We start from the raw sequence: 57,399 nt of genomic DNA on the forward strand, positions 1-57,399 counted from the left end.
GACCGCAACACGCGCAGCCGCCAAGTTTTCTACGGTTTGTCGGTGGGTAAATTCATCAGCCCGAACGTTTCGGTTGAACTGTTCGTGGACCGCACCAAGCGCGATGCCGATTCGGCGGTGTTCGGCCAGGGCAACAAGTGGTCGAACAACAACTACGGCGTGTCGGCGCGCTACTTCTTCGGTGATGCGAACGCATGGCGTCCGTACCTGATGGGCGGCGTGATGGGCAGCTACCACCACAACCCGTTCGATCAGGGCTGGGCGCCGGCCGCGCAGGCTGGCGTGGGTATCTCCAAGTCGATCACGGATAGCGCGGACTTCCGCGTGGAAGCGGCTTACCGCTACGACTGGGACGACAAGACCCAGCCGGCGCGCAACGGTTACGGTGACTGGTACCTGGGCTTCAGCCTGGTGGCAAAGATCGGCGCCGTGCCGGCCGCTGCTGCTCCGGCCGCTCCGCCGCCGCCGCCGGCGCAGCCGGACTGCTCCAAGCAGTTCCGCAACGGCGTGAACCTGTGCGACAACAAGTGCCCGGACCTGCCGGAAGGCACGATCGTGGGCCCGGATGGCTGCCCGCAGAAGGTGGTGATCGACCTGAAGGGCGTGAACTTCAAGTTCGACCGTCCGAAGAAGGGCGAGACGAACATCGAGCCGGCACTGGCGGTGCCGAGCAGCGATTCGCTGGCGATCCTGGACCAGGCAGTGGATACGCTCAAGCGCTATCCGCAGGTGCACGTGACGGTGGCCGGTTACACCGACAGCGTGGGTACGCCGCAGTACAACCAGGGACTGTCGGAGCGTCGCGCGAAGATCGTGTACGACTACCTGACGTCACACGGGATCGACGCGAGCCGCCTGGAGGGGCCGATCGGCCACGGCGAGAACGACCCGATCGACAGCAACAAGACGGCCTCCGGCCGTGCCCGCAACCGTCGCACGGAACTGCAGGTCCAGCAGTAATCGGACCGCAAGCTGTACGGAAAGCCCGGCGCATGCCGGGCTTTTCATTTGGCTAACGGTTAGGCTTGCCAACCTCATGACCCCATCCCGAACCAGGCCCTTTGCTTCCGCGCCAACCAGTCCCAGGTTTGGCCTGGCCCGCGTACTCAGCAAAATGGGCGTGTGCTCTCGCAGCCAGGCCGAAAAAGCGGTACGCGAGGGCAGGGTCACCGTCGACGGCCGCGTGGTGCTGGACCCAGAACGGCCAACCGATCCCGAGCGTCAGCGCATCGGCCTAGACGGTGCAGCCGTTGCCGCCGGCAAACGGGTGTACCTGGCGCTCAACAAGCCACGCGGCACCGTGGTCAGTGCCGCGGATGAGCGCGGTCGCGACACAATCTATGCGTTGCTGGCTAAAGCGGGCTTGCCATGGCTCGGTCCGGTTGGACGCCTCGACAAGGCCAGCGAAGGGTTGTTGCTGCTCAGTAATGACAGTATCTGGGCTGCGCGGCTCACCGATCCGCGCTATCACGTGGACAAGACTTACCACGTGCAGATCGACAGCATCCCAAGCCAGGCTGCGCTGGAGCAGATGATCGTGGGCATCAACGCGCAAGGCGAGCATCTGGCGATGAAGCGGGTTTCGGTGCTGCGCACTGGCGAGAAAAACGCCTGGCTGGAAGTCGTGCTTGACGAAGGCCGTAACCGCCATATCCGGCGCTTGCTGGAAGCGCAGGGCATCGGCGTCTTGCGCCTGATCCGCATCGCCATCGGCAGCTTTGCCCTTGGCGATCTAGCCAAGGGGCAATGGCGGCATCTGAGCGCAGAAGAAGTCGCCTCCCTGCAAAACCATTGAAGAGCCGCCGCTTGTCATGGCGCTACCGAAAAAAGACGACGTCACGGCGCGCCTGCCTGCGCTGAGCGAGGAAATATATTAAATAACGCTGCCGTGGCCCCCTGCACAAAGAGAGGGCCACCTCACCGTCATGCGCCAATGATCCCGAGCGAACGCCCTGCCTTGGTAAATGCCGCAATCGCCTGGTCCAGATGCGCCCTGGTGTGCGCCGCGCTCATCTGGGTACGAATGCGAGCCTGCCCTTGCGGCACCACCGGATAAAAGAACCCTGTGACGTAGATGCCTTCTTCCAGCAACGCCGCTGCCATCGCTTGCGCCTTCTTCGCGTCGTACACCATCACCGGCACGATCGGATGTACGCCGGGCCTGATATCGAAGCCGGCCTTGGTCATCTGTTCGCGAAAATAGCGGGTATTTTCCTGCACGCGCTGGCGCAGGTCGCCGGCTGAGCCGAGCATGTCGAACACTTTGATCGCTGCGGCCACCACGTGCGGCGGCAGCGAGTTGGAGAACAGGTAAGGACGCGAGCGCTGGCGCAGCATCTCGATAACTTCCGCGTGGCCGGTCGTGAAACCTCCCAATGCGCCGCCCAGCGCTTTGCCTAGCGTGCCGGTGAAGATATCGATCTTGTCCATCACGCCGTGCACTTCCGCCGAGCCGCGGCCGTGGGGACCGAGGAAGCCGGTGCAATGGCATTCATCGATATGCACCAGTGCGTTGTACTTGGCCGCCAGCGTGGTGATTTGGTCCAGCGGCGCGATAAAGCCGTCCATCGAAAAAGCGCCGTCGCTGGTAATCAGCTTGGTGCGTGCGCCGGCGGCATCGGCGGCTTTCAATTGTGCTTCCAGGTCGGCCATGTCGCAGTTGGCGTAGCGAAAGCGCTTGGCTTTGCACAAGCGGATGCCATCGATGATCGACGCATGGTTCAACGCATCGGAGATGACCGCGTCTTCCTCGCCCAGTAATGGCTCGTACAGGCCGCCGTTTGCATCGAAGCAGGCGGCATACAGAATGGTGTCTTCGGTGCCGAAGAACTCGGCGATTTTCTTTTCCAACTGCTTATGCAGGTCCTGGGTGCCGCAGATGAAGCGCACCGAGGCCATGCCAAAACCATGCGTGTCGAGCGCCTGCTTGGCCGCCTGGATCACCTCGGGATGATCGGCCAGCCCAAGATAATTGTTGGCGCAGAAATTCAGTACCTTGCGCCCGCCTTCCAGTTCGATTTCGGCCGATTGTGGCGAGGTGATGATGCGCTCGGCCTTGAACAGGCCGTGTTCGCGGATGGATTGGAGTTCTTGGGCGTAACGCGCCTGGCCGGAATAAGTCATGGGGCATGCCGGGTGGGGGAAAGCGTCAATTGTCGGCTTTTCGGGCGCCGGGGGAAACCGCAAAACTCAAAATAATGCCGGCGGAGACGCCTGCGGCATCCATCGGCCTGCCAGGTGTCTCCGCGGCCCGTACTCAATGCAGCCCGAAATCATCCCGCGTAGTCTTGCCTTTGTCGTCGATGCCTTTGGCATCGAGCTTCGGTGCCAGCACGAACACGCGGCTGTCATCGATCTTGCCATGCAGATACTGCCGCACCGCGTCGGCGCGGCGTTCGGCGAGGTGGCGCAGGGCATCCTGGTCCACCGCTACGTTGGTTTCCATCAGCTTGATCATGACGTCCGGCGGCTGCGATTTGGTCAATCCGATGAGATCGCGCGGCTTTTTGAATTTGTCGTGCTTGTACGCCTTGGCCAGGTACTTGTTGTAGTCGTCGGTGCCGGGCTTCGCTGGCGCAGCCTTGGCCGCCGCAGTGCCTATGTCATCGGCTTCTTCCTTTTGAACCAGGTCATCGACCGTCACTTTGCGCAGGCCGGCTTCGTCGACCGTGGGATCGGCGCGGCCGGTAATGTCCAGTTTCAGCGAAGGTTTCTTGTCGAGCACGGTCACGATCTGCGCGAGCCGGTCATCGGCCTGCTTATCGAGCAGGTCCGAACCGGGGGCGAATTCCACGTAGCCAAGGTCCTGCTGGCCGCCGCCCATTGCCGAAGCCAGCAGGCGGAACGGCGCGGTGACCGCGCGCTTGATCAGGTTTACGAAGGCTTGCCAGATCACGCCGCCGAGACTGAAGTGAGGGTCGTTGAGCGAGCCTGAAACCGGGACGTGGATATCGATATTGCCGTTGGAGTCTTTCAATAGCGCAACGGCCAGCTTCACCGGCAGGTGGCTGATGCCCGGGCCTTGCATGCGATCGCCAAAGGTGAGCTGGTTGAGCACGATGTGGTTGTCGGCATTCAACTTGCCCTGGTCGAGCTGGTAATGCACATCCATGGTCAGCCGGCCCTTGGTGATCGGGTAACCGGCGTATTTGCCGGAATACGGCGTGAGATGGGTAAGCTCCACGTCGTTCGCGCCCGCCTTGATATCCAGGAACGCAACCGGCGTCAGCGGATTGATCGTGCCGTTGATATTCACCGGCGAATTGTCGTCCAGCTGGCCCTGCAACGTGACATCCGCCGGTGCGCCGCCGCTGGCCGTGCCAAACGCGCCGATCTTGCCGGCGAGCTGGGTGATGTTGGCGGTGTAGTTAGGCTTGATGAAATTGTCGGTGTAGTTGAGATTGCCGTTGGCCAGCGTGATCTGCCCGATATGGATGTCAGCCGGTGGCGCGGCTACCGTGCTGGCGTTGGCCAGTGCGGCAGTGGTGGATGTGCCGCCAGCGGGCGCGGGAGCCGTCAGCCTGGGCGGTGGCGGAGCGGTTGCTGCGGGCGCCGGACCGTTCTGCGCGCGCGTCACTGACACCGGTGCCTCGGCGGGATTGGTCACCACATCCTGCACGTTGAGGCGTCCGTTTGCGTTGACGATGACGCGCGCGTAGAAATCGTCCAGCGCAAGGCTGCCAATATCCACCTGCGGGGCGCCTTCGCCGATGCGTACTTTCATGCCGCTGGCCGCCAGCGAATTCCAGCGCAGGAAATCATCGCTGGTGACCTTGTCCAGCACATGCACGCGCCCGAGCACCAGGCGACCCTGGTAGCCGATCAGCGGCTCGGGCTGGTGGTCGCGATAGCGCATGCGCCCGTTCGCGCTGAGCAGCGCGCTGTCCACGCGCACGTTCAGCGGCACCTTCGCCAGCGATTCGAACGGTGCCACGTTCAGTCGCGTGGCGAGGATGCGCAGGTTTGCATCCATCGGCCGCGGCCTGACGTTGCCATCGATATGGAATTTTCCGCGGCCGATGCTGCCACTGAGATCCAGCTTGACCGGCTTGTGCATATCGTCGGAAAGCTGGTCGATGCCGAATTTGTCGGCATTGATCACGATCCGGCCGTCTTTGCCCGGAATGCTGGGATCGCTAAGTGCAAACGTGCTGCCGTCCACGCCGACGTGCGCGATACTCCAGTGCCATGCGGACGATGTGGCTGGTTTTCTGCCTGTATGTGGCGCAGGCGAGGATTTCACCAGGCCGGCAAGATCGATGTCGCCGTTTTTCAGCCGTCGTGCGTCGATCTTCAACCCTTGCAGGGTCACATCGTCAAGCTGGGCCATGCTGCTGCCCAGGTCGAGGTGGTGGATCTGCGTACTCAACGCATGCCATGCCACGGGCTTGCGGCCGTGCTGGTCCAGCGCGAAATCGTTCACGGCGAGTTGGCTGCCATCCATGTCCAGCGCCAGCGCCTGGCTCCAGTCCACCTGCAGATGAGCGTCGCCATCGAGCGTGCCGCTGGCGACCTGCGCATTGAGCATCGGCGGCGCCATCGCCACGAGCGGCGTTAAGTTCACGCCGCTCAGGCTCACTTCGCCGTTGAAGCGGCTGACGCTCATGAATAGCTGGCCGGCAGCATGCAGATTGCCCCCAGCCAACCCGGAGGAGAGATCGATCGTTGCTGGTTGAACGGAAACCGTGGAAAGATTGCGAATGGTGCCGTGCAGGTTGTCCAGGGCGATTTGCGCAGGCTTGGGGCCGCTGCGATCGGCATAGTCGAGCGTGCTGTTTTGCAGCGTCAGCACGGCAATCTGCGCATCGGTCGGCGGCGTACCGGGCTTCGGGGGCGGTTGATGCTTGCCCATCAAGGCATCGAAATCAGTCATGCCGCCGGCCAGCTTGACGTAATGCAGCCTGGCTTGGTCCAGCTCGATCGTGCCGAAGTGATAGCGCGACAACAACGGCTGCACGTCGGTGAGCATGGCCGAGCCATGGCCAAGTTCCAGCATCGGCGTATTGTCATGCGTGGTCATGGCGAAGTTGTCGATTTGCAGCTGTCCCTGCAGCAGCAATTGCCCGGTCGGCCGGGACTGGATGAAGTGCAAAGCCAGCTTGCCGGACAACAGGCCGGCAGGGATATTCGCCGGCAACGGTGCGGGCACGTAAGCGAGGTATTTCGCCAGGTCCAGATGATCCATGCTGAAGCCGATCACCGATTCATGGCTGTTGGCGAACGGCTTGGTCTGGCCCTGGATATGCAAAGGACTGCCGTCCACCCGCATGGCCAGCAACGGCTGCACAAAGATATCCGTGTCATGCGGCAGATTGGCGAGAAAGGGAATGCCCAGCTCGATCTGGTCGACACGATGCGTGGCGTTCTGCACCTTGTCATCGAAGGTGATCTCGCCACTGTGCACGCTGATATTGGACAGTGCGAAACGGGTCGGCGCAGCCTGGGGATCGGCCGGCTTGCTGGCAAAGCGCTGCACGATGTCGGTGAAGTTGAAGGCCTGCGGCCCGGTACGAGTGATATGGATTTGCGGGTGCTGCAGCGATAATTCATCCAGCACCGGAGCCATGCGGAACACCGAGCTCCAGGATGCGTTTATCACCAGGCTGTCCACATCCACGAAAGATGAGGCGCCATCCCGTTCGCCGATGTGCAACGTGTCCACCGCAATCCGCAGCGTGTAGGGATTGACGTGGATCGCGCCGATCGTTACCGGACGATCAAGTTGGGCGCCAAGCTGCTTTTCCAGCTGACTCTTGATCACGCCCGGCGCTATGAAAAAGCCGAACAGGCCGAACACTACCAGCAGGATGAGAATGATCAGCGCCGCGATGCGCAGGCGATGGGATCGATACAAGCCCATCGCGTGTCCGCGTCCGGCTTCCAGCCATGCATTGGGTGATGCGTTCCGGTTTGCCATGCCGTCGATGCTCCCGTGACATCGCGGACCGACCATGCCCGGCAGTCGCCGTGCACTTCCCTAAGCCAGAAACTCATGTCGGCACGCCCGTGGCGGGAGTGTAGCGCGCGTCGGCAGGGCGTTGCAGCTTTGCTCTCGTCAGCCTGCGGGCCGTTGCACATGCCTGGCTTTTTGCGGCTTCCTTTCCTCCTGCGGAAAGGCAAAGGCAGGCAGTCGTCGCGCGATGGAGCGGGCCCAAGCGGGCTTTTGAGGCCTATCGCAACATAAGGCCATCATTCGCCTCCTGGAGAGGAGGCGAATGAAAAGACTTCGTTAATGCCAGGAACAGACCACCTTGCCGCAAACGCCGGCATCCATCAGATCGAAGCCTTTCTGGAAATCGTCGATGTGGATTTGATGGGTCAGCACCTTCTGCAGCGGGAAGCCGGTCAGCACCATCTGAGTCATCTTGTACCAGGTCTCGTACATGCGGCGGCCATAGATGCCTTGCAGGGTCAGGCCCTTGAAGATCACCTTGTCCCAATCGATGCCGGCGCCCTTGGGCAGGATCCCCAGCAACGCGACCTTGCCGCCGTGGTACATGCAATCGAGCATGTCGTTGAAGGCGCGCTGGTTGCCGCTCATTTCCAGGCCCACGTCGAAGCCCTCCATGTGCAGATCCTTCATCACGTCCTTCAACGACTGGTTGGACACGTTCACCACGCGCGTGGCGCCCATATCGGCAGCGAGCTTCAGGCGGTAATCGTTGATGTCGGTGACGACCACGTTGCGCGCGCCCACATGCTTGGCGATGCCCGCGGCGATGATGCCGATCGGGCCGGCGCCGGTAATCAGCACATCCTCGCCCACCAGATCGAATTCCAGCGCGCAATGCGCGGCGTTGCCGTAGGGATCGAAGAAGGCCGCCAGCTCGGAAGGGATCTGGTCCGGAATCGGCCACAGGTTGGAGGCCGGCATGCTCATGTACTCGGCGAAAGCGCCATTGCGGTTCACGCCGATGCCAATCGTGTTCGGGCACAGGTGCTGGCGTCCCGCGCGGCAGTTGCGGCAATGGCCGCACACGATGTGGCCTTCGGCGGAAACGCGGTCGCCGATCTTGTAGCCGGTAACGCCAGGGCCGATCTCCACGATGCGACCGACAAATTCATGGCCGATCGTGAGGCCCGGCTTGATCGTGCGCTGGGACCACTCGTCCCACTTATAGATGTGCAGGTCGGTGCCGCAGATCGCGGTCTTTTCCAGCTTGATCAGCACCTCGTTCGGACCGACTTCCGGCACCGGCACCTCTTCCATCCAAATGCCTTTCTCGGCGTGGCGCTTGACCAAAGCTTTCATCGTTTGCGGCATGGGATACATCCAGGGCGGGCAGGGAAGGGAAGCAAGCGCCGATTATATCGACACGCCCACCGCATGCCTTAGTGCGCTGCAACGCGGTGCCGCAGTCCGCTGCCGTGCCATGCCCGCGTTCGACCGAAAGTTCTACAGATCCAGCCGGTCGTAGCTGCGCTGGAACACGATCGGTTCCTCCACGTTGGCAGTGGTCCACGTCTCGGTCACGGTCAAGTGATGGCCATCGGCCGAACGCACCCAGGCCTGATCCAGCCGGGTGCCATCATCGAAGGTCATGGAGACCTGCATGCCGTCCGGGGTCAGCTCCGTCCGCACCTGGGCGCTGCCATTGAGCGATTGGCGCGTGATGCCGTCGAACCGGGTATCGAGCCGATCCGTGTTGTTGAAGTCCACCTGCATGCCTTTGCGGTCCTGCTGGATGTTCAGCAGCGCATCGTCGGCGAGTAATGGCGGTGTAGGGTCTTTATGCGGTGCACTGTTGCCGCTGGACTGATCCTTGGCGTCATGGCTGCCATGCCTGCCGCCGCCGCCCATGCCGTGGCCTCCTCCCATGCCACCCATGCCGCGGCCATGTCCACCGGAAGGGCTGGATGATGACGATGGCGCCGCACTGGAACTTGCACCGGCCGGACGCGACGAAGGCGCCTGCTCGCGTCGTATCTGCGCATGCAAGCGTCGCGTGATAGTGGCGGGGCTGTCGCTCTGCTTGTCATTCAATTGCCAGATGCCGGTGAAGTCCATTCCGGATGGCCTGGTTTGCGCAGCCACGTTGCGGATGCACAACCATCCGGTGGCAAGCAGCAGGCAGGACGAAACAAGGGCTATCTTCGAGAGCGACAGGGACGATGTCATGGGAAGGGGCACGGTTTTCATCAGCGATGGCTCCGGATTTGAACGCACGAGCCGGCGCACAGTGCACACGCGCCGCATCGCCAGCAAGATGGACCACTACACTATGACGATGCCTGCCGATCGTCGCCCGCTCGCCATATTCCTGATGGGCCCGACCGCGTCGGGCAAGACCGCATTGGCATGCGCCTTGAGCGAGCGGTTTCCGCTCGGCCTGATCAGCGTCGATTCGGCATTGGTCTATCGCGGCCTGGAGGTGGGCGCCGCCAAACCCGACGCGGTCACCTTGGCTCGCTATCCACACGAACTGATCGACATTCGCGATCCCGCCGAGCCCTACTCGGCTGCCGATTTCGCCGCCGATGCGCAAGCCGCCATGCGCCGTATCGGCGAGAGCGGACGCATTCCATTATTGGTGGGCGGTACCGGGCTGTATTTCCGCGCCTTGCAGCGAGGCTTGTCCAGCCTGCCTGAAGCAGACGCCGGCCTGCGTGCGCAACTGGCGGAAGATGCGGCCGCGATCGGCTGGAACGGCATGCATCGCCGGCTGGCCGGCCTTGATCCCGCCGCGGCCGAACGCATCAAGCCCGGTGACGCGCAGCGCATCCAGCGTGCGTTGGAAGTGATTGTGCTGACCGGGCAACCACTCAGCGCCCAGCAACACGGCGGACGAGGAAAGCCGTTTCCCTGGCGCGTACTGAAACTGGCGTTGCTGCCCGGACAGCGCGCGCCCTTGCATGATCGCATCGCTCAGCGTTTCGACCAGATGCTGCGGCACGGCCTGCTCGAGGAAGTGCGCGCGCTACGCCAGCGTGGGGACTTGCAGCCCGACCTGCCGGCACTTCGCGCGGTGGGCTATCGCCAGGCGTGGGAGCACCTGGATGGTCGCTACGATGCGGCAGAGCTGCGCGACCGGGGCATTTTCGCCACCCGCCAATTGGCCAAAAGACAGATCACATGGCTGCGCAGCGAACTGGATGCGCGGGCGCTCGATCCGGAGCGATCCGAACTCCTGGCGCGTTCGAGCGACGCGGTACAGTTATTCCTGGGCCCAAACTGAGCAATGCGTGTGAAGCCAGTGACTTGGTTTTGTTATCTATTTGTCACGGCTGACAAAACTCTTTCATCGGTGATTTAAAAGCGGTTAACATTCCAGGGAACTCGGGCCGGGGTGTCGTTGACGCCGATTTTTTTCGGCCCATCCGATGGACAAGGGGGAGAACAAGAATGTCAAAAGGGCAATCCTTGCAAGATCCATTTCTGAACGCATTGCGCCGCGAGCGCGTACCGGTCGCCATCTATCTGGTCAACGGCATCAAACTGCAGGGCACGATCGAGTCGTTCGATCAGTTCGTGGTATTGCTGCGCAACCAGGTGAGCCAGATGGTATACAAGCACGCCATCTCCACCGTGGTCCCAAGCCGCAACGTGCGTGTCGGCAACGGCCATGAAGGGCATGACGGCCACGAAAGCCACTTTGAACACGCGCCAGCTGAAAGCGAAGGTTGATCCACCCTGTTCGATAGACAAAAGAAAGGCGAACGAGCCGTACTGGTCCTGCCGCACTCGCGGGGGGAAGGCGACGCGAGCGAGCGGGCGGAAGAATTCATCGAATTGGTGAAGTCGGCCGGTGCCGAAGTGCTCGCATGCATTGCTGCGCGCGTGGAAGCGCCCAATCCTCGCTATTACATCGGTTCGGGCAAGGCCGACGAGGTCGCCGAGGCCGTGCGTGCCTTCGAGGCGGACCTCGTGCTGGTGGATCACCTGCTTACGCCGGTGCAGGAGCGCAATCTCGAAAAGCTGCTCAGCACCCGCGTGGTCGACCGCGCGGGCCTGATCCTGGACATTTTCGCGCAGCGTGCCCGTTCCAACGAAGGCAAGATGGAAGTGGAACTGGCCCAGCTCAAGCACCTGGCCACGCGCCTGGTGCGCGGCTGGACCCATCTGGATGCCCAGCGCGGCGGCGCCATCGGCAATCGTGGCCCGGGCGAAACCCAGCTCGAAACCGACCGGCGATTGCTGGCCGAACGGGTCAAGATGCTCAGCAAGCGACTGGACAAGGTGCAGACCCAACGCAGCCAGCAACGGCGTGCGCGTTTGCGCAACACGGTGCCGCGCGCGGCCTTGGTGGGCTACACCAACGCGGGCAAATCCACCTTGTTCAACGTGCTGACCCAGGGCGAGGTCTACGCCGCCGATCAATTGTTTGCCACGCTCGATCCCACGGTACGCAAGCTCGACGAGCTCAGCTGCGGCCCGGCGGTGCTGGCCGATACCGTAGGCTTCATCCGCGAATTGCCCCACGATCTGGTGGCCGCCTTCCGCGGCACGCTGGCCGAGGCGCGCGATGCAGACCTCCTGCTGCACGTCAGCGATGCGGCAGACGAAGAGCGCGAGCGGCTGCATCAGGTGGTGGACCAGGTATTGGAGGAAATCGGCGCTGGCGATGTGCCGCAGCTGCATGTCATGAACAAGATCGATCTTGCCAATGGCGAGCCGCGCATCGTGCGTGATGGCGATGGAATGCCGTGCCAGGTGTGGCTATCGGCGGCTACCGGTGCCGGCCTCGATCTGCTGCGGCAGGCCCTGGGCGAACTGCTCGGCGGCGAGCGCGTACAAGCCGAGCTGCGCCTGCCGCTTTCGGCAGGACGCCTGCATGCCCGCCTGCGCGCCGCCGGTGCCATCGCCGAGGAATCGGTGGACGAGGACGGCTGGCGTTTGCGCATCGATGCGCCGCGTAGCGTGCTGGCGCCGCTGGCCGGAGGGCAGGGAGGCGATATGGAACCGCTGCGTGGGCTATTGGGAAGTCCCGACGAGACCTTGTAGCACCGCACTTTGTTTCCCCACTGCGGCCGGGAGCCGAGGTCAGGGACGCCTGCGCCAACGCCTGCTCCGAGCGTTCGCTGCCGCAAGCTTGTCGCGCGCGTCCGACCCGTTCTTTCCGAGGGCAGAACCCACGCGCGCCTCGCGTCGGCCTCCTGCCGTTTGTCTCTGATAGAATGCGACCGTTTGTGCGCGACGCCTTTCCGGCGCTTGCACGTCCCACTACCCGTCACCATGTCCCATCCTGCACAGAGCGTTTTCCGGCCGTTATCGCCGGCCTCCCAGCGGCCCCAAGGAGACTGACCATGGCTTGGAACGAACCCGGCAACGGGCAACGCGATCGCGACCCATGGAACAAGAACAAGCGCAGTCCCGGCAAGCCGGGGGTCGAAGCCGCGCTCAAGCCATGGCTCCGCCGGCTCGGCAAGCTGGGCGGGCCGGGCGGCTTGCTCACCATCGTGGTGGTCTTCGTGCTGGCGTGGCTGCTGATGACCAGCTATGTCGTGATCGGCACCGGCCAGGTCGGTGTCGTGCAACGCTTCGGCGCCTACGCACGCATCGTGGGGGCAGGCTTCCACCTCAAGCTGCCGCTACCGGTGGAAACCGTGCAGCCGGTGGCGACTTCGCGCGTGCGTGCCATGTCCGACCAGGTCCGCACGCTGACTCGCGACGAAGACATTGTCGCGGTCGACTTCAACGTGCAGTACCAAGTCACCGACCCGCAGAAATACCTTTTCACCACGCGCGATCCCGATGGCACCCTCAACGAAGCGGCGCAGGCCGCAGTGCGCACGGTGATCGGTGCCCAGCCGATGGACGATATCCTCACCGGCCAGGGCGACGGCAATAGTCCCCCGGCGACCCTGGCCGCCCTGCAGCAACAGGTGCGCGATCACTTGCAACACACGCTGGATGCCTATGACTGCGGCCTGCAAGTCACCGACGTGAGCTTCCAGTCCATTACCCCGCCGCCGGAAGTGAAGGATGCCTTCGACGACGTGGTCGCCGCGCGCCAGGACCGCCAGGGCATGGTCGACCAGGCGCATGCCGGCACCAGCCAGGAGATTCCAGCTGCCGAGAGCGACGCCAAGCGCGCGGCCGCCGAAGCGGATGCCTATAAGACCCAGCGCATCGCGCGCGCCCAGGGCGATGCCGAGCGCTTCAACCTCATCCTCAAGGAATACCGCGCCGCGCCTGACGTCACCCGTCGCCGGCTGTGGCTGGAAACCATGGAAGAGATCCTGCACGCCAGCAACAAGGTGATTGATGGCTCGGACGGACACAGCGTCATCCATATCGATGGTGACCGTGCCGAAGCGCCGCCAACCGCCAACCTGCCAGGCGTCGGCGCTGTCGCTCCGCCGGGCGGCACCTTCGGAGATGACGCGGAGAAAGGGAAGCAGCCATGAAGACTACTGCCGCCATCATCCTTGTTCTGCTCATCTTGCTCGGCTTCAACAGCTTCTACACGGTCGGCGAAGGCCAGAGCGTGCTCGTGCTGCAGTTCGGCAGGATCCTGCGCACTGACCACGAACCCGGATTGCACGCCAAAGTACCGTTGCTGCAGCAGGCGTTGACGCTGGACGATCGCGTTCTCTCCTTCGACGGGGCGCCGCAACGTTATGCGACTTCCGACAAGCAGAGCATCAACGTCGATTTCTACGTGAAGTGGCGCGTCGCCAATGCCGGCGATTACTACCGCGCCACGGGCGGCGATGAACTGCAAGCCGGACAGCGCCTGAGTCCCATCGTCAGCAACGCGCTACGCGGCGCCGTAGATGCGCATACCCTGCAGCAGTTGGTTTCCGGCAGGCAGGACGATCTGCTCGCCAGCGCACTGCGGCAATCCAGCCAGGAAACGCAGAAGATGCTCGGCATCGCCGTGGCGGACGTGCGCATCACCAGCATCGAATTCCCGGATGACGTCAAGGCCGCGGTCTACAAGCGCATGCAGACCGAGCGCCAGCAGCAGGCCGCGGCCATCCGCGCCGACGGCAAGCAGCAGGCCGAGACGATCAAGGTCAATGCCGATGCCCAGGCGCAGGTGATTCGTACCAATGCCGAGAGCGCCGCGGACAAGGTCAAGGGCGAAGGCGATGCGCAGGCTGCGCAGATCTATGCGCAAGCCTATGCGCAGGATCCGGATTTCTTCGCTTTCTACCGCAGCCTGGATGCATACCGGAAGGCCTTCGGCGATGGCCGGGGCACCATCATCCTGAAACCCGATTCGGAATTCCTGCGCTATTTCGGCAATCCGTCGCCAGCGCCGGCGCATCGTTGAGTACACGCCATGCCGCGCGATTTCTATGCCGCGTTGTGCCTGGTGCTGGTCATCGAGGGCCTGGTGTTGTTCGCCGCCCCGCAGGCCTGGCAGGCGATGATGCGCGAAGCCGCCAGGCTGCATCCGCGCACGCTGCGCGTATTCGGCGCGATCGCCATCGGCATCGGGCTGATCACGCTGCGGCTGGTGCATTGAACAGATTCATCGCGCGGTAACCGGCGCGCGTCATCGTTTTCCCGTTCCGCCGATCGGAACGTCTTTAGAGCGAGAAACATCATGGGCAAGTCAGTCGTAATTCTTGGCGCGCAGTGGGGCGACGAAGGCAAAGGCAAAATCGTCGACCTGTTGACCGAACGTGTAGGCGCCGTCGCGCGTTTCCAGGGCGGCCATAACGCCGGCCATACCCTTGTCATCAAGGGCAAGAAGACCGTGTTGCACCTGATTCCCTCGGGCATCCTGCGCGATGACGCGCTGTGCCTGATCGGCAACGGCGTGGTGCTATCGCCCGCCGCGCTCAAGCAGGAAATCGAAGAACTGGAAGCGCAAGGCGTCAACGTGCGTCCGCGCCTGAAGATCAGCCCCGCCACCCCGCTGATCATGCCGTACCACATCGCCGTGGATAAAGCGCGCGAAATCGCCGCCGGCGGCAAAGCCATCGGCACCACCGGCCGCGGCATCGGTCCGGCCTACGAAGACAAAGTTGCCCGCCGCAGCGTGCGCGTGGCCGACCTGATGTATCCGCACGAGCTGCCCGCGTTGATCAAGGCTGCCGTCGACTACCATAACTTCATCCTTACCCAGTGGCTGAAGGCCGAGCCGGTCGACTACCAGCAGGTGTTGGACGATGCGCTGGCCTATGGCGAATTCATCCGCCCGATGGTCGACGACGTCGCCACCATCCTGCACGACATTCGCAAGGAAGGCGGCAATATCCTGTTCGAAGGTGCGCAGGGCGCGCTGCTCGATATCGACCACGGCACCTATCCCTACGTCACGTCCAGCAACACCACCGTTGGCGGCGCACTCGCCGGCACCGGCGTGGGTGCTGGCGACATCGACTACGTACTCGGTATCTGCAAAGCCTACGCCACCCGCGTCGGCGGCGGCCCGTTCCCCACCGAACTCAACGACGACATGGGCGAGCGGTTGCGCAAGGTCGGCAACGAATTCGGCGCCAGCACCGGTCGTCCGCGTCGCTGCGGCTGGATCGACCTCGTCGCATTGAAGCGCGCCGTGCAGATCAACGGCATCACCGGCCTGGCCATCACCAAGCTCGATGTGCTCGATGGCTTGCCCAGCATCAAGGTCTGCATCGCCTACGAATACCGCGGCAAGCGGCGCGAACTTGCCCCGCTCGACGCCGACGGCTGGGCCGAATGCAAGCCCGTCTACCTGGAATTCCCCGGCTGGGAAGAATCCACCGCCGGCATCCGCGACTGGAACAAATTGCCGCCTGCCGCGCGCGCCTATCTGCGTGCCGTGGAAGAGCTTTCCGGCTGCCGTCTGGCCATCGTGGCGACTGGCGCCGATCGCGACGATACGGTCGTGCTGGACGATCCGTTTGCCTGATCGCGCTATGTGAGTTCGAAAGAACCAACGCCCCGCATGCGGGGCGTTGGTTCTTTGATTCATGAATTTACGAAGCGGCACGTTCCGATGAGCCGGGCATCTGGCGTCCAACCCGGCAATGCTTCGATCTGTGGACCGATGCGGGTGAACTGCGATGTGTTCCACGATTCCAGCAGCGTCCTGTACGTATCGCTGCCCAGGTCCATCTTGGTGTCGATCGTGGTCATGGCATTGCAGTCCGAATGTCGCTCAGGGAAGTGCGGATGAGTAATGGTGCGTAGAGTGGGCGTGCGGGCCATGATGTCCGCAGAATACTTTGGCGCGTGCGTACAAGTCCTGCAGCTCCTGCGGTTTGTCGTAATCGATGCGACGGCCGGTACGCAGGTCGCGGCGCATCAGGCGAATCATCTGTTCAATGACTTCCTGCGAGAAACTGTCGACCGGCAGCCGGGTGACTTCGGCCAAACGGTGGGCGAGGACCGGTGGATCGCTTATGACCGGACACACGCGATAACCATAATTGCCGCCAATGGTTTCCGGCGCGAGGTCCATGAAGCGGTTGGCGACCTGACGGAATGAGGTACATGTCAGGCGGTATGCGTTGTGCCCCAGCACGGGCAGGTCGTCCGGCACCGGCCCCATCTCGTCCAGCTGCTGCAAGCTGGTTGCCAAGGGCAGCAACTGATCCAGATGATAGTGCTGCACATGCGGATTGCCGATGCGCGCCAGATTGGCTAGCAGTTCGCCGGTCGACGCATGGCCGATGATCGCCGCGCGTTTGGGCAGGCCAGCCCAGATGCCGTCGGCGCCGTTGAGCAAGGCTTCCACCACCGACGCATTTTCAAAGCCCGCACCCGCATGGATGTGCACCAGGATTTTCATCGGCGGCGGCAGCACACTGCGCAGTACCGCGATATAGGCGCCCACCTGGAACGGCAGGAACGTACCGCGGTCGTCCTCGATGGTGACGCCTTCGATCGGCAGTTGCGCCAGCAAGGCCAGGATCTCGCACGCCTGTTCGAGATTGTTCGCCAGCGCATCGCAGCCATCGGCGATATTGATGAAGATGCGTGGCGCGCCATCGTGTTCACCGCGGATATTCTCGTGCAGCCAACGGATGCTGGAAGGAAGGCTGCGACGCAGCGTGTCGAAATCATAAAGGCCGGACATGCCTGCCTTGCTCAAATAGATTTCATGCACGGTGTTGGGCACGCCGTAGGCCTGCAGCTTGCGCTGCGACGGATCGGGAGTAAACGTGCCGTCCTGCGCTTCCATGCCAATGGCGGTAAAGGCGAAACAACCGCTCATGTCCATGCTGTTGTCGCGCAAGTGCATCATGAAATCGTCATCGACTTCCAGTTCGTCCGGCATCGCGTAATCGAGCGTGCCCAGCGAAATGTTGCGGAAGCCGAATTCGCGCAATTTCGGCAAGATGGCCAACTTGTCGCGCAGCGTCTGGCCGATGTTCGAGCCGACCGGATTTTCCCGCAATGACACATCGACCAGGTAGGGCTCGATTGTTCGAAGCTTCTCGAGCTTTGCGTCAGCCCCGGCCAGGATGGCCCTGGCGTTCTCCAGCGCTTGCGTCGACGACATGGTTTCTCCCGGCAAGTGGCGATCGAAACGGTGATGCATGGATATCGTGGACAGACGCGCGATAACCGGTTGCCCAACCTGACACAGACAAGCAATGGTCATGCCGAGGCCCGGATCAGCCATAGGCCTGCCTAAAGGAGCGCAACGCCCGGTGCAAGCAGGCGCCTTTCACCATGATGGTCATTAGTGGTCACGTGATGTCACTCGTATCGCCATGGCACGAAAGTTCACCGGCTGTTGACGATCGGCAGAGTATTTACGCGCCGGGCAAATGCGCCGCCCTTCTGTCCCTGTTATTTATTCATAGCGATCCGCGCAGCGTGTGCCGCGCATCTGTCTTGCGACAAGGGTTCTTGTTTCGATGATTTTCTGCTCGGGTGATACCCGCAGGCTTCGTGCACTCGGGCGGCGCGCGCGTGCGCGCCGGTGCCCGTCAACCCATCACACAGGAAGGTGACCGATATGAAACGCAAACTTATTGCCCTGGCCTTGTTGGCGGGGTTTACCAGTGTCGCGATGGCCAGCTCGATAGTGGCTGGCAATGTGCTCGTCATCGACCAGACAGCGGGCACATCGCAGCAAGGCGCGCTGTTCACCGTTGATCAACGTACTGGAACGCGAGCCTTGTTCAGTGACTTCGGCGATGCCAGCCAAGGAACGGAAGGCGTCGATCCGAATGCGGTGACATGGATGCCGGCGCAGCTGTTGGGTCTTATTCCTGCCTTCGTGCTGGTGACGGATGGCAGTGGTGGAACCAACGAACAGGGCGCGCTTTACAAGATCGATCCTGCCACCGGCAGCAGAGACTTGCTCAGCGATTTTGGCGATAGCGCGCAAGGGCCGCTGGGAGCATATCCGGTCGCCGTGCTGGCGGTAGCGCCGGGCCTGCTGAACTGGTCGGGCGTGCTGGTGGCCGATCCGTTCGCCGGCACCAACGGCCAAGGCGTCATCTTCTCGGTGGACACATCGGGCAATCGCACCACCGTCATTGATTTCGGCGATAGTAACGGGCCACAGGGCGAATACCCGGACAGCCTGGCGTATTTTCCGGGCGAGCCGGGTTTGGGAAGTACCGTACTGGTTGCCGATGGCAATGCGGGCACGCAGTCGCTGGGCGCCTTGTTCTCGATTGATCCGGCCACCGGCACACGCTCGTTGCTCAGCGATTTCGGCAACAGCGCGCAAGGCTGGGTGGACGCCAACCCGGAATCGACGCCCGTGAGCGTGACCGTAACTCCGTCGAATCAGATTTTCGTACTGGTGCAGGAACTGAGCCAGGGCGGTGGCGGCGCGGTAGTGCAGGTCGATCCCGCCACCGGCAATCGCACGCTGGTCAGTGATTTCAGCAATGCCGTGCAAGGACCCGCCGGCGTGGAACCAAATGGATTGACATGGTTGCCCAACCTGTCGCTGTTGGGAGTGTCCGATGGCGACGCGGGCACCGGCAGCGGCGGCACGCTGTTCACGGTTGATCCAGCGAGCGGGCGGCGCGGCACGCTCAGCGATTTTGGCAACACCAGCGAAGGGCCGGTTGGCGGCGAACCGAGCGGCTTGGCTGTGGCGCAGTGATTCCTCACTTTTCCAGGAGAACTTCCATGCATTCGAAGAAACCTCACAATCGCCTTGGCGCTGCCTTCCTCGCGCTATTGGTCGCAAGCGCCCTGGTCTTCGCACCTGCGGCGATGGCCATGCAGATATTCGTCAAGACATTGACCGGCAAAACCTTCACGTTGGAGGTCGAAGCTTCTGACACCATCGAGAACGTGAAAGCGAAGATCCAGGATAAAGAAGGCATTCCGCCCGACCAACAGCGGCTTATTTTTGCCGGAAAGCAACTGGAGGACGGCAGGACGTTGTCCGATTACAACCTTCAGAAGGAGTCGACACTGCATCTTGTCCTGCGGCTGCGCGGCTACTGATGGCTGGATCAACACAGGGCCGCATGGATTCTACGCTTGGATCCATGTGGCCTCAGCCGCAATCAGGCGGAAAAAAAGTGGCCGGCCTGTCATCGACCTCGACGCTGAATCGTTTATGGTTGCGATCATTTCCAAAAGACTCGTCGATCACAGGGAGTACCGCATGCGCAGGTTGGTTTGGGCGATAGCCGGCCCGTTGTTGCTATCCATGCCGTGGCTGGCGGTCTCGCATGCGGCGGCCACCGATGCGCCGGCCGCCACTTCGTCCAGCGGTAGCGACTACATACCCAGCGACGCGGATCTGGCTGCCGCCCATTGCGTCATCGGCGAGGAAAAATTCTTGCCTGGCGATTACTACTATTGCCTGGGCGGCCTGACTTACGGAAAGCACAGCTATCGCGAGTCGGTGCGGTTTTTCACCACCGCAGCCAGTTGGGCCAGCAAGCCGGCGCAGTACGTACTTGGCGTGATGGCGCTCAACGGCGATCACCAGCCGAAAAGCCGCGCCCTGGCGCTGGCATGGTTCACGCTCGCGGCGGAGCGTCCGGATTCCCGCTTCAAGACACCTTACGAGCAGGTCTACCAGGCTTCCACCCGTGCCGAGCGCCGGGCTGCCGATGTCCTGCTGGAAAAGATGCGCCCCACCTATGGCGATGCGACCGCGGCGGTGCGTGCCGAGCGGCGCTATGTGGACGGCATGAAATGGCTCGCGCGCATGAACAGCGGCGGCAGCCAATACTGCATGGCGGGTTTGGGCACGCTTGATCGACCGGTAACCGATCCTTTGGGCTGTCCGTCCATGCAGCAGGTGGTCACGTCGGTGGACCGCCAGGCGGCAACCGTATTCGAAGGCTGGTCGGGCCATGTCACGGTGGGGCCGCTGCAGCCGGTGTCTGCGTCCGAGCTGTCCAAGACGAATGGTGCGAACAGGCCCTAGTCAAACCATGCCAGCTGCAAGCGCAGCGTCCTGCCGGATTCCCGCTTCGGTCCCACAGTGAACGGTTGTCCGCGGTGTGTTGCCTATGAACCAAAAATCCACGTGCCGCTGACCATCGCCGGTTCACCCTGTAGGCCTCGCCCACATCCGCGGAGCATGCACCATGGCAGTGAACCATTCATCCGGCAAACGCGACGGCCACAACGGTAAACCGTCTTATCGTCATCACACCGATGATGCGATCGAATCGCCAGCCGTATCCCAGGCGACGCGCGGCGACGGCGGGGCAGGCGGCATCAGCGGTACGGGGCAGGCCTTTCCACATCACGGTTTCGATGATTCGATTGCAAAGGACGCGCTCGGCAACCCGGCAGGCGATGAAGCTGCGTTGCCGATGCCGGAAAACGGCAGCACCTACCAGACAGGCGGCAGCCACCTCCATCGTGAACGACAGGAACAGCTGCGCAAGGCGCGCCTGGCCGGAAGCAGCGCCGCCAGCCAGGGACGCGGGCCTGCCGATCCGGCACCCGGCGCGCCGGTGGATCGCGACCCTTCGAGCTGATTGCCTCCTGCGATCGGCAAAGCCATCGCCGCGCATGACGTGACTTCTGGCGGTGTCTGGACAAGGCCGGCAGGCCGCACTATCCCCTATCAACGAACGATAGGGGAGTTCCATGCGTACCACTTTGTTCGCCGCCATCGCGGTGGCGCTTGCTGGTGCTGGTGTATGTGCCAGTGGCGCAACGATGGCCCGGCCGGCCAGGCCGGCCGAAATCATCGGCACGACACAACTGCCGCGCAGCGTGCAGCCCTCCCATTACGACGTGGCGATTACGCCGCATGTCGGCAAGCTGAGTTTCGATGGCAAGGTCACGGTAGCCATCGACGTGCTGCAGTCGACCGCCAGCATCACGCTCAATGCGATCGACCTGAAGTTTTCCTCGGTGAAGCTGGTATCCACCTCCGGCCATGCCACCATCGGCACGCCCAGGGTGGCCATCGATGCGGCGGCGCAAACGGCCACGTTTACCTTCGACAAGCCTTTGCCGATCGGCAGCTATAGCCTGAGCATGGATTACACCGGCAAGATCGACACGCAAGCCAACGGCCTGTTTGTGATCGACTACGACACCAAGTCCGGCCACAAGCAGGCGCTGTATACCCAATTTGAAAATTCCGACGCGCGCCGCTTTATTCCTTCGTGGGACGAACCGGCGTACAAGGCTACCTTCAGCCTGACGGCTACCGTGCCCACCGGGCAGATGGCGGTGAGCAACATGCCTGCCGCGCAGAAGACCGATCTCGGCAACGGCCTCACCCGCGTGGCATTCCAGCCGTCGCCCAGGATGTCCACCTACCTGCTGTTCTTCGGCACCGGCGATTTCGATCGCGTCACCACCCACGCTGGCGCGACCGAGATCGGCGTAGTCACGCAGAAAGGACTTTCCGCGCAAGCCAGTTTTGCGCTGGATTCGGCCAAGTCCATCCTGACCGAATACAACGATTACTTCGGTACGCCGTATCCATTGCCCAAGCTCGACAACATCGCTTCCCCGGGCAGCAGCCAGTTCTTTGCCGCGATGGAAAACTGGGGCGCGATCTTTACCTTCGAATACGCGATGCTGCTCGATCCCTCCATCTCCACCCAGGCGGACAAGGAAGGCGTGTTCAGCGATGAAGCGCACGAGATGGCGCACCAGTGGTTTGGCGATCTCGTCACCATGCGTTGGTGGGACGATCTGTGGCTCAACGAAGGTTTTGCGTCATGGATGGCCACGCGCACGACCGAAAAGCTGCACCCGGAATGGCATGCCGAGCTCGGCACGGTGGATATCCGCGAGACCGCCATGGGCCTGGATGCGGAAGCCACCTCGCACCCGATCGTGCAGAAAGTGGAAACCGTGGAGCAGGCCAATCAGGCTTTTGATGCGATTACCTATTCCAAGGGCGAATCGGTGATCCGCATGCTGGAAAACTATGTGGGCGCGGATACCTGGCGCGACGGGGTGCGCCGTTATATCAAGGATCACGCCTACGGCAACACCGTGTCCGATGATTTGTGGAAGGCGATGGAGACAGTGACCGACAAGCCGATCACCACCATCGCGCACGACTTCACCTTGCAGCCCGGCGTGCCGCTGATCCGGCTGGCTTCCGAGAGCTGCAAAAACGGCAACACCGTGCTTGAGCTTACGCAAGGACAGTTCAGCAAGGGCGCATCGAATCGCATGCTGCGGCATTGGCATGTACCGGTCATCGCGCAAACGGTGGGCGGCAAGGCGGCGAGCACGCTGGTCAATGGCGAGGCTTCGTTGGTCGTGCCCGGCTGCGGTCCGGTGGTGATCAATGCGGGACAAGGCGGCTACTACCGCACGCTGTACACGTCAGAAGCCTTTGCCGCACTCAGTGCCCATTACGCCAAGCTCGCGCCGATCGACCAGCTCGGGCTGCTGGACGATACGTTGGCCCTGGGCTTGGCCGGCTTGCAGCCGGCATCGTCTGTGCTGGACCTGATCAAGGCGGCGCCCGCCGATGCCGATCCGGTGTTGTGGGGCAATATCGCGCAAGTGCTCGACAGCTTGCCGCGCTATTACCGCGACGGCGATCCGGGTCAGGCGTCTTTCCGTGCCTTCGCCATCGCACGGCTGGAACCGGTGTTCGACAGAGTCGGCTGGGACGCCAAGCCGGGCGAGTCCGCGACCGTTGCGATCCTGCGCGACCAATTGATCGGCACGCTAAGCGACCTGGGCGACCAGCGCGTGATCAAGGAAGTGCGCCGCCGCTATGCCGCACAGGCGACCGATCCGTCGGCGGTGCCAGCGCCATTGCGCAAGACGATTACCGCAGTGGTTGCCTACACCGCCGATGCGGCGACCTGGGACCAGTTGCATGAGCGCGCGCAAACCGAAAAAACCCCGCTGGTGAAAGATACCTTGTATGCGTTCCTGGCCAGTGCCAAGGACGAAGCCTTGGCCAGGCGCGCGCTCGAACTCGCCTTGACCAGCGAGCCGGGTGCGACCAACAGCGCAAACATGATCTCCACGGTTTCCCGCAGGCATCCGGAGCTGGCCTTCGATTTCGCCGTGGCGCATCGCGAGCAGATCAACCAATTGGTCGACTCCACCTCGCGCAGCCAGTATTACCCGCGCCTGGCCAATGCCTCGCTGGATCCGGCCATGATCGGCAAACTGCGGGCCTTCGCGCAGGCATACATCGCACCCACTTCACGGCGCGATGCGGATACCGCCGTGGCGAACATCCAGTACCGCATCGGTGTGCGCAAGGACCGCCTGCCCGCGATCGATGCATGGTTGAAGAAGAACGGCTGATCGCTGAATCAGGATGATCGGCCAGTAAACACCGGCCGATGCGCCAGGTATCTCCAGTTGGATGTGTCATTCGGGCTCCCCGGCCAGCCGGCCGGGGAGCCTGTCGGGCGCATGGTCGGCATTGCCCTGCTGCTTATCGCGGGGTCGGCCCATGCTTTGGTGATCGGCACGCAGCCACCATCTCACGACTGGCAGGCAGCCCGCGTCCTTGCGTGCCACGGGGAGGGGAGACCCGTGCCGGCTGATGCCGGATGCTCTGAAAGCTTGGGGCCTGTCCACACGCTTCGCGTAGCCCGCGTTGGCGTTGCGTGGCTGCCATGTGGCAGCGTGTATGGACGGCTATATAGATACCTGGACAGTTGGTGAAAATACATGGCGAGGCGATGGTAGATTCGCCTGTAAGCAGAACGATTGGTGATAAGTACGCGCAGCGTTGCTGCGCGATGCGTGTGGTCACGCCGAGATCGCGGCCGGCAGCGGCAACCCATTCGGTGCCAGCGCTGTTGCCATGGCGTGGGCCGCGGCGCGTATTTCCGGCATGGCCGTGCACTCCCAAAGGTTGCCGCGCAGTAGCGAACCGATGGCGTACAACCCTGGCTGTACATCTCCCCGGGCGTTGATCAGGCGGCCATCGGGCAGGGCCGACACGCCCAGTTGCAAGGGATCGGCGACAGCGAGCCCATCTTCGAGCAGCCTCGCGAGCAATGTGTGCTGCGTAAAGGCTACGGCGGTGTCCAAGCCGGTGGCTTGCACTACGAGGTCGGCCTGCATGGTGGTCAGGATCTGGTTCGAGCGCGTCCGCAAGGTAACGTCCAGCGGACCCTGGCCGTCCACGCCAAGTACGCGGGCCGCGTGAATATGCAGGCGGCCCTCGTCGCGGAGCTGCTGAATGATTTCAGCCGACGGAGGAGCCACGCGATGCCGTGCCGACTCCCAGATCCACCGCACAGAGCGAAGGAACTGGCGGCGCTGGGCCAAGTCCATCCGTTGCCACAACACAGCATTGATGGGACGCATGCCATCGATGACGCTGCGCCAATCGCATTGGGGATGGTTGCGCAAGGTGGCCCGTATCTGGCGAAGCATGGGAGCCGCGCCGCTGCATGCCAGTAGCGCCTCATTGAGGCTGGCTTGTTCCGGAAACGGGGTGATCGGCAAGGCAGGATGCACGAACGGAAGCTGGCCATGACGGGACACGGCCACCAATTCCGCCTCGGGCCAGCGGATAGAAGCCGACAGCAAGGTGTCGACGGCAGTGAGGCCGGTGCCGATCACCATCAACCGGCGCGGTGCCTGCGTGCGTTGTGGCAGGTTCCACGGATCAAGTTCATAGGCGCCGCTGGCGAGCGCGGACGCCGATACCGTGCGCAACGGACGCGGCGACAAGGTACCGACGGCCAGCACGACCGCGTCGGCGCGTAGCGTGGCGTGACCGGCAAGCTGCACACGATATCCGTCCGCGCGCGAGGTGATATGCACAGCCTCCTCCGCGTACAGCGCATGACATCGCCCTCGCTGTGTCGCCGACGCCATGCGTTCCTGGACCTGCGCGTCGATGAATTCGCCGAAAAGCCGACGCGGCAGGAAATCCGTGCCACGGACGTCCGCGCGATGACGCGCACTGTGCTGGACGAAATCTTCGCCATGATCCACGTACAGACCCATGCCGCTGGCCCGCACATTCAGCAGGTGACGCTCGTCCGGAGTGCCGTAGGCGATACCGCGACCCGCTTTCGAACCTCCGGTTATCCAATGCACGGTGTCCGTGCTGTCCTGTTGCAGTAGTGCTCCAAACACCGCCGCGCCTGCCGCGCCGCCGCCGATGATTGCGATGTCTGCCATGGTGACTGTCCTGTTGCGAAGCGAGGTGCGGTTGCGGTCGATGATCACGCCGGGTTCTTTCGTTGCCGGCTTGGTTGGCTCAACTCAGGGCGCAGTCGCGAATCGTAGGGTGGGTCGTGGCGATCCACCGATCCTCATCCTGGCGAAAGCTGCGGTAGCTATTGAGTTCGCCGCCGTAGACATGGAGCGAAAGCGTCGGGCGATTCGAGGACAGGTTCCGGCATCGATGCGCGTAGCCGGCATGCGTGAAAGCGACATAATCGCCGATCCCGAGGACGGATACCTCGCGCGAGACCAACTGCGGCTGCGCACCGGACGCAAGGTCGAATGCTTCCACTTCCAGCACGCCGTCAAGCACGAATTCCATGCCCCACAGATCATCGTGATCGTGCACCGGCGTGGCGTAACCCGGCGGCCACACGATCAGCAGCGCTTCATAGCCAAGATCGGCGCGCACCGCCAGCGGAATGCGCCGATAGGTCGCCGCGGTTCCATGGCCGGCGACCTCATCGGCATGCGGGCATTCGTCCCATGCCGACACGGTTGCGAGTGCTTCGGCCAGGCGCGGAACATCGATCGTCCCCTGTGCTCCAACGCACGCATCGATCGTGGCGAGCAGGCGCCGGGTCCAATTGGAGCTTGCGGGCTTGAGTGCGTCGTGCATGGATTTAACCCCCGGGGTAATGGGCGTACTCGAGAGCAAAAAAACATAATCGCCGTTAAAGAACTGCTATTCGCTCGCAGCCAAAAGTCATAGCGTTATGCCGCAAAAGGCTTGATATAAGCATGAACCCCTATATTCCGCGTTATTTTTAATGCACGCCGGCTTGTGAGACGAAATTCGTCTTACAGGTTAGGAATGTCGAATGAGAGCACGGCCATTAAAAGATTGAAAAAAGCTTAAGTGCTTTGGTTGAAACGCGCAGCCGCATTTTCTTGCAAGGTCCGCTCCATGCATGCGCGCCACAGTGAAGTGTTTAACGAAGGCTTGGCCTGATCTTCGATACAAATTTACGGTAGATCGTTGCGCCACCTGGCGTATTGAAAAGCTGCTGATCCCAGCCACGTGTGCACTACCCAAAAAAACGGGGCTCACTTGAGAGCCCCGCCTTGCCAGCATGCCTATCCGGTAATCGGACGAACACCTGGCGGTACTACGCGATTTTCCTGTTGCTATCGGGATGGGCGGCCTAGGCCTCCGTCTCCTCCTTGTAGGCATCGATCGGAATGCATGCGCACATCACGTTCTTGTCGCCGTAGACATTGTCCACGCGGGCCACTGGCGACCAGTATTTCTGCAGGCGCAGGCTGGGCAGCGGGAAAGCGGCGAGTTCGCGCGGATAAGCGTGCGTCCATTCGGTGCCGGTCACCATGGTGGCGGTGTGCGGTGCATTGCGGAGCGGGTTGTCCTCGCGGTCCAGGCGGCCATCTTCGATCGCCCGGATTTCGTCGCGGATCTGGATCATCGCGTCGATGAAGCGATCGAGTTCGTGCTGGCTTTCGCTCTCGGTCGGTTCCACCATCAAGGTGCCGGGCACCGGGAAACTCAGCGTCGGCGCGTGGAAGCCGAAGTCGATCAGGCGTTTGGCGACGTCTTCGGCGCTGATGCCGGTGCTGTCCTTGAGCGGGCGCAGGTCGAGAATGCACTCGTGCGCCACCAGGCCGTTGCGACCGGTGTAGAGCGTCTGGTAATGCGGCGCGAGGCGCTTGGCGATGTAGTTGGCGTTGAGCAGCGCCACCTGCGTGGCCTTGCGCAGACCTTGCTGGCCCATCAGCGTGATGTACATCCACGAGATCGGCAGGATGCTGGCGCTGCCGTAGGGCGCGGCGGAAACCATCCCGCCCATGCTCTTTTGAAACGTGCGGCCATGGGTGGCTTCTTGATTTTCGCCGGCAGGAACGCCGGCACCCAATGACGTCCGTGGCAGGAACGGCGCAAGGTGCGACTTCACCGCACACGGACCGACGCCCGGGCCGCCACCGCCATGCGGAATGCAGAAGGTCTTGTGCAAGTTAAGGTGCGAGACGTCCGAGCCCCACTTGCCGGGCTTGGCGACGCCAACCAGCGCATTCATGTTGGCGCCATCGGTGTACACCTGGCCGCCGTGCTGGTGCACGATCTCGCAAATGCGCACCACGTCTTCCTCGAACACGCCGTGAGTGGAGGGATAGGTGATCATCAGCGCGGCAAGGCGATCGGAATACTTTTCCGCCTTGGCGCGGATGTCCTCGATGTCGACGTTGCCGTTGCCGTCGCACTTGGTCACCACCACCGTCATGCCGCACATTTGCGCGGACGCCGGATTGGTGCCGTGCGCGGATTCGGGAATCAGGCAGATATCACGCCGGTCTTCGCCGCGCGAACGATGGTAAGCACGGATGGCAAGCAGGCCGGCGTATTCGCCTTGCGCGCCGGAGTTCGGCTGCAGGCTGACCGCGTCATAGCCGGTGCACTCCACCAGCATGGCTTCGAGTTCATCGATCAGTTGCCTGTAGCCTTGTGTCTGCTCGGCCGGCGCCAGCGGATGGATGCCGCCGAATTCCGGCCACGTCACCGGAATCATCTCGGCGGTGGCGTTGAGCTTCATGGTGCAGCTGCCAAGCGGGATCATGGTGCGATCCATCGCCAGGTCCTTGTCGGCCAGCGAGCGCATGTAGCGCAGCAATTCGTGTTCGCTGTGGTGCGTGTTGAACACCGGATGCTGCAGGAACGGCGTCTTGCGCAGCAGTCCGGCCGGGAGCGCGTCCGGCGTGTTGGCGTCCACTTCGTCGATATCGTCGAGGCTGGCGCCGAACAGTTCGGCCAGCGCCAGCAATTCGGCGCGCGTGGTGGTTTCGTCCAGGCTGATGCCCACGCTCTGGCCGTGGATCTGGCGCAGATTGATGCCTTTGCTCTGGGCCTTGGCATGAATCGCGTCAGCGTCGACGTTGGTCACATGCAAGGTATCGAAGAAATCGGTGCCGACGGACAGGCTGGCACGGCGCAAGGCGGCGGCAAGAATGACGGCAAGGCGATGCGTGCGGCGCGCGATGCGCTGCAGTCCTTGCGGGCCGTGGTACACCGCGTACATGCTTGCCATCACCGCCAGCAGCACCTGCGCGGTGCAGATGTTGGAAGTGGCCTTTTCGCGGCGGATATGCTGCTCGCGCGTCTGCAACGTAAGGCGATAGGCGGGCTTGCCTTCCGCGTCCACCGACACGCCGATCAGGCGCCCCGGCATCGAGCGCTTGTATGCATCGCGGCAGGCCAGGTAAGCGGCGTGCGGGCCACCGAAACCGAACGGCACGCCGAAGCGCTGGCTGTTGCCGATCACGATATCCGCGCCCCAGGAACCTGGCGAGGCGATCAGCGTGAGCGCGAGCAGGTCGGTCGCCACGGCCACGATGCCGCCACGCGCATGCACCGCATCGGCCACGGCGCGGTAATCGTGGATCTGTCCAAAGGTATTCGGATACTGCAGCAGCACGCCGAAGCAATCCACGCTGGAAGCCTGCGCGGCGTCGCCGACCTGCACTTCGATGCCGATGCCGTCGGCGCGCGTATGCAGCACTTCCAGCGTCTGCGGATGCACATCGTTGGCGACGAAGAAAACGTTGGACTTGGACTTGGCCGAACGCTTGGCCAGCGTCATCGCTTCGCCCGCGGCGGTGGCTTCATCCAGCAGCGAGGCATTGGAGATATCCATGCCGGTGAGGTCGGCCACCATGGTCTGGAAGTTGATCAATGCTTCCATGCGGCCCTGCGAGATTTCCGCCTGGTAGGGCGTATAGGCCGTATACCACGCAGGATTTTCCAGGATATTGCGCAGGATGACGTTCGGCGTCAGCGTGCCGTAGTAGCCCTGGCCGATGAAGGTCTTGAACACCTTGTTCTTGCGCGCGATGGCGCGGATCTTCGCCAGCGCTGCTTCCTCGGTGATGCTTTGCGGCAGCGCCAGCGGCTGCTGCGACTTGATCTGGCCCGGCACGATGGCATCGGTCATCGCTTCCAGCGAGGCATGGCCGATCACGTGCAGCATCTGCGCGATCTCGGCGTCGTTGGGACCGATGTGCCGTTCAATGAAGGCGTGATGGTGTTCGAGTTCGCGCAGCGAAGGAGAAGGGGTCTGGCTCATGGCAAGGGCGTCCGAAGAACGCGTGCAGGCCGCACGCGGGGCGCCCCTCTGTCCTTTTGCCTGAGAGTTTGGAAGCGGGCAGGCATGCGCCTGTGCTTCGTGCCCCTTCGGCGCCGGATTCAACCGGTCTCTCCAGAGTCTTGGTCCACGGCGGTATGGGGCCTGAGCGATTACGGGCGTTGCGCCTTCGGCAGCGGGTTTTGGCCGCTTCTCCCACCATGTACATCAAGCCGGTGATTATACCCCGCACAGGACTTTGCGCACTGCCGCCGACGCGGCGGCAGGAGTAGCTTCGGGGTTCCTCCCGGGCGCATCGCTGCGCATGTGCCAGACCGCTGGGGCGCCATGCATGAACAAGCCACCTTTCCGCATTGAACAACTGGACCATGTCGTGCTGCGGGTCTACGACGTTCCGACCATGCTGGCCTTTTACTGCGATGTGCTTGGTTGCAGCGTGGAGCGCCGGCAAGAGGAGATTGGCCTGGTGCAACTGCGGGCCGGCCAATCGCTTATCGACCTGGTCGGCATCGACGGCAAGCTGGGGCGCCACGGTGGCGCGGGGCCGGCCACGGAAGGGCACAACATGGACCATCTATGCCTGAGCATCGAGGGTTACGACGAGGCGGTCATCGCCGCCTACCTCAAGGCGCACGGCGTGCCGGTGGGCGATATCGGCATCCGCTACGGCGCAAAGGGCGAGGGGCCGTCGATTTATCTGTTTGATCCACAAGGCAACATGGTCGAGCTGAAGGGGCCGCCGATGCATCCGGCGGGCTAGCGGGGCGAGGCTTCAAACTATCGTTCTAAAAAAGCATGGGCCATTGGTCATGCATTTAACGTTTGTGACGCAGTACTCGTTATAATGCGCGTTCCCCAGGGCGTTTGTGTGCCGTTCGCTATGTCGGCGAACGCGATACGCAAGCGTGTGCGATCCCGCGAAGCGATTCCCCCTCGGCATTCGCGCCGGATTTCACGACAGTTTTTGTTTGATTGAATGCGCGGACCCCGCGTGCGCCGGCGTGTGCACGCCGGCCGGTCCGGCTGCTCCTGGTGCGAGCAAGGAGTTCGAAGCATCGAACCGGCTTCCCCTCGGTCGATGGATTGCCGCGACGGTATTCGCGATGCAATCCAAGGCAGATCGGAGAGCTTGCGCTTCCGTGTGCAAGGCTGCGTTTGGCCAGGATGGCCAAACCGTTATTACCGCGCTGCCGAGGCGCTCTCTGCCAAGGAATTCGAAGGCGATTCAACGTGTCGCGAACGGTCATGGAGATGGCCGCGTGCGCTTGTGGTTCGAGGGTGTCGTTGTGTGTGAATCGGAACGTTCAGCACGATCATTCGATGGCGATAACGGCGCGGATCCCGCGGCGGTGTCGGATCGCGAAGTGGGCGACTTGCTCAGCAATCTTCCTTCCGCGCATGGAGCGCGGATGGTGCGGCCAGCGATTGCCGGACCCGGCCTGGAAGGCCGCTGGCCCGGCTGGAAGCGGCGTTTCAACGACCCGGCAAAGCGCGCGCGCCGTGCCGCGCGCGTGATGCGCCACATCCGCTTCGTGTACTTCGCCCATGTGGACGACGATAGTCTGTTCGGCGAATACCACCACGAACTGGTCACCGCCGAAGTATTGCTGGACCGCGTGCTCGCCGCGCGGGCCTCCGGCATGAAAGCCGTACATCCGCATTTGCACGGCGATGTGGAAGGGCGGCTCTTCAGCCGCCCGCCGCGCGGCAGCTTTGCGCAGGTGACGCCCGAGTACATTCGTTGGTATGGCCGCGACGGCGCGCGTCGCGACATCCCCATGGTGCGCGAAGACCTGGCGATCGAATTGATGGACGAATACGCCTGCAGCTATGACGATGCGCTTGACCTTGCCGCGCGCCAATCCGGAGCGCTGCCGCGCGTGGAGCAAAGCTGGCTGCTGGCGCGCGCCAGGACGCCGATTTACTGCCGTCCCTTGCATGCCACCGAATTCCGGCAACTGGTGAAGGCTATCGAGGCAGCGCACAGCGTTCCTGGTGGCGACATCATCGTGGCGCGTGCCAACCCCGAAATCGCTCGCGTCGCCGCCGCCACACTCGGTGCGGTCATGGACGACTATGTAGAAACGCCATTCGAGACACCGGTATTGGCGCAGGCATTCGCCGAATTCCACCGCGCGCACCTGCGCCGTGTCGCCGCCGCATGCCCTCCCGGATTACTGCCGCTCCCAGGCAATGGCGTGCTCGGCTGGTTCTCCGCCAAGCGCGCGCGCATTCATGCGGAAGTCCAGGCGCGGCTCGCTTCGCGTTAGTCGGCGTCGACTAGTGCGTGGCCTGCGCCACGCACTCACGCCTGACGGTTACGCAACGCTAACGCAGGCTAAGCCAATAGTGCGAACAGGCCCTAGGCGGATGCCATCACTGCGCTGATTTTATCGAGGTCAGCCTGGGTCGCCGGGTTATAGACGATCATGCTGAGTTCGGGGCGCCCATCGACGGCGAAGGCCGATTGCTCGAAGGCGAAGTTTCCGAACACCGGATGCTTGATGTGTTTGACGGCTTCGCCATAAGTGTGAATGTGGTTTTCGCGCCACATGGTCTCGAAGTCCGCGCTTCGGCGGCAAAGTTCATCGACGAGATCGCTGACCGCCGACGCGGCTCCGGCACGCGCCACGTCGGCGCGGAATGCGCTCACCACGAAGCGCGCCACGCTTTGCCAATCGTATTGCGCCGCCCGTACCCGGGGATCGAGGAAAATGTGCTTGAGCACATTGCGATCTTCCGGCGGCATCGCGCCGTAATCGACCAGCAATGCTGTCGCCGCCTTGTTCCACGCCACGATGTCCCAGGTCGCGGTGCGGATGAAAGCCGGGCATGGGTTGAGGCGATCAAGCACGCGCTGCAGGCGCGGCGTAACGGCGCCGCGTTGTTGGTACCGCACTTCGGGCGGGTGGCCGAGACCGAGCAGGAACACATGCTCTCGCTCGGCGTGCGTCAGCATCAGGGCTTCGGCAATGCGGTCGAGCACATCGGCGGAAGGCGCTCCGCCACGTCCTTGTTCGAGCCAGGTGTACCAGGCGGTGCTGATGTTGGCGCGCTGGGCGACTTCTTCACGACGCAGGCCGGGCGTGCGGCGGCGTTTCGCCGTAAACCCGAGCGCGGCCGGATCCAGCTTGCTCCGGCGATCTTTGAGGTAAGTGCCAAGCAGGTTGGATCGCGCAGTGCCTTCGCTCATCCTGGTAGTCGCCATAACACGATAAGGTCACTACTTTACCGCGATAACGCGAAGCGCCATGGTGTGTCGACTGAAACGTGGAGAGTGCTCATGCGTGTATTCGTAACCGGTGCGAGCGGCTGGGTGGGTTCGGCCGTCGTCGAGGATTTGCTTGCGTCGGGCCATCGCGTCGTGGGACTGGCGCGTACCGAGGAAGGTGCAAAGAAGGTCGCGGGCTTGGGTGCCGAAGTGCTGCGCGGCACATTGGACGATCTGGATGTACTGCGGCAGGGCGCTGCGCAAGCCGATGGCGTGATCCATACCGCATTCAATCACGACTTTTCGAAGTTCGCGGAAAACAGCGAGCAAGAGCGGCGTGCGATCGAGGCCATGGGCAGCGCTCTGGCGGGTTCCGGCCGTCCGTTTATGGTGACTTCCGGCGTGGCCTTGCTAGCGCCAGGCCGCGTGACGACCGAGCGCGACACCACCCGTGTCGCTACCGAATCCTTCCCGCGCTCGCCCGAGAGCACGGCCGGTGCCTTCGTGGAGCGCGGCGTGCGCGTCTCGGCGATCCGCCTGGCCCCGACCGTGCATGGCATCGGCGATAAAGGCTTCGTACCGCGCCTGATCGAGATCGCTCGCGAGAAAGGTGTCGCGGCGTATGTGGGGGATGGCCGTAATCGATGGCCCGCCGTGCACCGGGTGGATGCCGCGCGCCTGTACCGGCTGGCGTTGGAGCATGGCGCAAGCGGCGGGCCGTTCCATGCGATTGCCGAAGAAGGCCTGCCGCTCAAGGAGATCGCCGAAGCCATCGGTCGCGGCTTGAACGTCCCGGTGACGTCGCTATCGCTCGACGAGGCGACGGAGCATTTTGGCTGGTTCGCACGCTTTGCGAGCGTCGATTGTCCCAGTTCCAGCGAACGGACCCGCGCCTTGCTCGGCTGGACGCCCGAACATCCCACCCTGCTTGCGGATATGGCAAATCCCGCTTACTTCGCAGCGTCGCACGACTAGAAGACGCAGAACATCCACGCCAAGGAAAACGCGCGTGACCGGTACGCCCGTATCGTTGGACGGCCAGCGCGTTATCTCGTTTCTGCGAGCATGCCGGCTCGTTCGGTCATCTGCCTCGGCGGCAGGAAGCTGGGCCATGCCCATGCCGGCAACCACGCGCGACATCGACCTGGCACCCGGACGTGATCGTATGCCCAGGCATGGCGTTGACGGAACATACCCGGCAAATGCCCGCGCGAAAGTCTGCGGGGCCTACTACGCTGGACAACTGCCATTGGCGCGCGGAGGCACGCCAGAAGAAGCAGGCTTGGCGTAGGTCTAGCTCATACCTGACCGGTCCAGGTCTTGCCGGTGGATGCGGCGGCTTGGGGAACCTGCGCGTCTGTGTTTCGACGGTCAAGGCTCGAATCGCCATGCTGCATCGCAGTACGGCTGTCACATAAATAACGCCTGTTTCGTCGCGCCGATACGCTAAAGTCAGCCATGCAGTGACGTGCTTTCTGTCCATGACTCATGCACAGGGGAGATCACCATGACTGCTGTACCCGAAGCTGTACTGGCGTCCGCAGGACGTGCGCCGGGGAGGTTGGCAAGGGAGCGCACCGTTGCCGGACCGCGCTTCAATCGCTGGCTGGTGCCGCCGGCGGCTTTGGCCATCCATCTGTGCATCGGCATGGCCTATGGCTTTTCGGTGTTCTGGCTGCCGATGAGCAAGCTGGTGCCTGGCGCGCCCAGTTGCGAGCGCATCGGGTTCTTCGCGCAGCTGTTCGCCACCTCGTGCAACTGGACCGTGCCGGCGGTCACGCATATCTTCGAAACCTTTATTGCCATGCTCGGTATTTCCGCCGCCATCTGGGGCGGCTGGCTGGAGCGCGCCGGGCCGCGCAAGGCGGGCGTGATCGCCGCGCTGTGCTGGGGCGGCGGACTGGTGCTCGGCGGCATCGGCGTATCGATGCACCAGTTGTGGCTGGTGTTCCTGGGTTGCGGCGTGCTGGGCGGCGTAGGCCAGGGCTTGGGCTATATCGCGCCGGTATCGACCTTGATCAAATGGTTTCCGGATCGCCGCGGCCTCGCCACCGGTTTCGCGATCATGGGCTATGGCGGTGGCGCCATGATCGGCGCGCCGATCGCGGTGGCCCTGATGGCACGCTTCGCGCATGGCCAGATCCCCGGCGTGGCGAGCACGCTGGTCGTGATGGGCGTTCTGTACGTCATGGCCATGTCCGCCGGCGCCTTCGGTTTTCGGGTGCCGCCGAACGGTTGGACGCCGGCAGGATGGGCAGCGCCGGCCGCCGCCGGCAGGCTGGTGACGCGCCACCATGTACACCTGAACCGCGCGTGGAAAACGCCACAGTTCTGGATGATCTGGATCGCCTTGTGCATGAACGTGACCGCTGGCATCGGCGTGATTTCCATGGCCAGCCCGATGCTGCAGGACGTGTTCGGCGCGCGTCTGCTGGGGATCGCTACGGCAAGCGCATTGACCGTCGCGCAAAAGGCGGCGATCGTCGCGGCGGCGGCGGGACTGGTCGGCTTGATCAGCCTGTTCAATAGCCTGGGGCGTATTTTCTGGGCCTCGACCTCGGACTTCATTGGCCGCAAGAACACCTACATCGTGTTCTTCGTGCTGGGCATCTTGCTGTACTGCGCATTGCCCACGCTGGGGCACATGGGGCTGGCGGGCATGTTCGTGATCGCGGTCTGCGTAATCCTCTCCATGTACGGCGGCGGCTTCGCCACCGTGCCTGCTTACCTGGCGGATATGTTTGGCACACAGATGGTGGGTGCCATTCACGGACGCCTGCTCACGGCGTGGTCGGTGGCGGGCGTGGTCGGCCCGTTCCTGATCGCGGCCCTCCGCCAGGCGCAGCTCGATGCGGGCGTGGACAAGAGCCTGGTCTACGATCGCACGCTGTATATCCTGGCGTGCCTGCTGCTGGTCGGCCTGGTCGCCAATCTGCTGGTCAAGCCAGTCAAGGAAGCGCACCATATGACCGACGAGGAACTCGAGCGCGAACGCTCGCTGCAACACGAGGCGCCGCATGTCACGGCCAGCGCCGCGCTGGCCGCCCGTGGCAGCTTCGGTGTGGTGGGTATCGTGGCGTGGGCGCTGGTAGGCATCCCGTTCCTGGTCGGCGTGTGGATCGCACTCAGCAAAGCCGCCGCACTGTTTTAATACGATAAGCAGGCTCCCGCATGAAACCCGCCAAGAACGCCGCATCGCTGCCGCCGATCGACGACACGTTGCGCGATGCGGTGCTGCAAGTCACCGGCCGCCTGAAGGACCGGCCCGGCGCCTTGCTGCCGGTGTTGCACGGCATCCAGGCCGAGCTGGGCTACGTGCCGGAGCAGGCGGTGCCGCTAATCGCGCGGGAAATGAATCTTTCGCGCGCCGACGTGCATGGCGTGGTGACCTTCTATCACTACTTCCGCACGCATCCGGCGGGCAGGCGCACCATCTATTTGTGTCGCGCCGAATCGTGCCAGGCCATGGGCGCGGCAAAGCTCGAGCAGCATGTGAAACGGCGGCTGGGCGTGGATTTCCATCAGACCACCGCCGATGGCGCATGGACGCTCGAACCCGTTTACTGCCTCGGCAATTGCGCGTGCTCGCCGGCCATGATGGTGGATGACCATTTGCAGGGCAGGGTGACGCCGGCCGGCTTCGATGCATGGCTGCAATCGGAGACACCATGAGCGTAACGGTTTACGTGCCGCGCGATGCCGGCGCCCTGTCGCTGGGCGCCGAAGCAGTGGCGAAGGCCATTGCGGTGGAGGCTGAATCGCGGCAGCTCGATGTGCGCATCGTGCGCAACGGTTCGCGCGGCCTGTACTGGCTGGAGCCGATGGTGGAAGTGCAAACCGCGCGGGGGCGCGTCGCATATGGCCCGGTGCAGTGGACGGATGTGGCGGCCTTGTTCGATGCCGATTTCCTGCATGGCGGCGAGGACGTGCTGGCGCTGGGAACCACTGAGGACCTTCCCTGGCTGAAAAGCCAGCAGCGCCTCACCTTCGCGCGCGTTGGCGTCGTCGATCCGCGCAGCCTGGACGATTACCTTGCGCATGGCGGTTATCGCGGCCTTGCCGCGGCCTTGCGGATGGAGCCGGCCGCCATCGTGCAGTCGGTGACCGATGCGGGCCTGCGTGGACGTGGCGGCGCCGCGTTTCCGACCGGCATCAAATGGAACACCTGCCTCGGTGCCGGCGCCGACCAGAAATATATAGTCTGCAATGCCGACGAGGGCGACTCCGGCACCTTCTCCGATCGCATGCTCATGGAAGGCGATCCGTTCGCGCTGATCGAAGGCATGACCATCGCCGCGCTGGCGGTGGGCGCCACGCGCGGCTACATCTACCTGCGCGTCGAATACCCGCACGCGCAGCGTGCGCTGCAAGCGGCTATCGACGCGGCCAACGCCGCCGGTTATCTCGGCGACGCGCTGTGCGGCAGCGGCAAGGCGTTTCAGCTGGAAGTGCGCATGGCCGCCGGTGCCTACATCTGCGGCGAAGAGACTTCGTTGCTGGAAAGCCTGGAAGGCAAGCGCGGGCAGGTGCGTTTCAAGCCGCCGTTGCCGGCGATCCAGGGCCTGTTCGGCAAGCCCACCATCATCAACAACGTGATCACGCTGGCGACCGTGCCGATCATCCTGGAGCGCGGCGCGGCGTTCTACCGCGACTACGGCACGGGCCGGTCGCGCGGCTCGCTGCCGCTGCAACTGGCCGGCAACATCAAGCGGGCGGGCCTGGTGGAACGCGCCTTCGGCGTGACCTTGCGCGAACTGATCGAGGACTACGGCGGCGGTACCGCCAGCGGCCGGCCGGTGCGCGCAGTCCAGGTGGGCGGGCCGCTGGGCGCCTATATCCCGGCGTCGCAACTGGATACGCCGATCGACTACGAAGCCTTTGCCGCGATCGGCGGCATGGTCGGGCATGGCGGCGTGGTGGTGTTCGACGATAGCGTCGACATGGCCGCGCAGGCGCGCTTCGCCATGGAGTTCTGCGCGATCGAATCCTGCGGCAAATGCACGCCTTGCCGGATCGGTTCCACGCGCGGCGTGGAAGTGATCGATCGCATCCGTGCGGGCGATGCCGCCGAGCGCGAGCGCCACGAAGCGCTGCTGCGCGACCTGTGCCAGACCATGGTCGCCGGGTCGCTCTGCGCGTTGGGCGGCATGGCGCCGTTCCCGGTACTCAGTGCGCTGGATCATTTTCATGAGGATTTCGAAACGGGCCGGCCAGCGGTTCTGCCATGAGCGCGCGGTTGCCTCGTGAATCGTGGTGCGGTGTCCCGGTTGCGAAAGCGCAGGCGCTTCATCCGCAGCGAAGCGGATTATCCCGCTTTGTTTTTTGCTGCAAGGCAGTGATTGTCCGCTTTCGCGCAATAGCGGACAGCCAAGTTGGTTGAGGAGGTAATCGAGCATGCTCTCCATCGTCGAAATCGATCGCGGTACGCCTGCCGCCATCTCGGCCCAGCAGATCACGCTGGAGATCGACGGCCGCAGCATCAGCGTGCCGGAAGGTACCTCGGTGCTGCGCGCGGCCTCCCAGGCCGGCATCAGCATTCCGAAGCTGTGCGCCACCGATATGCTCGACGCCTTCGGTTCCTGCCGCCTGTGCCTGGTTGAGATCGCCGGCCGCAAGGGCTATCCCGCCTCCTGCACCACGCCGGTCGCGGAGGGCATGCAGGTGAGTACGCAGACGCCCAGGCTGGCCGAGATCCGCCGCGGCGTGATGGAGCTGTACATCTCCGACCATCCGCTGGATTGCCTCACCTGTCCGGCGAACGGCCATTGCGAATTGCAGGACATGGCCGGCGTGGTGGGATTGCGCGAAGTGCGCTATGGCTATGACGGCGAGAATCATGTGCATGCGCGCATTGCGGCGCGCGAAGATCACCCGGTTCCCAATCCACGCTATGCCCCCAAGGACGAATCCAATCCCTACTTCACTTTCGATCCGTCCAAATGCATCGTCTGCTCGCGTTGCGTGCGCGCCTGCGAGGAAGTGCAGGGCACCTTCGCGCTGACCATCCAGGGGCGCGGTTTCGAATCGAAAGTCGCGGCCAGCCAGGACAACCGTTTTCTCGATTCCGAATGCGTCTCCTGCGGCGCCTGCGTGCAGGCTTGCCCCACCGCGACGCTGTCGGAGAAATCGCTGATCGATCGCGGCCAGGCCGAGCACAGCGTCACCACTACCTGCGCCTACTGCGGCGTTGGCTGCAGCTTCCGCGCCGAAATGAAGGGCGAGGAAATCGTGCGCATGGTGCCGAACAAGGACGGCCACGCCAACCACGGGCACTCCTGCGTGAAAGGCCGTTTCGCGATCGGCTACGCCACGCATCCGGATCGCATCAACACGCCGATGATCCGGCAGAAAATCAGCGATCCCTGGCGCATCGTCAGCTGGGAAGTGGCGATCGCCCACGTTGCCAGCGAGTTCAAGCGATTGCAGGCGGCCTACGGCAAATTCTCGGTCGGCGGCATCACCTCCTCGCGCTGCACGAACGAGGAGACTTACCTGGTGCAAAAGCTGGTGCGCGCCGGCTTCGGCAACAATAACGTCGACACCTGCGCGCGCGTCTGCCATTCGCCCACCGGCTACGGCCTGAAGGCAACGCTGGGCGAATCGGCCGGCACCCAGGATTTCGATTCGATCGAACATGCCGACGTGGTGCTGGTGATCGGCGCCAATCCCACCGATGCCCACCCGGTGTTCGGCTCGCAGATGAAGCGGCGCCTGCGCGCGGGCGCCCGGCTGATCGTGATCGATCCGCGTCGCATCGACCTGGTGCGCACGCCGCACATCAAGGCCGACTATCACCTCAAGCTCAAGCCCGGCACCAATGTCGCCCTGCTTAACACGCTGGCCCACGTGATCGTCAGCGAAGGCCTGGTCGACGAAGCCTTCGTCGCCGCCCGTTGCGAACGCCCGGCATTCGAAAAGTGGCGTGCGTTCGTCGCGCAGGATCGATACAGCCCGGAAGCAATGGAAGCGGAGACCGGCGTGCCGGCTGCGCTGGTGCGCGGCGCCGCGCGGCTGTATGCGAGCGGCGGCAACGCGGCGATCTATTACGGCCTGGGCGTGACCGAGCATTCGCAAGGCTCGACCGCCGTGATGGGTATCGCCAATCTCGCCATGGCTACCGGCAATATCGGCCGCCAAGGCGTGGGCGTGAATCCGCTGCGCGGACAGAACAACGTACAGGGATCGTGCGACATGGGTTCGTTCCCGCACGAATTCCCCGGCTATCGCCATGTCGGCGATGCGGCCGTGCGCGCATCGTTCGAAGCGGATTGGGGCGTGCCGCTGCACGACGAACCCGGCCTGCGCATTCCCAACATGTTCGAAGCGGCCATCGACGGCAGCTTCAAGGGCTTGTACATCGAAGGCGAGGATATCGCCCAGTCGGATCCGAACACCCAGCACGTTACCGCCGCCTTGCAGGCGATGGAGTGCGTGGTGGTGCAGGATCTGTTTCTCAACGAGACGGCCAAGTTCGCGCATGTATTCCTGCCCGGCTGCTCGTTCCTGGAAAAAGACGGCACCTTTACCAACGCCGAGCGCCGCATCTCGCGCGTGCGCAAGGTGATGGAGCCGAAGGGAGGCTACGCCGACTGGGAAGTGACGCAGCTGCTGGCGAATGCAATGGGTTATCCGATGGACTATCGGCACCCAGCCCAGATCATGGACGAAATCGCACGCCTCACGCCCACCTTCCACGGCGTGAGCTTCGACAAGATCGAGCGGCTCGGTTCGATCCAGTGGCCGTGCAACGAGCAGCATCCCGAAGGCACGCCGGTGATGCACGTGGACGAATTCGTGCGCGGCAAGGGCCGCTTCATGCTTACCGAGTACGTGCCGACCTCGGAGAAGGTCAACGCCAGGCACCCGCTGATCCTTACCACCGGGCGCATCCTCAGCCAGTACAACGTGGGCGCGCAGACTCGCCGCACCGCCAATGTGATGTGGCACGACGAGGACCGCCTGGAAATCCATCCGCACGATGCGCAAGAGCGCGGCATTCGCGACGATGACTGGGTCGGCATCGAAAGCCGCGCCGGCCAGACCGTGCTGCGCGCGCGCGTATCCGAGCGCATGCAGCCGGGCGTGGTGTATACCACCTTCCATTTCCCTGGCTCGGGCGCCAACGTGATTACCACCGAGAACTCGGACTGGGCCACCAACTGTCCGGAGTACAAGGTCACGGCGGTGCAGGTGACGCGCGTCAGCCAACCGTCGGAATGGCAGCGGCGCTACCAGGCATTCTCGACCGAACAGCAGGCCTTGCTCGATGCCGCCGAAACGCGCTGATACGCAAGCCGGCCGTGGCTACGCCATGCGCCGGGTCGATCGCTACCGTCGCGGCGAGCACGAGCAAGTGGACGATGCGATCACCGAAGAAGTTCCGGTCGCGATGGTCTACAACGACCTGCCTTTCGCCGTGATGATGGTGACGCCGCTGGACCTGGAAGACTTCGCGCTCGGCTTCTCGCTCAGCGAAGGCCTGGTCGCATCGCCGGCACAGCTGCGCTCGATCGAGGTGCGGTCGCGGCTGGAGGGCGTGGAACTGGCGATGCAGGTGGCATCGGATACTGTGCAGCAACGCGCCGGCCGCGGCGGCGAACGGCTGCTGCCTGGACGCAGCGGTTGCGGCCTGTGCGGCGCGCGCATGCTGGAGGATGCGGTGCGCCATCCCGCGCCGGTGGCAGAGGGACCGCGCATTGATCCGGCGTCATTGGAGCGCGCGCTCGAATCGATGCGCGCCGCGCAGCCGGTCAACGCCGTCACCGGTTCGGTGCACGCGGCAGCATGGGTCGCCGTGGATGGCGCGATCGTACTAGTGCGCGAAGATGTCGGTCGCCATAACGCGCTGGATAAACTGATCGGCGCCATGGTCAAGGCGGGCGTCGATGCGCAGCAAGGCTTCCTGGTGGTGACCAGTCGCGCCAGCTACGAAATGGTGACCAAGGCCGCGAGCGCGGGTATTACCTTGATGGCGGCGATTTCCGCGCCTACCGCCCTGGCAATCCATCTCGCGGAAGACACGCGCCTGACCCTGGTCGGTTTTGCGCGGCCGGGCAGTTACGTGGTCTACACCCACCCGCATCGTTTGTTGCATACGCCCGGAACGCACGCATGAATATCGAACGCCTGGTGGTCATGGTGAACGACATCAGCCATTACTTCGTGGCCGATCCCGACCGGGACGCGGGCGCGGCCGGCATTGCCGAGCACTTGAAGCGATTCTGGGAGCCAGGCATGCGCCGGACCATCGTGGCGCATCTTGCGCAAGGCGGCGCGGGCCTGGAACCGCTTGCCAGGCAGGGCGTGGAGCGATTGGCGGAACTGGATCGCAAAACCACCGATAGCGCACATTTCTAGGGATGCTCTGATCAATGCTACGTAGGCGTCACCAGCTCTGTCTGTTCGCAGACCATAGGTTCGTCGGCGCACGCGGGGAGGGTACATGGATGTACCCGGCTTTGAGGAGCGAGGAAGGCAGACTGGCTGTCTGTCGAGACGATGGACCGCAGGGGTGCGGACAGACAGAGCTGGCCCCAACATATTGAATTTAAAGCGATGGGGTGATGACCAGAAGGCACGCAGAGTGCGCCGCGCGGCTTGGCAAGACGGCCAGTCTTCCCGGCGCCGCACAACACACTCTGCGAGCCTTCTGGTCATCATGCCGCCTGCGTAGCATTGATCAGAGCATCCCTAGGACGTTTCGCGCCGCCAGTAGCGGATCGCCTCGGGCGGAAGCTGGATCGCGACGGATCGTGGAATGGGCCGGTCGCCAGCGACCGATACCCATAGTCGCCCCTGGCCGCAGCGCAATCCCAGCTGCGTCGTGCGCCCGATCACGTGCCTCACTTCGACCGAGGCAACGATCGCGGCGGGCGAGGTGTCTTCCACCAGGCGAACGGCTTCCGGTTCGATGGCCCAGTCGACGTCCGCGCCAAGTTCCGCCTGCTCCCCGACAGGCAACGATACGTTGCCTTCCGGCCACACCATCCGTCGTGCGCCGGGCCGGCCTTCGATGTAGCCACGATGCACGTTGCGATGCCCAAGCAATCGCGCCGCCGCGCCGCTGACCGGCTGCGCATAGACTGCTTCGGGTGCGCCGAGCTGGATGATGCGGCGGCCGTGCATCAATACCAGCCTATCGGCGACCGCGGCCAGTTGCGGATCGTGGCTGACCGCCAGAGCGGGAATGCCGAAGTCGTGCACTTCGGCGATCAGTTCGGCGATCACGTCGTCGCGGGTCACCGGATCGAGCGCGGAGGTCGGTTCGTCCAGCAACAGCAATTGCGGCCGGCGTGCCAGCGCGCGCGCCAGCGCCACACGTTGCTGCTGTCCGCCCGAAAGCGTGACCGGATAGCGTTGCGCGTAGTCGCCCATGCGCACCCGTTCGAGCAGTTGCATGGCCTGCGCGCGGCGTTGCGGCCCGCGCAGTGCGAAAGCCACGTTTTGCCAGGCGTTGAGATGCGGAAACAATGCATACCCTTGCGGCAAATAGCCCACTGCCCGATGCTGCGCGGGCAGGCCGTCGAACGGTTCGCCGCGCGCCGGCGCCAATCCGGCGATGGCGCGCAACAGCAGCGACTTGCCTTCGCCGCTCGCCCCCAGCAGGACGGTGAAGCCTTCCACCTCGAAAGCGGCATGCAATGCCACCGGGTGGGCGATGCGGTAGTCGACGCGCATCAGATCAGGCGCCGGCGCCGTGCGGCCAGCCCCAATGCCAACGGCAGCGGCATGGCCACCAGGAAAAACACCCATAGCAGCGGATACACCGCATCCAGGCCGACGTTCTGCAGATTCACCCACAGCTTTACCGGAATGCCTTGCGGGTAATACGCCACGATCAGCACCACGCCGAATTCCCCCAGCGCGCGCACCCAGGCGAGCGCGACAGCCGCCGCCAGCCCGAGTCGCGCCAGCGGCAGGCTGACATGCATGAAACTGCGCCACGGCGAATGCCCCAGCGTCAGGGCGATATGTTCCAGTTCGCGCGGTACGCCCTCGAAGGCGGCGCGCGCGGCGATCACGTAATAGGGCAGGGCACTGTAGAACTGCGCCATCACGAACGCGGGCGCGGAATTGGTCAATACGAGGCCGGCACGTTCCAGCACGCTTCCCGCAGGGCCGTATGGACCATACATGGCCGCCAGCAGCAGGCCCATCGCCAATGGCGGCGTCAGCAATGCCAGCAACAACAGGGCATCGATCAGCCATTTGCCGCGCACCGGATATCGCGCCAGCCACCAGGCAAGCGGCGTACCCAGCGCGATGATCAGCAACAGGGCGAGCAGGCTGTAGCCGAGCGATACCGCGATCGCGCTGCCGTCGCCGTCGACGAAGCCGAAATGGTGCCACGAGGTGATGAGCGCCAAGCCAATGAACGGAGCCGCCAGCAGCAACAGGGTCAACGCGCTCACCGCTGCCGGCAGGCGCGGGTGCGACGTGGCGGCGTTCATGGCCACGCTTCCCAGGCTTGCCTGAGTTGTCGGGCGAGGCCGTGTCGCTTCACAGGCCGTTACCGCGTGGCGGACTATAGCCGTGCTCGCGAAACAGTGCCTGTCCTTGCGCACTTTGCAGGAACGCCACGAAGTCGCGCGCCAATGCCGGTTGCTGCGCATTGCCGAGCACCGCGGCATAGAACACCAGCGGCTCTACGTGCAAGGCCTTGCCGTTGTCGAGCGTGATCGAGGCGCGGTCATACCATGGCGCCTGCAAGCCCGGATCGCCGAGATTGATTTCGTCGGGCAACTTGATGGCAGGCAGGTGGTGCGATCGCGCGGCGCTCAGGTAACCGATGGTGGCATCGATCTGGCCAGCCTCCAGGCGCGACATCAACGATGGTTCGCTAAAGATCTGCGCGGGGTTCTGCGCCTTGCCCGCGATGCGCTTGAGCAGATCCGGCCGATGGTAGTAATCGGCGGCCAACTGCAAGGTAAGCAATGCATTGGCACCTTGCGGATCGACGGCGGGATCGGTGCGGCCCACATGCAGGCCCGGTTCGGCCAGCACCTCGTACCACTTTTTTTCTCCGCGCGCCGCCGCCGCGAAATCGGCCGCGAAACGGCTGCGCGGATTGTAGGCAATCACCATTTGCGTGCTGGCGACCGGGACCGCCCGGGTGACCAGTCCCGCTTGCTTGAGTACCTGCATCGGTCCTGGCGTGATGGTGACGAACACATCCGCTTGCAGCCGGCGCGCGGCAAGCAGGCGTGCCAGGGCGTAGGAGCCCTGGCCAGTGCCCTGGTAGACGGCACGATGGGCATGCGCGAAAGCGGGACCGGCCGCGTTGTCCATGACTACGCCCATGGAGCCGGCATACGCGACGTGCAGCACCGGTTCGGTCTGGGCCATGACGGTTGTGCCTGCCAGGCACAACAACAGCGCAAGCATGTGCATGGCACAGTGGCGCACGAAAGCTTCTTTTCGCCCTTTCCCTTGCGGGAAGGGGGCTGGAGTGAGGGGGCGCTCCAGCGATAAACGAACATCGGTGCGCGATGCCCTGCTGGATATCTGCGCAAGCCCCAGCCCCTCACCTCGTTCCTCTCCCCAGAGGGGAGAGGAGGAAAAGCGGGAGGCGTAACGCATCAAAGATTGCGCGCGCCATCTCCCTCTCCCCTGTGGGGAGAGGGCTGGGGTGAGGGGCGGCTCTAGCGATAAACGAACATCGGTGCGCGATGCCCTGTTGGATACCTGCGCAAGCCCCAGCCCCTCACCTCGGTCCTCTCCCCAAAGGGGAGAGGAGGAAAAGCGGGGTGCGTAACGCGCCAAAGATCGCGCGCGCCATCTCCCTCTCCCCTTTGGGGAGAGGGTTGGGGTGAGGGGGCGCTCCAGCGATAAACGAACATCGGTGCGCGATGCCCTGCTGGATATCTTGGCAAGTCCCAGCCCCTCACCTCGTTCCTCTCCCCAGAGGGGAGAGGAGGAAAAGCGGGGTGCGTCGGGCGGCGTGTAACGCTTGCGTCCATCGCGATGGCGGCTGCGAAGGAACGAAGCAAGCTGGTTCGTCAATGACCATACATTCATGATGCATCTCCTTCCGCCGGTTTACGCAAACGCTTGCGTGCGCTGTCGCGCACATCCACGTCGAACAATAACTGCAGTGCATGGCCATCCGTCACCGCAAGCTCGAACTGCAATCCATCGCGTGACGGTAGCCGTTCGCTGAGTGCGCGGACCTGCGCCTCGGGCAGCTCGATCCGCCATCCGGCCTGGTGGCGCCGCCACGCGATGCATGATGCAAGCCGGACCTGCTGTGCTTCGACCTGGCCATCGGGTAGTTGCGTGCGATTTTCTACGGCATCGCCTGCCAGCAGCCGGGTCAGCTCGGTTTCGTCGATGCGCAAACGCAGGGCCTGGCCTTCCAGTTGCACTCTCATGCATGCGCCTCCCGCCAGCTTGCTTCGGTATTGCAGTCGAGCAACTGCGACGCCTCGTCCGCGTGAAGGATTGCCTCGCTGACCCCGACGCATGCTTGCAGCGCACGCAGCGCACGCTCGCGATGATCGGCGGCAAGCATCAGTTCGCTCAATGCTGCGCGGCAACGGTCATCCAGCCGCAGCCGCATCGGCAATACGTGGCCGGCGAACCGCACGCTTGCTGCCGCCGCCGCGGTGTCGCGCAACCGTTGCAGCAAGGCCGGCTGCAAGCGCGGCATGTCGACCGGAACGATCAGTAATTCGCCATCCGGGCAAACGGCGGCGATACTCGCGATACCGCCCAGCGGCCCCGCGTGCGGCGCGCCATCCGCGATGCCGTCGTAGCCGGGACGGTCGCCGCTGACTTTTACATCGTGCGCGCCGGCCGCCCGCAGCAATGCGATCTGTTGTTCGATCAACGGCCGCCCTTGCCACAGCAGCAACGCCTTGTCGCGGCCCATGCGCGAGGAGCGTCCCCCGGCCAGCACCACACCGGTCCAGCGTTGCGGTTCAATGACCATGCGGGTCCGCGCCATGTCGTGCAGCCTGCTCGGCGTCGCGATGTTCCTCGCACAGCGAGCAGCCTTCGCTCCACGCGCTGTCGCCGTCGAGGTAATGCTCCTGCTTCCAGATCGGTGCTTCGTGCTTGACCGCCTCGATCGCAAGCCGGCACGCACGGAAGGCCTCGTCGCGATGCGCGGTGCCGGCGGCTACGATCACCGCCAGGTCGCCGATGCCAAGATCGCCCCTTGCGTGCGCGATATACAAATTCATCGCCGTGCCGATTTCCTGCCGCGCGCGGGCGGCGATGGCTTCGAACGTGCGCAAGGCCAGCGGCTCGAACAAGTCGTAGCTGACACCGGTAACGATGCGTCCGAGATTGTGCTCGCGCACGCGGCCGATGAAGGTGGCGATGCCGCCGAAGCGTGGGTCGGAGACAAAGTCCAGCGCCGCGGCCGGATCCAGGCGCGCGTTGCGGATGTCGACGACGGCGGTGTAAGTATCGATAGGCACGGCTAGCCTCCGCTTACCGGCGGCAGGATCGCCAACTGGCCGCTCCCGGGCAGCGTGCGATGGTTGTGCAGGATTTCGGCCTCGCTGGCGAATGCGCAGCGCTGGATCAGGCTGGCGCTGATGGCCGGGACGTGATCGCGTACATGGGCTTGCAGCAGTTCGCGCAGCATGGCGATGGTGCAATGCTCGGGCGTTTCAAGTTCGATGAAGCCGTGCGGATCGGCGTCGCGCAAGGCACCGAACAAGGCAATGCGAACCTTCATGCGTCGCTCCGGCAAGGCAGCGGAAATTCCAGATGGCCGGGGCCATGCACATCGACCATGGCGCCGGCAGGCAGCGCATCGACGTCGGCCGGTATCGCCGCCCAGGCGTTAGCGTGGGCCAAGGGTCGGATGCGGTAAGACTCCTGGCCGTCGAGTACTTCGACGGCCAGCCGCCCTTGCGCATCGATATGCAGGCGGCTCTTCAAGAAAAAGCGCAGGCGCGGCTTTTTTTCGTAGGCGCGCAGCAACGGTACGCGGCAGGGCCTTTCGCGAGGCATGCCCAGCATCACCCGCAAGGCCGGCTCGACGAAGAAACGCAGGCCCACCGCCACCGCAATCGGATTGCCGGGCAGGCCGAACAACAGGACGTTCCCAGGCAGCCGCGCAAACAGCAGCGGTTTGCCCGGACGGATCGCCACTTTATGGAACAGCGTTCGCGCGCCCCGGCGCTCCAGGGCTTGCGGCACGAAATCGTAGCGACCCATGGAGACGGCGCCGCTGGTGACGATCACGTTGGCGCCAGCATCCAGCCCGCGCCGTAACGCGGCAGCGAACGCGGCGGCATCGTCGCCGACGGTTTCCTGATGCACCACGTCGGCGCCGGCCAGCGGCAGGCGCGCGGCGAGGAACGGCCCATTGGAATTGCGGATCTGTCCGGGCGACAGCGCTTGCGCGGGATCGTCGACCAGTTCGCGGCCAGTGCAGACCACGGCTACGCGCGGACGAGCGGCGACCGGTACTTCGGCGACCCCGAGCGCCGCCAATAACGCCAGCTGTTGCGCACGCAGCAAGGTGCCTGCGGCAAGCACGGTTTCGCCATGAGCTACATCGGAGCCGGCGCTGCGCACGTTCTGTCCTGGCCCCACGTCCGCCAGCAGCTTGATGCGGGCGCCGGTCGCCGACCGTTCGACCTGCTCGACCGGAATCACACGGTCGAGCCCATCGGGAATGCGGGCACCGGTCATGATTTCCCATGCGCCGTCGCGAGCGCAGGCAATGCCGTCGCCGGCGGCCTGCTCGCCTTCGATGGCCAATTCGGTACCGGCCGGAACCGTCGCGTCGCCGCGCAGTGCGAAACCGTCCATGGCCGAATTGTCGAAGGGCGGCAAAGCCGCTTCGCTGACGATTGGCGCGGCCAGCACGCGATCGAGGCACGCGGCGAGTGGACAGGCCTGCGTCGGCAATGCGCTGCTGTGCTCGAGCACGATGCGCAGCGCTGCGTCGTAGGCGAGCGCATCCTGGTTCATGCGTGCCCTCCGCCGGCGGCCATGCTCAGCGCGTGCGCGAGGATCGGCGCGAGGATATCCATGCCCTGCGCCACGGCCTTGCTACTGCCGGGCAGGGCGATGACCAGCGTGTTGCCGATCAGCACCGCCTGCGCGCGGCTCAGCCAGGCCATCGGGGTGTGCTGGCTGCTTTCGCTGCGGAACAACTCGCCGATGCCGTCGACATGGCGATCCGCCACCATGGCGAGCGCTTCGGGCGTGCGGTCACGTGGACCGATGCCGGTACCGCCGGTGCACAGCACCAGGCGGACGCCCATGGCAGCCAGTTGCCGCAGCCGCGCGGCAAGCGGTTCGGGTTCGTCCGGACGCAATTCGGCTTCGTCCACGATGGCGCCCAGTTCGCGCAGGCGTTCGACCAGCAGTGGTCCCGCGGTGTCCGTATAGTCGCCACGGCTGGCGCGATCGCTGAGCGTGATCACCGCCGCGCTCACCGCTTCCAGTCGCGTTACGGCGCAAGGCCGGTAATGCGCATGCTCGGCTTCGCTCATGCCTTCCGGATGCAGCCACAAGCCTTTCTTGCCGCCCTCCTTGAACAGCAGGCGCACGCCGCCGAACGACAGCGCGGGTTCCACCGGCTTGGTCAGGTCGTAGAGCGTCAGCAGCGCCGCGCTGGCGCCGGCCAGCGCTTCCATTTCCACGCCAGTGCGCGCGAAGGTGGCGACTTCGCAATACACGCGGATGGCATGGCGCGCGCGCACCGGTTCGCAGCGCACGTCGATGTATTCCAGCGGCAGCGGATGGCACAGCGGCATCAGCTGCGAAGCGTTCTTCGCGCCTTGCAGGCCGGCGATTTCGGCGATGCTCATCGCATCGCCCTTGGGCAGGCGGCGTTCGACGATTTGCGCAAACGCGGCAGCGCCGGCGCTCAATTCGCCGACCGCCACGGCGCGGCGCGCCGTGATGCGCTTGCGGCGCACGTCGGCCATGTGGAAATGGGCGCGATCCTCGCGCTCGTGCATGGGTCAGCCTCCGGTGGATGCGAGATGAGGGGTGATGCCGGTGCGGCCGTCATGCAGGAAATGGCCTTGCTCCTTGCGGCCAATCTGGCCGCCGAGCGCGCGCACCAGTTCATCGCGCTGTTCGTCCGCCTGCAGCAACGGGCGCAGCGGAATGCCGAATTCGCCGAACAGGCACAGGCGCAAATCGCCGGTGGCGGTGACGCGCAGACGATTGCAGCCGGCGCAGAAGTCCTGCGAGTAAGGCGCGATGATACCGATGCGGCCGGCATAATCCGGATGCCGGTATTCGCGTGCCGGTCCGGCGTCGGCAACGCGCGGCAACAGCTGCCAGCCCGATGCCTGCAATTGCGTTTCCAGGCTCTCGGCGCGGACATGGTGATCGCGGAAGAATGGCAGGTTGTCGCCGGTCTGCATCAGTTCGATAAAGCGCACGCCGGCATGATGCTCGCGCAGGTAATCGAGCCATGCCGGCAACTGCGCATCGTTGACGTCGCGCAGCAGCACGGCGTTGAGTTTGACCGGCAGTCCGGCGGCCAGCGCCATGTCCACGCCACGCAGGATGTCCGGCAGGCGATCGTGCCCGGTGATGCGCGCGAATACGGCCCGATCAAGGCTGTCCACGCTGACGTTGATGGCGTTGAGGCCGGCGTCCATCCATTCGCGCAGATGGCGGCTGAGCAGAGTGCCGTTGGTGGTCATCGCCAGTTTGGTAATGCCGGGTACCGCGGCGGCGGTGCGCAGGATGCCGGCAAGATCGTGGCGCACGCTCGGCTCGCCACCGGTGATGCGCAGCTTGTGCATGCCCAGTTCGGTAAAGCCGCGCAACAGGCGCGCGATTTCCGCCAGCGACAATGGCCCGGCGGCGTGCGGATCGGCGTGGTAACCGTGCGGCAGGCAATAGGTGCAACGAAAGTTGCACGCGGGTATGACCGATAGTCGCAAGTACGGAAACCGGCGGCCGTAGCGATCAGCCAGCGGGGACATGTGCTGTACTCCTTTCCAAGTGGGAGGCGGGCGCGTTTCCGCGTACACCCTGGTGGCCCGAAGACCACGGACACCAGGCCGTATTCCGTTGCCGGGAACCGCAGGCCGGATGCCTCGGAGTTGTGGGTTGATGGACAAGTGCAACTATCCGAGTATCCGCAGGTTACGTCCAGTAGCGGCGCGGTGGCGGCCAGGCGCCGTGAAAAAGGCGTGAGCCATACCCTTTGGAAGGGCCGGTGCTTTTTTATCAGCCAAGCTGGATAGCGCGCGTTACGGCGGCGAGGCGATCGCGCTGCGCAAGTATCAGCGCCAACTGGCCGAGTACCATCTGCGCCGTTTCATCGTCCACGCTGTCGGCCTGCGGCATCGCGGCTGGCGCCGCGTCGGCATTGCCGGCTGCCACGGGCGAGTTGGCTGCCAGCGTATCGGCGAGCTGTTCGAGCCTGCTGACTGCAAGATTGCCGGCGAGCGTCACGCCGTCGCGCGCCGGCGCGCCATCGATGCTTTGCCGATGCGCACCCAAGGCGGATATATGGCCCAGCATGGTATGCGCGAGGGTAAGGAAGCGGAGCAGTTCCTCGCTGCCGCGCCGTTGCCGATCCGGCTCGCGCAGCATGTTGGCAAGTACGCCGCTGAGCGCCGCATCGGCGTTATGCGCTTCGCGCCGCGCGATGCGATAGGCCAGATCGTCGCGCTTGCCATGCACGTATTGCGCGATGATCTGTTGCAGGTAGCGCGCATCGCTGCGCAGGGTGTTCGCCAGCACCTGGTGCAGTTGCCGTCCTTGCCAATCCGGCAGGACCAGGTAGATCGACAGCGCGGCGATGCCGGCGCCGATCAGCGTATCCAGCAGGCGCGGCCACATGACCGCGTAACCGTTGCCGGCCTGGTTGAAGCACAGCACCACGAACAGCGTGATCGCCGTCGTGGCGGTCGCATAGCGCCGCAGCCGGGCCGCGAAAAAAACCACGCCGGACACCACCACCAGCAGCAATTGCCAGGACGCGCTCGGCAGCAGATGCAGCACCGCCCAACCGACGATCACGCCGGCCACGGTGCCGGCTACCCGTTGCAGCATGCGCGCAAGGGTGGCGCCGTAGCTGGGTTGGCACACCAGCAAGGTGGTCAGCAGGATCCAGTAGCCGTGGCGCGTGTGCAGCAGCTGCAGCACGCCGTATCCGGCCATCAGCGCCAGCGCCAGCCGCACCGCGTGCCGGAAACGCGGCGAGCGCGGCGTCAGCTGGATGCCGATGCGGTGCCACGCTTCACGCAGGGATTGGGGACCGGGATTCTGCAACGCATCCTCGCCTTCGGCGGAAGCCGTCGGCGCCGGCTCGTTTTCCAGCAGTACCTGGATCGCCACGATATTGCGCAACAGCGCATCCAGCGAGCGCAGCAGCGATTCGGCCGGTGCTGGCCGGTATTGGCGCAATGCCTCGATCGACGCGCGCAGATCGTTTTGCGCGGCGCACAAGTTGGCGATATCGGCCGCAGTCCGCCGCAGTCGCAGCGCTTCGGCGTGTCGGCGGCACTGCTGCGCCTGCAACCGCAGGATATGTTCGCAGCGGAACAGCACGTCGCTGTGGTAGAACGCCTCGGCCAGCTCGGCATGCGGATAGTGTGAAGAGCTGACCCGTTCGTGGATGTCCTGGGCCTTGAAATAAAGCTGCAAGCGCGCCGCGGTGGCGCCGCGCGGACGGCGCATGCCGATGCGGTCGATCAGCACGATGCGCGTGTCGTTGAGCGCTTCCACTACCTGCTCATTGCGCATGGCCAGGGCCAGCAGCAGCGCGTCGCGGTCGATGCCGCGCACTGGCGTGAACAGCGCGGCCTTTCCGTCCAGGTAATCGGCAAGGCTGTCGAATACCCGGGCCAATGCCTGGCGCACGGCCAATTGCGGCGAGAGCATGCTCCACAGCAGCGATAACAGGCCGTATGCGAGCGCACCGGCGAGCAGTTGCAAGGGCTCGGTCACCGGGTTCGACGGCGGATGCGGCTGGTCCATGCCGATCATGGTGTAGACGGCCAGGATCAAGGTGCCGCCCGCGATCGTGGCGTAGCGCGCGCTCACCGCGCCAAGCATCACCAGCACGAACGTCATCAGGGGCAGCGCCAGGGCGAACGCCATCGGCCAGGGCAACAGCCATTCCACGGCGAACGCCACGCCGGCAAAGCACAGCAGTGTCATCAGCAGGGTAACCACGCGGCTGCGCCAGTGGTCTTCGGTCTCGGCCAGGGCACAGGCAATCACGCCGAGCATGGCGGGAATCATGGCGGAGGCATGGCCGCGCAACAGGCAATACAGGATCACGCCGGCAAGCGCGAGCAGCACCCGCAGGCATTCGGCGAAACGATCCGAGCCTTGCAGGCGGCGCCAGTAGTGGAGGAAAGAGAGGCGGGCAAGCATGCGGCAAGCATACGATGGTGCGTCGCACAATGCTCGTTCCTCTGGCCTTCCTCCAAATGGAAAGCGGCATCTGGATAACGCATGCGTTAGATTCAGGTGCCCACTGCCGCTCCGACCCGCATGTCCGCCAACCGCAACGCCTCTTCCGCCGCGTTCGAGCTTCGCGGCGTCAGCAAGCGCTATGGCGCCGTGGTGGCGCTGGACGATGTCTGGCTGCGTTTTCCCGCCGGCAGCGTCACCGCGCTGATCGGTAGCAGCGGTTCGGGCAAGTCGACCCTGCTGCGCATGCTGATCGGACTGGAATGGCCGGAGCGTGGCGAGGTGCGGGCGGACGGCCGCGCGCTGGAAAAAAGACAGGTACTGGAACTGCGCCGGCGCATCGGCTACGTGATCCAGGAAGGCGGCCTGTTCCCGCACCTCACGGCGCTGGGCAACTTGGCCTTGCTGCCTCATCACCTTGGCTGGAACCCGCAGCGCATCCGCCAACGCGCCGAACAACTGGCTACGCTGGCTCACTTGCCGCAAAGCGCGCTCGAACGCTATCCGGCGGAATTATCCGGCGGCCAGCGCCAGCGCGTGGCGCTGATGCGTGGCCTGATGCTCAATCCGGACGCCCTGCTGCTGGACGAACCGCTGGGCGCGCTCGATCCGCTGGTGCGCCACGAGTTGCAGGATGAGCTGAAGCAGATCTTCGAGCAGCTCGGCAAAACCGTGGTAGTGGTCACCCACGATATCGCCGAGGCGGCGTGGTTCGCGCAGCGCATCGTGCTGATGCGCCACGGCAAGGTGGTGCAGGATGGTTGCCTGGACGATTTGCGCGAGCGCCCGGCCGATCCGTTCGTGACCCGTTTCGTCGAAGCGCAGCGCACGCTGCGGGAGCGTTCGGCATGAAGCGGCTGTGGATCGCCGCGCTCTGCCTGCTGCTGCCTGCGTGGACACACGCCGCACCCGTGCGCATCGGCTCCAAGCAGTTCACCGAATCGGTGATCCTGGGCGAGGTGGCGCGGCTCGCCGCCCGCCAGGCCGGGGTGCCGGCCGAACACCGGCGCGAACTAGGCGGCTCCGCCATCCTGTGGAGCGCGCTGCTGCACGGCGATATCGACGCTTATCCCGAGTACACCGGCACGCTCACGCATGAGCTGCTCAAGAACGTGGCGCCGGATGCGGACATTCCCACCTTGCGCGCCGCGCTCAAGCCGTTGGGCATCGGCATCACCGATTCGCTCGGCTTCAACGATACCTATGCCATCGGCATGCGCGGAGATCGCGCGCAGCAACTGGGCATCCAGCGCATTTCCGACCTGGCGCGGCACCCCGGGCTGCACCTGGGGTTCTCCAACGAATTCATGAATCGAACCGACGGCTGGCCCGGCCTGCGCCAACGTTACGGGCTGGCGCAGGCGCAGGTGCGCGGACTGGATCATGCCTTGTCGTATCGCGCGCTGGTCAGCGGAGCGGTCGATGCCATCGATCTCTACAGCACCGATGCGGAGATCCCGTACTACCACCTGCGCACGCTGGATGACGACCGGCATTATTTCCCGCATTACGAAGCGGTCTACCTGTACCGCCTGTCGCTGCAACAGAGTTCCCCGGCCTTCGTGGCGGTCTTGAACCGGCTGGCCGGGCGCATCGACGAAGACGCCATGCGTCGTATGAATGCGCAGGTGAAGCGCAAGGGCGAGCAGGAAACCGTGGTGGCAGCGGGATTCCTCGGCGTGCAGCCGGATCGCGACAGCGCCGGTCTGTGGTCGCGGCTGTGGCAGCGCACGCTCGAGCATCTGCGACTGGTAGTGATCTCGCTGACTGCGGCAGTGCTGCTTGCGGTGCCGCTGGGCGTATTCTCCGCCCGCTCCAGGCGTCTTGGGCAAGTGATCATGGCGGCGAGCGGCGTGCTGCAAACGGTTCCGTCGCTGGCCATGTTCGTATTCATGATCCCGCTGTTCGGCATCGGCACCTGGCCGGCCATGGCTGCATTGTTTTTCTATAGCCTGCTGCCGATCGTGCGCAATACCTATGCGGGTTTGATCGGCATTCCCACCGACCTGCGTGAATCGGCTGCCGCACTTGGACTGCCGCGCGGCGTGCGTTTGCGGCGCGTGGAATTGCCGATGGCGCTGCGCTCCATTCTTGCCGGCGTGAAAACCGCCGCGGTGATCAACGTCGGCACCGCCACGCTCGGCGCGTTGATCGGCGCGGGCGGCTACGGCCAGCCCATCGTCACCGGCATCCGCCTGGACGATACCGGGCTGATCCTGGAAGGCGCCATTCCCGCCGCGTTGATGGCGCTGGCCATGCAGGGCCTGTTCGAAGGCGTGGAGCGATGGCTGACGCCGCGCGGCATGCGGATCGAGGCGCGCACATGATCCATTGCTCAGTGCCGCTGCTCAGTGCCGCCGACCGGCCTTCAGTGACGCGCCACCCTTGGCAGCCTGCATGCTTCGCTGCACGTCTTCGCGCGACGCGCGCCCAACGGCCGGCCACATGGCTGGATTTTCGGGGCGATATTGTTGCTCGCGCAAATTGACGGAGCTGGCGCCGGCCTGGTCGAGCAATTCGCAGGCATCATCCATCGACATTTCGCCGCGTAATTCGACGACTACCGTGGTGTGGCCGATCAGCGATGGATCGGGTACCTGTCGCGGAGAACGCGGTTCCGTCAGTCTACGCTTGTCTTTTTCTGCTCCGGTGGCGCGATCAACCCGCCCGGTGTGGCTGGCTTCGGAAATCACGCTGGTCGGCGCGCTGGAACTGGAAGGCGTGTCGTCGACGCTTTCGTCGAACGTCAACACGATCTGTTCACGCTGCAGGCCCGCCGACAACAGTTTTTCCGCCGCGGCGTTGGCTTCGAATTGGTTATCAAAGCATGCAACTACGAGTTCGGCCATGACATGCTCCCTTTCGTTCGTTCTGTGGCAAAGAACTCTAGGACCTCGACCATAACCCGGGCGTGAGCAGGCCGCGAAGCACCGGCGCAACATTATGCTTGCGTTCGCTTGCAGGACACGCAAGGGTCACGCCTGCGGTGATAACTATGCATCGCACTTAAACCGGAGATGCAGTGATGGATTTTCCAAATAAATTATCCATGGCGTCGCTGTTGGCGTTGATGGTGGCTTCACCTGCCTGGGCGCAGAGCGGCATGTCACCCAACTCGGCCGCCAGCGGCACCCGTTCGGCGCATACCACGCAGGACGTGCGCTTCGTGATGGCCGCTTCGGCGGCGGGCGATACCGAGATCATGGCCAGCCGCCTGGCGCAGAAGCAAGCGCAGTCGGCCAACGTCAAGACCTTTGCCGCCACCATGATCCACGATCACACCATGGCCAACGAACAATTGAAGGCGATCGCGCAAAAAGATGGCTACAGCATCGCCAGCATGCCGACGGAAACGCAAGAGGCCAACCTGGCCAAGTTGCGGCCGCTGCACGGCGCGGATTTCGACAAGGCCTACGCAACGATGATGGTGAGCGATCACCGCGATGCAGTCGCCCTGTTCCAGAGCGAATCCAACTCGGGTAACAACGCCGACCTCAAAGCCTTCGCGACACAGACGCTGCCGATCCTGCAGCATCATCTTTCCATGGCGACATCACTTTGATGGCGGCTGCGTTATGCCGGCACTGGCCGGGATGAGGCTGGGAATCGTCAGATAAAAGCCTGCGGCACCGGCGGTGTACCGACCGGATCGCCGATCGGCGGCGGCGATGGTTCCGGTTCGGTCAACGGCGGCCGCTCCGGAGTAGGCAGCGGTGGCTCGGGGTTGGGGCCGGGCGGTTCGGGTGCCGGCGGCTTGGTCGGATCGGGTTCCGGTGGCATATGCGCACGCAGGTCTGGCGCAGACACGGCGCCGGTCGCCGGTATCGATGGAAATGTGGAAGAGATAGTGCGATTCATGGCTTTATCCGCGCCTGCGCGGCACTTGCGGCTGATGGAGCGACTTTGACCGCGCGCATGTGCACGCGGGACGAAATCCTTGTGAGCGCACTCGTGCCATTTCTATCGCGACGCGCGTCGTACTCACGCGGCCATGGTCACCATCGCCGGTGCGGGAACTTCGTTCACGTCAATTCGACGATCTTTCACACGCGACGGCGACACACTCTGCGCGCATGCACTGGCCGAGGAGATACGTCATGAGCCACCCGTTCGTACTTGCCATGCCCTGGTGGCATTTCGTGTTGCGCGGCATCGGCGCCTACATCGCCATACTGTTCATGATGCGCATCGTGGGCAAACGTTCCTTCGGCGACTTGTCCACCTTCGATTTGATCGTGCTGGTGCTGGTCGGCGGTACGTTGCGCAATTCGATCGTCGGCCCG

49 protein-coding genes, 1 pseudogene and 3 riboswitches (1 of these 53 only partly in view) are annotated in these 57,399 nt (G+C 63.9%); of the genes and pseudogenes, 27 read left to right on the forward strand and 23 right to left on the reverse strand.

Annotation, left to right across the window (positions count from 1 at the left end):
• Positions 1–960 (forward strand): OmpA family protein (locus tag ISP15_RS15635; RefSeq protein WP_404548610.1); only part of this gene is annotated, 960 nt, incomplete at its 5' end.
• Between the two features lie 76 nt (positions 961–1,036).
• On the forward strand, positions 1,037–1,795 hold the full coding sequence (locus ISP15_RS15640) for a pseudouridine synthase (RefSeq protein WP_404548611.1): 759 nt from the start codon (positions 1,037–1,039) through the stop codon (positions 1,793–1,795).
• A gap of 128 nt (positions 1,796–1,923) precedes the next feature.
• Here the strand turns inward: ISP15_RS15640 and kbl are convergent, their stop codons facing one another.
• The 4 genes from kbl to ISP15_RS15660 all read right to left on the reverse strand — a co-directional run bounded on the left by kbl (position 1,924) and on the right by ISP15_RS15660 (position 9,139).
• Positions 1,924–3,123 (reverse strand): glycine C-acetyltransferase, encoded by a 1,200-nt coding sequence (gene kbl / locus ISP15_RS15645; protein WP_404548613.1) that lies wholly within the window; start codon positions 3,121–3,123, stop codon positions 1,924–1,926.
• Between the two features lie 133 nt (positions 3,124–3,256).
• Positions 3,257–6,916 (reverse strand): DUF748 domain-containing protein, encoded by a 3,660-nt coding sequence (locus ISP15_RS15650; protein ID WP_404548615.1) that lies wholly within the window; start codon positions 6,914–6,916, stop codon positions 3,257–3,259.
• 312 nt (positions 6,917–7,228) lie between these two features.
• Entirely contained in the window at positions 7,229–8,263 is a 1,035-nt protein-coding gene (gene tdh / locus ISP15_RS15655) for an L-threonine 3-dehydrogenase (RefSeq protein WP_404548616.1), read from the reverse strand.
• A 132-nt stretch (positions 8,264–8,395) separates the two neighbouring features.
• Positions 8,396–9,139 carry a hypothetical protein gene (locus tag ISP15_RS15660; RefSeq protein WP_404548618.1) on the reverse strand — a complete coding sequence of 248 codons (744 nt, stop codon included), beginning with the start codon at positions 9,137–9,139 and terminating at the stop codon, positions 8,396–8,398.
• A gap of 88 nt (positions 9,140–9,227) precedes the next feature.
• Here ISP15_RS15660 and miaA point away from each other — a divergent pair, with 88 nt between their 5' ends.
• From miaA to ISP15_RS15695, 7 genes are all read left to right on the forward strand, one after another.
• A complete protein-coding gene (miaA, locus tag ISP15_RS15665; RefSeq protein ID WP_404548731.1) occupies positions 9,228–10,175 on the forward strand; it encodes a tRNA (adenosine(37)-N6)-dimethylallyltransferase MiaA in 948 nt (315 codons plus the stop codon).
• Positions 10,176–10,342: 167 nt separating this feature from the next.
• Entirely contained in the window at positions 10,343–10,624 is a 282-nt protein-coding gene (gene hfq, locus ISP15_RS15670; RefSeq protein WP_404548619.1) for an RNA chaperone Hfq, read from the forward strand.
• A gap of 6 nt (positions 10,625–10,630) precedes the next feature.
• The gene (hflX, locus tag ISP15_RS15675) at positions 10,631–11,941 is read left to right on the forward strand and encodes a ribosome rescue GTPase HflX (RefSeq protein WP_404548732.1); all 1,311 of its coding nucleotides are present in this window, start codon (positions 10,631–10,633) and stop codon (positions 11,939–11,941) included.
• A gap of 302 nt (positions 11,942–12,243) precedes the next feature.
• Positions 12,244–13,347, forward strand: coding sequence for an FtsH protease activity modulator HflK (gene hflK / locus ISP15_RS15680; protein ID WP_404548620.1), 1,104 nt, complete (start codon positions 12,244–12,246; stop codon positions 13,345–13,347).
• Complete coding sequence (gene hflC / locus ISP15_RS15685) at positions 13,344–14,219, forward strand: protease modulator HflC (protein ID WP_404548621.1); 876 nt, start codon at positions 13,344–13,346, stop codon at positions 14,217–14,219. Before hflK ends, hflC begins: the two co-directional genes overlap by 4 nt.
• Positions 14,220–14,228: 9 nt before the next feature.
• Positions 14,229–14,414 carry a DUF2065 domain-containing protein gene (locus tag ISP15_RS15690; RefSeq protein WP_404548622.1) on the forward strand — a complete coding sequence of 62 codons (186 nt, stop codon included), beginning with the start codon at positions 14,229–14,231 and terminating at the stop codon, positions 14,412–14,414.
• An 81-nt stretch (positions 14,415–14,495) separates the two neighbouring features.
• On the forward strand, positions 14,496–15,788 hold the full coding sequence (locus ISP15_RS15695) for an adenylosuccinate synthase (RefSeq protein WP_404548623.1): 1,293 nt from the start codon (positions 14,496–14,498) through the stop codon (positions 15,786–15,788).
• A gap of 59 nt (positions 15,789–15,847) precedes the next feature.
• Here the strand turns inward: ISP15_RS15695 and ISP15_RS15700 are convergent, their stop codons facing one another.
• Together ISP15_RS15700 and ISP15_RS15705 are read right to left on the reverse strand one after the other, a co-directional pair.
• Positions 15,848–16,015, reverse strand: coding sequence for a hypothetical protein (locus ISP15_RS15700; RefSeq protein ID WP_404548624.1), 168 nt, complete (start codon positions 16,013–16,015; stop codon positions 15,848–15,850).
• A 22-nt stretch (positions 16,016–16,037) separates the two neighbouring features.
• Positions 16,038–17,384, reverse strand: coding sequence for a beta/alpha barrel domain-containing protein (locus tag ISP15_RS15705; protein WP_404548625.1), 1,347 nt, complete (start codon positions 17,382–17,384; stop codon positions 16,038–16,040).
• 462 nt (positions 17,385–17,846) lie between these two features.
• Between ISP15_RS15705 and ISP15_RS15710 the strand changes: the two genes are divergently transcribed.
• From ISP15_RS15710 to ISP15_RS15730, 5 genes are all read left to right on the forward strand, one after another.
• Positions 17,847–18,953 (forward strand): YncE family protein, encoded by a 1,107-nt coding sequence (locus tag ISP15_RS15710; protein WP_404548626.1) that lies wholly within the window; start codon positions 17,847–17,849, stop codon positions 18,951–18,953.
• A 26-nt stretch (positions 18,954–18,979) separates the two neighbouring features.
• Positions 18,980–19,303, forward strand: coding sequence for a ubiquitin family protein (locus ISP15_RS15715; protein ID WP_404548627.1), 324 nt, complete (start codon positions 18,980–18,982; stop codon positions 19,301–19,303).
• 163 nt (positions 19,304–19,466) lie between these two features.
• Positions 19,467–20,240, forward strand: a complete 774-nt coding sequence (locus ISP15_RS15720) for an SEL1-like repeat protein (protein WP_404548628.1) — start codon at positions 19,467–19,469, stop codon at positions 20,238–20,240.
• A gap of 163 nt (positions 20,241–20,403) precedes the next feature.
• On the forward strand, positions 20,404–20,802 hold the full coding sequence (locus tag ISP15_RS15725) for a hypothetical protein (RefSeq protein WP_404548629.1): 399 nt from the start codon (positions 20,404–20,406) through the stop codon (positions 20,800–20,802).
• A 112-nt stretch (positions 20,803–20,914) separates the two neighbouring features.
• The gene (locus tag ISP15_RS15730) at positions 20,915–23,569 is read left to right on the forward strand and encodes a M1 family metallopeptidase (protein ID WP_404548630.1); all 2,655 of its coding nucleotides are present in this window, start codon (positions 20,915–20,917) and stop codon (positions 23,567–23,569) included.
• A 453-nt stretch (positions 23,570–24,022) separates the two neighbouring features.
• On the opposite strand, the gene ISP15_RS15735 is transcribed toward ISP15_RS15730, so the two are convergent.
• The 3 genes from ISP15_RS15735 to gcvP all read right to left on the reverse strand — a co-directional run bounded on the left by ISP15_RS15735 (position 24,023) and on the right by gcvP (position 29,526).
• Positions 24,023–25,411, reverse strand: coding sequence for an FAD/NAD(P)-binding protein (locus ISP15_RS15735; RefSeq protein ID WP_404548632.1), 1,389 nt, complete (start codon positions 25,409–25,411; stop codon positions 24,023–24,025).
• A gap of 79 nt (positions 25,412–25,490) precedes the next feature.
• Positions 25,491–26,075, reverse strand: a complete 585-nt coding sequence (locus ISP15_RS15740; RefSeq protein ID WP_404548633.1) for a cysteine dioxygenase — start codon at positions 26,073–26,075, stop codon at positions 25,491–25,493.
• Between the two features lie 526 nt (positions 26,076–26,601).
• The gene (gene gcvP / locus ISP15_RS15745; RefSeq protein ID WP_404548634.1) at positions 26,602–29,526 is read right to left on the reverse strand and encodes an aminomethyl-transferring glycine dehydrogenase; all 2,925 of its coding nucleotides are present in this window, start codon (positions 29,524–29,526) and stop codon (positions 26,602–26,604) included.
• 46 nt (positions 29,527–29,572) lie between these two features.
• Positions 29,573–29,664: riboswitch (glycine riboswitch) on the reverse strand.
• Between the two features lie 3 nt (positions 29,665–29,667).
• Positions 29,668–29,752, reverse strand: a riboswitch (glycine riboswitch).
• A gap of 123 nt (positions 29,753–29,875) precedes the next feature.
• Here gcvP and ISP15_RS15750 point away from each other — a divergent pair.
• A complete protein-coding gene (locus ISP15_RS15750; protein ID WP_404548635.1) occupies positions 29,876–30,304 on the forward strand; it encodes a VOC family protein in 429 nt (142 codons plus the stop codon).
• Between the two features lie 499 nt (positions 30,305–30,803).
• Positions 30,804–31,814, forward strand: coding sequence for a hypothetical protein (locus tag ISP15_RS15755; RefSeq protein ID WP_404548636.1), 1,011 nt, complete (start codon positions 30,804–30,806; stop codon positions 31,812–31,814).
• 92 nt (positions 31,815–31,906) lie between these two features.
• Here the strand turns inward: ISP15_RS15755 and ISP15_RS15760 are convergent, their stop codons facing one another.
• Complete coding sequence (locus ISP15_RS15760) at positions 31,907–32,737, reverse strand: helix-turn-helix transcriptional regulator (protein ID WP_404548638.1); 831 nt, start codon at positions 32,735–32,737, stop codon at positions 31,907–31,909.
• 90 nt (positions 32,738–32,827) lie between these two features.
• On the opposite strand from ISP15_RS15760, the gene ISP15_RS15765 reads away from it, so the two are divergent.
• The 7 genes from ISP15_RS15765 to ISP15_RS15795 all read left to right on the forward strand — a co-directional run bounded on the left by ISP15_RS15765 (position 32,828) and on the right by ISP15_RS15795 (position 42,112).
• A complete protein-coding gene (locus ISP15_RS15765) occupies positions 32,828–33,730 on the forward strand; it encodes an SDR family oxidoreductase (protein WP_404548639.1) in 903 nt (300 codons plus the stop codon).
• 532 nt (positions 33,731–34,262) lie between these two features.
• On the forward strand, positions 34,263–35,906 hold the full coding sequence (locus ISP15_RS15770; RefSeq protein ID WP_404548640.1) for an OFA family MFS transporter: 1,644 nt from the start codon (positions 34,263–34,265) through the stop codon (positions 35,904–35,906).
• Positions 35,907–35,926: 20 nt separating this feature from the next.
• Entirely contained in the window at positions 35,927–36,427 is a 501-nt protein-coding gene (locus ISP15_RS15775; protein ID WP_404548641.1) for a formate dehydrogenase subunit gamma, read from the forward strand.
• Positions 36,424–37,983, forward strand: coding sequence for a formate dehydrogenase beta subunit (locus ISP15_RS15780; RefSeq protein WP_404548642.1), 1,560 nt, complete (start codon positions 36,424–36,426; stop codon positions 37,981–37,983). Before ISP15_RS15775 ends, ISP15_RS15780 begins: the two co-directional genes overlap by 4 nt.
• Positions 37,984–38,149: 166 nt before the next feature.
• The gene (gene fdhF, locus ISP15_RS15785) at positions 38,150–41,041 is read left to right on the forward strand and encodes a formate dehydrogenase subunit alpha (protein ID WP_404548644.1); all 2,892 of its coding nucleotides are present in this window, start codon (positions 38,150–38,152) and stop codon (positions 41,039–41,041) included.
• A complete protein-coding gene (gene fdhD / locus ISP15_RS15790; RefSeq protein WP_404548645.1) occupies positions 41,022–41,870 on the forward strand; it encodes a formate dehydrogenase accessory sulfurtransferase FdhD in 849 nt (282 codons plus the stop codon). Before fdhF ends, fdhD begins: the two co-directional genes overlap by 20 nt.
• Positions 41,867–42,112 (forward strand): formate dehydrogenase subunit delta, encoded by a 246-nt coding sequence (locus ISP15_RS15795; RefSeq protein ID WP_404548646.1) that lies wholly within the window; start codon positions 41,867–41,869, stop codon positions 42,110–42,112. Before fdhD ends, ISP15_RS15795 begins: the two co-directional genes overlap by 4 nt.
• A gap of 333 nt (positions 42,113–42,445) precedes the next feature.
• On the opposite strand, the pseudogene ISP15_RS15800 reads toward ISP15_RS15795, so the two are convergent.
• The 11 genes and pseudogenes from ISP15_RS15800 to yccS form a co-directional block, all read right to left on the reverse strand.
• Positions 42,446–43,309 (reverse strand): annotated as a pseudogene (locus tag ISP15_RS15800) (ABC transporter ATP-binding protein); the annotation flags it as partial.
• A gap of 122 nt (positions 43,310–43,431) precedes the next feature.
• Positions 43,432–44,205, reverse strand: coding sequence for an ABC transporter permease subunit (locus ISP15_RS15805; protein ID WP_404548649.1), 774 nt, complete (start codon positions 44,203–44,205; stop codon positions 43,432–43,434).
• Positions 44,206–44,254: 49 nt separating this feature from the next.
• The gene (locus tag ISP15_RS15810; RefSeq protein ID WP_404548650.1) at positions 44,255–45,100 is read right to left on the reverse strand and encodes an extracellular solute-binding protein; all 846 of its coding nucleotides are present in this window, start codon (positions 45,098–45,100) and stop codon (positions 44,255–44,257) included.
• Positions 45,101–45,768: 668 nt separating this feature from the next.
• On the reverse strand, positions 45,769–46,125 hold the full coding sequence (locus tag ISP15_RS15815) for a hypothetical protein (RefSeq protein ID WP_404548651.1): 357 nt from the start codon (positions 46,123–46,125) through the stop codon (positions 45,769–45,771).
• Complete coding sequence (gene mobA, locus ISP15_RS15820) at positions 46,122–46,685, reverse strand: molybdenum cofactor guanylyltransferase (protein WP_404548653.1); 564 nt, start codon at positions 46,683–46,685, stop codon at positions 46,122–46,124. Before mobA ends, ISP15_RS15815 begins: the two co-directional genes overlap by 4 nt.
• On the reverse strand, positions 46,675–47,178 hold the full coding sequence (locus tag ISP15_RS15825) for a molybdenum cofactor biosynthesis protein MoaE (protein WP_404548654.1): 504 nt from the start codon (positions 47,176–47,178) through the stop codon (positions 46,675–46,677). The genes mobA and ISP15_RS15825 overlap by 11 nt, the downstream gene beginning before the upstream one ends.
• A 2-nt stretch (positions 47,179–47,180) precedes the next feature.
• The gene (locus tag ISP15_RS15830) at positions 47,181–47,441 is read right to left on the reverse strand and encodes a MoaD/ThiS family protein (RefSeq protein ID WP_404548655.1); all 261 of its coding nucleotides are present in this window, start codon (positions 47,439–47,441) and stop codon (positions 47,181–47,183) included.
• Entirely contained in the window at positions 47,438–48,688 is a 1,251-nt protein-coding gene (locus ISP15_RS15835) for a molybdopterin molybdotransferase MoeA (protein ID WP_404548656.1), read from the reverse strand. The genes ISP15_RS15830 and ISP15_RS15835 overlap by 4 nt, the downstream gene beginning before the upstream one ends.
• Positions 48,685–49,686, reverse strand: a complete 1,002-nt coding sequence (moaCB, locus tag ISP15_RS15840) for a bifunctional molybdenum cofactor biosynthesis protein MoaC/MoaB (RefSeq protein WP_404548657.1) — start codon at positions 49,684–49,686, stop codon at positions 48,685–48,687. The genes ISP15_RS15835 and moaCB overlap by 4 nt, the downstream gene beginning before the upstream one ends.
• Positions 49,687–49,689: 3 nt before the next feature.
• The gene (gene moaA / locus ISP15_RS15845; protein WP_404548658.1) at positions 49,690–50,670 is read right to left on the reverse strand and encodes a GTP 3',8-cyclase MoaA; all 981 of its coding nucleotides are present in this window, start codon (positions 50,668–50,670) and stop codon (positions 49,690–49,692) included.
• Positions 50,663–50,802: riboswitch (molybdenum cofactor riboswitch) on the reverse strand. It overlaps the preceding gene by 8 nt.
• Positions 50,803–50,917: 115 nt before the next feature.
• On the reverse strand, positions 50,918–53,077 hold the full coding sequence (gene yccS / locus ISP15_RS15850) for a YccS family putative transporter (protein ID WP_404548660.1): 2,160 nt from the start codon (positions 53,075–53,077) through the stop codon (positions 50,918–50,920).
• Positions 53,078–53,197: 120 nt separating this feature from the next.
• Here yccS and ISP15_RS15855 point away from each other — a divergent pair, with 120 nt between their 5' ends.
• Entirely contained in the window at positions 53,198–53,968 is a 771-nt protein-coding gene (locus tag ISP15_RS15855; protein WP_404548661.1) for an ATP-binding cassette domain-containing protein, read from the forward strand.
• The gene (locus tag ISP15_RS15860; protein WP_404548662.1) at positions 53,965–55,443 is read left to right on the forward strand and encodes an ABC transporter permease/substrate-binding protein; all 1,479 of its coding nucleotides are present in this window, start codon (positions 53,965–53,967) and stop codon (positions 55,441–55,443) included. Before ISP15_RS15855 ends, ISP15_RS15860 begins: the two co-directional genes overlap by 4 nt.
• A 21-nt stretch (positions 55,444–55,464) precedes the next feature.
• Here ISP15_RS15860 and ISP15_RS15865 read toward each other — a convergent pair whose 3' ends face one another.
• Positions 55,465–55,965 (reverse strand): hypothetical protein, encoded by a 501-nt coding sequence (locus ISP15_RS15865; RefSeq protein ID WP_404548663.1) that lies wholly within the window; start codon positions 55,963–55,965, stop codon positions 55,465–55,467.
• Between the two features lie 200 nt (positions 55,966–56,165).
• Here ISP15_RS15865 and ISP15_RS15870 point away from each other — a divergent pair, with 200 nt between their 5' ends.
• A complete protein-coding gene (locus ISP15_RS15870; RefSeq protein ID WP_404548664.1) occupies positions 56,166–56,678 on the forward strand; it encodes a DUF4142 domain-containing protein in 513 nt (170 codons plus the stop codon).
• 47 nt (positions 56,679–56,725) lie between these two features.
• On the opposite strand, the gene ISP15_RS15875 is transcribed toward ISP15_RS15870, so the two are convergent.
• Entirely contained in the window at positions 56,726–56,974 is a 249-nt protein-coding gene (locus ISP15_RS15875; protein WP_404548665.1) for a hypothetical protein, read from the reverse strand.
• A gap of 239 nt (positions 56,975–57,213) precedes the next feature.
• Between ISP15_RS15875 and ISP15_RS15880 the strand changes: the two genes are divergently transcribed.
• A protein-coding gene (locus ISP15_RS15880) for a DUF421 domain-containing protein (RefSeq protein ID WP_404548666.1) crosses the window boundary here: on the forward strand, positions 57,214–57,399 show its beginning. Its footprint extends 291 nt past the window's final position; only the first 186 of its 477 coding nucleotides appear in the window; its start codon is at positions 57,214–57,216; its stop codon lies beyond the right edge, outside the window.

It is taken from the genome of Dyella jejuensis (genome assembly GCF_044904675.1).
In the GTDB taxonomy this organism is placed as follows: domain Bacteria; phylum Pseudomonadota; class Gammaproteobacteria; order Xanthomonadales; family Rhodanobacteraceae; genus Dyella_B; species Dyella_B jejuensis.

What these genes read in the sequence shown, in the direction of transcription:
- ISP15_RS15640 (WP_404548611.1), top strand. Translation starts at nt 1,037, where the DNA reads ATGACCCCATCCCGAACCAGGCCCTTTGCTTCCGCGCCAACCAGTCCC.
- kbl (WP_404548613.1), bottom strand. Translation starts at nt 3,123, where the DNA reads ATGACTTATTCCGGCCAGGCGCGTTACGCCCAAGAACTCCAATCCATC.
- ISP15_RS15650 (WP_404548615.1), bottom strand. Translation starts at nt 6,916, where the DNA reads ATGGCAAACCGGAACGCATCACCCAATGCATGGCTGGAAGCCGGACGC.
- tdh (WP_404548616.1), bottom strand. Translation starts at nt 8,263, where the DNA reads ATGCCGCAAACGATGAAAGCTTTGGTCAAGCGCCACGCCGAGAAAGGC.
- ISP15_RS15660 (WP_404548618.1), bottom strand. Translation starts at nt 9,139, where the DNA reads ATGAAAACCGTGCCCCTTCCCATGACATCGTCCCTGTCGCTCTCGAAG.
- miaA (WP_404548731.1), top strand. Translation starts at nt 9,228, where the DNA reads ATGCCTGCCGATCGTCGCCCGCTCGCCATATTCCTGATGGGCCCGACC.
- hfq (WP_404548619.1), top strand. Translation starts at nt 10,343, where the DNA reads ATGTCAAAAGGGCAATCCTTGCAAGATCCATTTCTGAACGCATTGCGC.
- hflK (WP_404548620.1), top strand. Translation starts at nt 12,244, where the DNA reads ATGGCTTGGAACGAACCCGGCAACGGGCAACGCGATCGCGACCCATGG.
- hflC (WP_404548621.1), top strand. Translation starts at nt 13,344, where the DNA reads ATGAAGACTACTGCCGCCATCATCCTTGTTCTGCTCATCTTGCTCGGC.
- ISP15_RS15690 (WP_404548622.1), top strand. Translation starts at nt 14,229, where the DNA reads ATGCCGCGCGATTTCTATGCCGCGTTGTGCCTGGTGCTGGTCATCGAG.
- ISP15_RS15695 (WP_404548623.1), top strand. Translation starts at nt 14,496, where the DNA reads ATGGGCAAGTCAGTCGTAATTCTTGGCGCGCAGTGGGGCGACGAAGGC.
- ISP15_RS15700 (WP_404548624.1), bottom strand. Translation starts at nt 16,015, where the DNA reads ATGACCACGATCGACACCAAGATGGACCTGGGCAGCGATACGTACAGG.
- ISP15_RS15705 (WP_404548625.1), bottom strand. Translation starts at nt 17,384, where the DNA reads ATGTCGTCGACGCAAGCGCTGGAGAACGCCAGGGCCATCCTGGCCGGG.
- ISP15_RS15710 (WP_404548626.1), top strand. Translation starts at nt 17,847, where the DNA reads ATGAAACGCAAACTTATTGCCCTGGCCTTGTTGGCGGGGTTTACCAGT.
- ISP15_RS15715 (WP_404548627.1), top strand. Translation starts at nt 18,980, where the DNA reads ATGCATTCGAAGAAACCTCACAATCGCCTTGGCGCTGCCTTCCTCGCG.
- ISP15_RS15720 (WP_404548628.1), top strand. Translation starts at nt 19,467, where the DNA reads ATGCGCAGGTTGGTTTGGGCGATAGCCGGCCCGTTGTTGCTATCCATG.
- ISP15_RS15725 (WP_404548629.1), top strand. Translation starts at nt 20,404, where the DNA reads ATGGCAGTGAACCATTCATCCGGCAAACGCGACGGCCACAACGGTAAA.
- ISP15_RS15730 (WP_404548630.1), top strand. Translation starts at nt 20,915, where the DNA reads ATGCGTACCACTTTGTTCGCCGCCATCGCGGTGGCGCTTGCTGGTGCT.
- ISP15_RS15735 (WP_404548632.1), bottom strand. Translation starts at nt 25,411, where the DNA reads ATGGCAGACATCGCAATCATCGGCGGCGGCGCGGCAGGCGCGGCGGTG.
- ISP15_RS15740 (WP_404548633.1), bottom strand. Translation starts at nt 26,075, where the DNA reads ATGCACGACGCACTCAAGCCCGCAAGCTCCAATTGGACCCGGCGCCTG.
- gcvP (WP_404548634.1), bottom strand. Translation starts at nt 29,526, where the DNA reads ATGAGCCAGACCCCTTCTCCTTCGCTGCGCGAACTCGAACACCATCAC.
- ISP15_RS15750 (WP_404548635.1), top strand. Translation starts at nt 29,876, where the DNA reads ATGAACAAGCCACCTTTCCGCATTGAACAACTGGACCATGTCGTGCTG.
- ISP15_RS15760 (WP_404548638.1), bottom strand. Translation starts at nt 32,737, where the DNA reads ATGAGCGAAGGCACTGCGCGATCCAACCTGCTTGGCACTTACCTCAAA.
- ISP15_RS15765 (WP_404548639.1), top strand. Translation starts at nt 32,828, where the DNA reads ATGCGTGTATTCGTAACCGGTGCGAGCGGCTGGGTGGGTTCGGCCGTC.
- ISP15_RS15770 (WP_404548640.1), top strand. Translation starts at nt 34,263, where the DNA reads ATGACTGCTGTACCCGAAGCTGTACTGGCGTCCGCAGGACGTGCGCCG.
- ISP15_RS15775 (WP_404548641.1), top strand. Translation starts at nt 35,927, where the DNA reads ATGAAACCCGCCAAGAACGCCGCATCGCTGCCGCCGATCGACGACACG.
- ISP15_RS15780 (WP_404548642.1), top strand. Translation starts at nt 36,424, where the DNA reads ATGAGCGTAACGGTTTACGTGCCGCGCGATGCCGGCGCCCTGTCGCTG.
- fdhF (WP_404548644.1), top strand. Translation starts at nt 38,150, where the DNA reads ATGCTCTCCATCGTCGAAATCGATCGCGGTACGCCTGCCGCCATCTCG.
- fdhD (WP_404548645.1), top strand. Translation starts at nt 41,022, where the DNA reads ATGCCGCCGAAACGCGCTGATACGCAAGCCGGCCGTGGCTACGCCATG.
- ISP15_RS15795 (WP_404548646.1), top strand. Translation starts at nt 41,867, where the DNA reads ATGAATATCGAACGCCTGGTGGTCATGGTGAACGACATCAGCCATTAC.
- ISP15_RS15805 (WP_404548649.1), bottom strand. Translation starts at nt 44,205, where the DNA reads ATGAACGCCGCCACGTCGCACCCGCGCCTGCCGGCAGCGGTGAGCGCG.
- ISP15_RS15810 (WP_404548650.1), bottom strand. Translation starts at nt 45,100, where the DNA reads ATGGCCCAGACCGAACCGGTGCTGCACGTCGCGTATGCCGGCTCCATG.
- ISP15_RS15815 (WP_404548651.1), bottom strand. Translation starts at nt 46,125, where the DNA reads ATGAGAGTGCAACTGGAAGGCCAGGCCCTGCGTTTGCGCATCGACGAA.
- mobA (WP_404548653.1), bottom strand. Translation starts at nt 46,685, where the DNA reads ATGGTCATTGAACCGCAACGCTGGACCGGTGTGGTGCTGGCCGGGGGA.
- ISP15_RS15830 (WP_404548655.1), bottom strand. Translation starts at nt 47,441, where the DNA reads ATGAAGGTTCGCATTGCCTTGTTCGGTGCCTTGCGCGACGCCGATCCG.
- ISP15_RS15835 (WP_404548656.1), bottom strand. Translation starts at nt 48,688, where the DNA reads ATGAACCAGGATGCGCTCGCCTACGACGCAGCGCTGCGCATCGTGCTC.
- moaCB (WP_404548657.1), bottom strand. Translation starts at nt 49,686, where the DNA reads ATGCACGAGCGCGAGGATCGCGCCCATTTCCACATGGCCGACGTGCGC.
- moaA (WP_404548658.1), bottom strand. Translation starts at nt 50,670, where the DNA reads ATGTCCCCGCTGGCTGATCGCTACGGCCGCCGGTTTCCGTACTTGCGA.
- yccS (WP_404548660.1), bottom strand. Translation starts at nt 53,077, where the DNA reads ATGCTTGCCCGCCTCTCTTTCCTCCACTACTGGCGCCGCCTGCAAGGC.
- ISP15_RS15855 (WP_404548661.1), top strand. Translation starts at nt 53,198, where the DNA reads ATGTCCGCCAACCGCAACGCCTCTTCCGCCGCGTTCGAGCTTCGCGGC.
- ISP15_RS15860 (WP_404548662.1), top strand. Translation starts at nt 53,965, where the DNA reads ATGAAGCGGCTGTGGATCGCCGCGCTCTGCCTGCTGCTGCCTGCGTGG.
- ISP15_RS15865 (WP_404548663.1), bottom strand. Translation starts at nt 55,965, where the DNA reads ATGGCCGAACTCGTAGTTGCATGCTTTGATAACCAATTCGAAGCCAAC.
- ISP15_RS15870 (WP_404548664.1), top strand. Translation starts at nt 56,166, where the DNA reads ATGGCGTCGCTGTTGGCGTTGATGGTGGCTTCACCTGCCTGGGCGCAG.
- ISP15_RS15875 (WP_404548665.1), bottom strand. Translation starts at nt 56,974, where the DNA reads ATGAATCGCACTATCTCTTCCACATTTCCATCGATACCGGCGACCGGC.